45 protein-coding genes and 2 pseudogenes (1 of these 47 running past the window's edge) are annotated in these 57,671 nt (G+C 62.4%); 24 read left to right on the top strand and 23 right to left on the bottom strand.

Annotated features, from left to right (window positions below; genetic code table 11):
- The 4 genes in view from P2Q66_RS14550 to P2Q66_RS14535 are tightly spaced (at most 9 nt apart) and all read right to left on the bottom strand, a layout consistent with a single transcriptional unit that may run on beyond the window.
- A protein-coding gene (locus tag P2Q66_RS14550; RefSeq protein ID WP_275729226.1) for a DUF1998 domain-containing protein crosses the window boundary here: on the bottom strand, positions 1–1,444 show its 5' portion. Its footprint begins 647 nt before the window's first position; 1,444 of the gene's 2,091 nt are visible here — the first part of the coding sequence; it begins with the start codon at positions 1,442–1,444; its stop codon lies off the left edge, out of view.
- On the bottom strand, positions 1,437–4,649 hold the full coding sequence (locus P2Q66_RS14545) for a helicase-related protein (RefSeq protein WP_275729224.1): 3,213 nt from the start codon (positions 4,647–4,649) through the stop codon (positions 1,437–1,439). The genes P2Q66_RS14550 and P2Q66_RS14545 overlap by 8 nt, the downstream gene beginning before the upstream one ends.
- 9 nt (positions 4,650–4,658) lie before the next feature.
- A complete protein-coding gene (locus tag P2Q66_RS14540) occupies positions 4,659–6,464 on the bottom strand; it encodes a UvrD-helicase domain-containing protein (RefSeq protein WP_275729222.1) in 1,806 nt (601 codons plus the stop codon).
- Positions 6,454–11,091 carry a DEAD/DEAH box helicase gene (locus P2Q66_RS14535; protein ID WP_275729219.1) on the bottom strand — a complete coding sequence of 1,546 codons (4,638 nt, stop codon included), beginning with the start codon at positions 11,089–11,091 and terminating at the stop codon, positions 6,454–6,456. The genes P2Q66_RS14540 and P2Q66_RS14535 overlap by 11 nt, the downstream gene beginning before the upstream one ends.
- A 231-nt stretch (positions 11,092–11,322) precedes the next feature.
- Between P2Q66_RS14535 and P2Q66_RS14530 the strand changes: the two are divergent.
- A pseudogene (locus P2Q66_RS14530) lies at positions 11,323–12,220 on the top strand (IS5 family transposase).
- 122 nt (positions 12,221–12,342) lie between these two features.
- Here P2Q66_RS14530 and P2Q66_RS14525 read toward each other — a convergent pair.
- A complete protein-coding gene (locus P2Q66_RS14525) occupies positions 12,343–13,527 on the bottom strand; it encodes a DNA cytosine methyltransferase (protein WP_275729217.1) in 1,185 nt (394 codons plus the stop codon).
- On the opposite strand from P2Q66_RS14525, the gene P2Q66_RS14520 reads away from it, so the two are divergent.
- Positions 13,526–13,741, top strand: a complete 216-nt coding sequence (locus P2Q66_RS14520; protein ID WP_275729215.1) for a hypothetical protein — start codon at positions 13,526–13,528, stop codon at positions 13,739–13,741. The genes P2Q66_RS14525 and P2Q66_RS14520 overlap by 2 nt on opposite strands.
- A gap of 270 nt (positions 13,742–14,011) precedes the next feature.
- Here P2Q66_RS14520 and P2Q66_RS14515 read toward each other — a convergent pair whose 3' ends face one another.
- Both P2Q66_RS14515 and P2Q66_RS14510 read right to left on the bottom strand, forming a co-directional pair.
- On the bottom strand, positions 14,012–14,239 hold the full coding sequence (locus P2Q66_RS14515; RefSeq protein ID WP_237430034.1) for a hypothetical protein: 228 nt from the start codon (positions 14,237–14,239) through the stop codon (positions 14,012–14,014).
- Between the two features lie 45 nt (positions 14,240–14,284).
- A complete protein-coding gene (locus tag P2Q66_RS14510; RefSeq protein WP_275729211.1) occupies positions 14,285–15,622 on the bottom strand; it encodes a hypothetical protein in 1,338 nt (445 codons plus the stop codon).
- A gap of 248 nt (positions 15,623–15,870) precedes the next feature.
- On the opposite strand from P2Q66_RS14510, the gene P2Q66_RS14505 reads away from it, so the two are divergent.
- Positions 15,871–16,488: a DUF4230 domain-containing protein gene (locus tag P2Q66_RS14505; RefSeq protein ID WP_275729209.1), complete on the top strand. Its 618-nt coding sequence runs from the start codon at positions 15,871–15,873 to the stop codon at positions 16,486–16,488.
- Between the two features lie 943 nt (positions 16,489–17,431).
- Here P2Q66_RS14505 and P2Q66_RS14500 read toward each other — a convergent pair.
- Positions 17,432–21,730: a DEAD/DEAH box helicase gene (locus P2Q66_RS14500; RefSeq protein WP_275729207.1), complete on the bottom strand. Its 4,299-nt coding sequence runs from the start codon at positions 21,728–21,730 to the stop codon at positions 17,432–17,434.
- Positions 21,731–21,797: 67 nt separating this feature from the next.
- Here P2Q66_RS14500 and P2Q66_RS14495 point away from each other — a divergent pair, with 67 nt between their 5' ends.
- Entirely contained in the window at positions 21,798–25,262 is a 3,465-nt protein-coding gene (locus P2Q66_RS14495) for a helicase-related protein (protein WP_275729205.1), read from the top strand.
- Positions 25,263–25,399: 137 nt separating this feature from the next.
- Here P2Q66_RS14495 and P2Q66_RS14490 read toward each other — a convergent pair whose 3' ends face one another.
- From P2Q66_RS14490 to P2Q66_RS14480, 3 genes are all read right to left on the bottom strand, one after another.
- On the bottom strand, positions 25,400–25,966 hold the full coding sequence (locus P2Q66_RS14490; protein WP_275729204.1) for a hypothetical protein: 567 nt from the start codon (positions 25,964–25,966) through the stop codon (positions 25,400–25,402).
- Positions 25,927–26,133: a hypothetical protein gene (locus P2Q66_RS14485; protein ID WP_275729202.1), complete on the bottom strand. Its 207-nt coding sequence runs from the start codon at positions 26,131–26,133 to the stop codon at positions 25,927–25,929. Before P2Q66_RS14485 ends, P2Q66_RS14490 begins: the two co-directional genes overlap by 40 nt.
- Positions 26,134–26,237: 104 nt before the next feature.
- Positions 26,238–27,104 (bottom strand): PfkB family carbohydrate kinase, encoded by an 867-nt coding sequence (locus tag P2Q66_RS14480; protein ID WP_275729200.1) that lies wholly within the window; start codon positions 27,102–27,104, stop codon positions 26,238–26,240.
- Between the two features lie 142 nt (positions 27,105–27,246).
- Here P2Q66_RS14480 and P2Q66_RS14475 point away from each other — a divergent pair, with 142 nt between their 5' ends.
- The 4 genes from P2Q66_RS14475 to P2Q66_RS14460 all read left to right on the top strand — a co-directional run bounded on the left by P2Q66_RS14475 (position 27,247) and on the right by P2Q66_RS14460 (position 31,846).
- Entirely contained in the window at positions 27,247–28,686 is a 1,440-nt protein-coding gene (locus tag P2Q66_RS14475; protein WP_275729198.1) for an MFS transporter, read from the top strand.
- 26 nt (positions 28,687–28,712) lie between these two features.
- Positions 28,713–29,732 carry a nucleoside hydrolase gene (locus tag P2Q66_RS14470; protein ID WP_275729197.1) on the top strand — a complete coding sequence of 340 codons (1,020 nt, stop codon included), beginning with the start codon at positions 28,713–28,715 and terminating at the stop codon, positions 29,730–29,732.
- Between the two features lie 22 nt (positions 29,733–29,754).
- A complete protein-coding gene (locus P2Q66_RS14465; RefSeq protein WP_275729196.1) occupies positions 29,755–31,038 on the top strand; it encodes a S8 family serine peptidase in 1,284 nt (427 codons plus the stop codon).
- A 127-nt stretch (positions 31,039–31,165) separates the two neighbouring features.
- A complete protein-coding gene (locus tag P2Q66_RS14460) occupies positions 31,166–31,846 on the top strand; it encodes a class I SAM-dependent methyltransferase (protein ID WP_275729195.1) in 681 nt (226 codons plus the stop codon).
- Here P2Q66_RS14460 and P2Q66_RS14455 read toward each other — a convergent pair.
- Together P2Q66_RS14455 and P2Q66_RS14450 are read right to left on the bottom strand one after the other, a co-directional pair.
- Positions 31,836–32,693, bottom strand: a complete 858-nt coding sequence (locus P2Q66_RS14455) for an alpha/beta hydrolase (RefSeq protein WP_275729192.1) — start codon at positions 32,691–32,693, stop codon at positions 31,836–31,838. The genes P2Q66_RS14460 and P2Q66_RS14455 overlap by 11 nt on opposite strands.
- A 96-nt stretch (positions 32,694–32,789) precedes the next feature.
- The gene (locus P2Q66_RS14450; RefSeq protein WP_275729190.1) at positions 32,790–33,515 is read right to left on the bottom strand and encodes a hemerythrin domain-containing protein; all 726 of its coding nucleotides are present in this window, start codon (positions 33,513–33,515) and stop codon (positions 32,790–32,792) included.
- 168 nt (positions 33,516–33,683) lie between these two features.
- Here P2Q66_RS14450 and P2Q66_RS14445 point away from each other — a divergent pair, with 168 nt between their 5' ends.
- Both P2Q66_RS14445 and P2Q66_RS14440 read left to right on the top strand, forming a co-directional pair.
- Positions 33,684–34,967, top strand: coding sequence for a S8 family peptidase (locus tag P2Q66_RS14445; protein WP_275729189.1), 1,284 nt, complete (start codon positions 33,684–33,686; stop codon positions 34,965–34,967).
- 32 nt (positions 34,968–34,999) lie between these two features.
- Positions 35,000–35,881: an alpha/beta hydrolase gene (locus P2Q66_RS14440; RefSeq protein WP_275729188.1), complete on the top strand. Its 882-nt coding sequence runs from the start codon at positions 35,000–35,002 to the stop codon at positions 35,879–35,881.
- Between the two features lie 27 nt (positions 35,882–35,908).
- Here P2Q66_RS14440 and P2Q66_RS14435 read toward each other — a convergent pair whose 3' ends face one another.
- From P2Q66_RS14435 to P2Q66_RS14425, 3 genes are all read right to left on the bottom strand, one after another.
- Entirely contained in the window at positions 35,909–36,691 is a 783-nt protein-coding gene (locus P2Q66_RS14435; RefSeq protein ID WP_275729186.1) for a GntR family transcriptional regulator, read from the bottom strand.
- Between the two features lie 70 nt (positions 36,692–36,761).
- Positions 36,762–37,652, bottom strand: a complete 891-nt coding sequence (locus P2Q66_RS14430) for a HoxN/HupN/NixA family nickel/cobalt transporter (protein ID WP_275729184.1) — start codon at positions 37,650–37,652, stop codon at positions 36,762–36,764.
- A 186-nt stretch (positions 37,653–37,838) separates the two neighbouring features.
- Positions 37,839–38,348 (bottom strand): cupin domain-containing protein, encoded by a 510-nt coding sequence (locus tag P2Q66_RS14425; protein WP_275729182.1) that lies wholly within the window; start codon positions 38,346–38,348, stop codon positions 37,839–37,841.
- A 90-nt stretch (positions 38,349–38,438) separates the two neighbouring features.
- Between P2Q66_RS14425 and P2Q66_RS14420 the strand changes: the two genes are divergently transcribed.
- Both P2Q66_RS14420 and P2Q66_RS14415 read left to right on the top strand, forming a co-directional pair.
- Complete coding sequence (locus P2Q66_RS14420) at positions 38,439–39,047, top strand: TetR/AcrR family transcriptional regulator (protein ID WP_275729180.1); 609 nt, start codon at positions 38,439–38,441, stop codon at positions 39,045–39,047.
- 175 nt (positions 39,048–39,222) lie between these two features.
- A complete protein-coding gene (locus tag P2Q66_RS14415; protein ID WP_275729178.1) occupies positions 39,223–40,239 on the top strand; it encodes an antitoxin MazE-like protein in 1,017 nt (338 codons plus the stop codon).
- A gap of 77 nt (positions 40,240–40,316) precedes the next feature.
- On the opposite strand, the gene P2Q66_RS14410 is transcribed toward P2Q66_RS14415, so the two are convergent.
- A complete protein-coding gene (locus P2Q66_RS14410; RefSeq protein WP_275729176.1) occupies positions 40,317–41,000 on the bottom strand; it encodes an HNH endonuclease signature motif containing protein in 684 nt (227 codons plus the stop codon).
- Between the two features lie 114 nt (positions 41,001–41,114).
- On the opposite strand from P2Q66_RS14410, the gene P2Q66_RS14405 reads away from it, so the two are divergent.
- Positions 41,115–41,594, top strand: coding sequence for a nucleoside deaminase (locus P2Q66_RS14405; protein ID WP_275729175.1), 480 nt, complete (start codon positions 41,115–41,117; stop codon positions 41,592–41,594).
- A 36-nt stretch (positions 41,595–41,630) separates the two neighbouring features.
- Here the strand turns inward: P2Q66_RS14405 and P2Q66_RS14400 are convergent, their stop codons facing one another.
- Entirely contained in the window at positions 41,631–41,933 is a 303-nt protein-coding gene (locus P2Q66_RS14400; RefSeq protein ID WP_275729174.1) for a YciI-like protein, read from the bottom strand.
- Positions 41,934–42,268: 335 nt separating this feature from the next.
- Between P2Q66_RS14400 and P2Q66_RS14395 the strand changes: the two genes are divergently transcribed.
- The gene (locus P2Q66_RS14395; protein WP_275729173.1) at positions 42,269–43,693 is read left to right on the top strand and encodes an amidase; all 1,425 of its coding nucleotides are present in this window, start codon (positions 42,269–42,271) and stop codon (positions 43,691–43,693) included.
- 89 nt (positions 43,694–43,782) lie between these two features.
- Here the strand turns inward: P2Q66_RS14395 and P2Q66_RS14390 are convergent, their stop codons facing one another.
- Both P2Q66_RS14390 and pdxA read right to left on the bottom strand, forming a co-directional pair.
- Positions 43,783–44,556, bottom strand: a complete 774-nt coding sequence (locus P2Q66_RS14390) for a DeoR/GlpR family DNA-binding transcription regulator (RefSeq protein WP_275729172.1) — start codon at positions 44,554–44,556, stop codon at positions 43,783–43,785.
- 69 nt (positions 44,557–44,625) lie between these two features.
- Positions 44,626–47,007: a 4-hydroxythreonine-4-phosphate dehydrogenase PdxA gene (gene pdxA, locus P2Q66_RS14385; RefSeq protein ID WP_275729170.1), complete on the bottom strand. Its 2,382-nt coding sequence runs from the start codon at positions 47,005–47,007 to the stop codon at positions 44,626–44,628.
- A gap of 204 nt (positions 47,008–47,211) precedes the next feature.
- Between pdxA and P2Q66_RS14380 the strand changes: the two genes are divergently transcribed.
- The 9 genes from P2Q66_RS14380 to P2Q66_RS14340 are packed head-to-tail and all read left to right on the top strand — an operon-like array spanning position 47,212 to position 56,261.
- Entirely contained in the window at positions 47,212–48,786 is a 1,575-nt protein-coding gene (locus P2Q66_RS14380) for an ABC transporter substrate-binding protein (RefSeq protein ID WP_275729168.1), read from the top strand.
- A 3-nt stretch (positions 48,787–48,789) separates the two neighbouring features.
- Complete coding sequence (locus P2Q66_RS14375; protein ID WP_275729166.1) at positions 48,790–49,725, top strand: ABC transporter permease; 936 nt, start codon at positions 48,790–48,792, stop codon at positions 49,723–49,725.
- Positions 49,722–50,648: an ABC transporter permease gene (locus tag P2Q66_RS14370; protein ID WP_275729165.1), complete on the top strand. Its 927-nt coding sequence runs from the start codon at positions 49,722–49,724 to the stop codon at positions 50,646–50,648. Before P2Q66_RS14375 ends, P2Q66_RS14370 begins: the two co-directional genes overlap by 4 nt.
- A 1-nt stretch (position 50,649) precedes the next feature.
- A complete protein-coding gene (locus P2Q66_RS14365; RefSeq protein WP_275729164.1) occupies positions 50,650–51,570 on the top strand; it encodes an ABC transporter ATP-binding protein in 921 nt (306 codons plus the stop codon).
- Positions 51,567–52,400 carry an ATP-binding cassette domain-containing protein gene (locus P2Q66_RS14360; protein WP_275729162.1) on the top strand — a complete coding sequence of 278 codons (834 nt, stop codon included), beginning with the start codon at positions 51,567–51,569 and terminating at the stop codon, positions 52,398–52,400. The genes P2Q66_RS14365 and P2Q66_RS14360 overlap by 4 nt, the downstream gene beginning before the upstream one ends.
- Positions 52,401–52,455: 55 nt before the next feature.
- Complete coding sequence (locus P2Q66_RS14355; protein ID WP_275729160.1) at positions 52,456–53,445, top strand: aldo/keto reductase; 990 nt, start codon at positions 52,456–52,458, stop codon at positions 53,443–53,445.
- 59 nt (positions 53,446–53,504) lie between these two features.
- Positions 53,505–54,296 (top strand): aldolase/citrate lyase family protein, encoded by a 792-nt coding sequence (locus tag P2Q66_RS14350; RefSeq protein WP_275729159.1) that lies wholly within the window; start codon positions 53,505–53,507, stop codon positions 54,294–54,296.
- 5 nt (positions 54,297–54,301) lie between these two features.
- On the top strand, positions 54,302–55,561 hold the full coding sequence (locus P2Q66_RS14345) for an exo-alpha-sialidase (RefSeq protein WP_275729157.1): 1,260 nt from the start codon (positions 54,302–54,304) through the stop codon (positions 55,559–55,561).
- Positions 55,554–56,261, top strand: a complete 708-nt coding sequence (locus P2Q66_RS14340) for an SDR family oxidoreductase (protein WP_275729155.1) — start codon at positions 55,554–55,556, stop codon at positions 56,259–56,261. Before P2Q66_RS14345 ends, P2Q66_RS14340 begins: the two co-directional genes overlap by 8 nt.
- Positions 56,262–56,328: 67 nt before the next feature.
- Here P2Q66_RS14340 and P2Q66_RS14335 read toward each other — a convergent pair whose 3' ends face one another.
- Together P2Q66_RS14335 and P2Q66_RS14330 are read right to left on the bottom strand one after the other, a co-directional pair.
- Positions 56,329–56,862, bottom strand: coding sequence for a hypothetical protein (locus P2Q66_RS14335; protein ID WP_275729153.1), 534 nt, complete (start codon positions 56,860–56,862; stop codon positions 56,329–56,331).
- On the bottom strand, positions 56,859–57,128 hold the full coding sequence (locus P2Q66_RS14330; RefSeq protein ID WP_275729151.1) for a DUF1778 domain-containing protein: 270 nt from the start codon (positions 57,126–57,128) through the stop codon (positions 56,859–56,861). Before P2Q66_RS14330 ends, P2Q66_RS14335 begins: the two co-directional genes overlap by 4 nt.
- Before the next feature lie 101 nt (positions 57,129–57,229).
- Between P2Q66_RS14330 and P2Q66_RS14325 the strand changes: the two genes are divergently transcribed.
- The gene (locus tag P2Q66_RS14325) at positions 57,230–57,397 is read left to right on the top strand and encodes a hypothetical protein (protein WP_275729149.1); all 168 of its coding nucleotides are present in this window, start codon (positions 57,230–57,232) and stop codon (positions 57,395–57,397) included.
- A 60-nt stretch (positions 57,398–57,457) separates the two neighbouring features.
- On the opposite strand, the pseudogene P2Q66_RS14320 reads toward P2Q66_RS14325, so the two are convergent.
- A pseudogene (locus tag P2Q66_RS14320) lies at positions 57,458–57,671 on the bottom strand (sugar phosphate isomerase/epimerase); the annotation flags it as partial.

Genomic DNA, 57,671 nt, shown 5'->3' with positions numbered 1-57,671 from the left:
CCGATGAGGCCGTGTAAAGAAGCACTCCGACCTGATCCTGACCCACATAGAGACGTTCCCGGATTGAAGATGCCGGGTAGCCTGCGTCGAGAGAAAGCTGGTCGATGATGATGTGGGACAGCGTGTGGACCAGGGTCTCCACGATGCTCACAGGGGCGGGTTCCAATCCCCGCTGCTTCGCTGCACGCTTGGCGTTGATCCACAAAGTATTTTCCCGGCTTGCGGCGAAGTCAGTTTTTGCCCACGCTTCAACCTGTGACCTGTCCAGGGCTACGAAGAGTCCCTCGCCGAGCGTCTCGATTGCTGGCAGCCAGTTCTGCCGGTTGTCGTCAGGGGAGAGCGGTGACAGCTTTGCGTCGGGCTTGTCCTCGCCTCGCGGTTGGAGGCGGCTGAACCCGTAGAGTGCCCGTACCTCCCTTAGCCTGGTGATTTTTCGTGCGGCCTTGATCCAGTGCTGGTGGGCGGCCGGTACGGCTACTTTCTCAGCGACAAAGTCCGTGTCCGGGCTGTCCTTCCGGCCGTTCATCAGCGCAAGGAACTCTTGCTCACGAAGCTGGTCTTCCGAGAGCTCTGTCTCTTCACTGCCGTGGAACTGGCGTCTGATTTCCGCCCGCAGCTCGTCCACGGAGAAGCGCCCATCAAACTCCTGAACAACCCCTTCCAAAACCCACGCGGACGCTGGTTCAAGTGCCTGAGGCTGGCTGAGCTGAGAAGCCTTCGACGTCACGACCTTTGCAAGAAACTCCGAGTACGGCGGAATCGAGATTGCAGATCTGACTACTGGAAACCAGACGTTAGAAGCACCACGCTGCACGGTCTTTGGAGGCTTACCGCATTCACGCTCCCGGTATCCCCAGCCGAGCCACGGGCGGTTTCCCTGGCATTTCATCTCTTTCAAGGCGATGGAATTGAAGGCGTCGGCCATTGTCCGGGATTTTCCGCACGAGCACCGGACCACCATGTCTGCCAGGGAAGATGTCCGGCCTTCCGAGGCAAGCGAGAGCAAGTGGTTGGCATCCTCAGTCGGGGTGAAACCATGAACCCAATAGGAATAGGGAAAGTCATCGATATGCCCGTCCTCGCATGCGACGACGAATCGTGATGGAGTCAGTGGTGCCAGCGACTTACATAGGCCGCACTTGGGATCCTCGTAGGACGCCTGTAACTGCTGGACCCTCCCGATGCGGTTGCAATTCGGACAAACAAGCATCTGCGGGAAACGAACTACCGGGATCTTCCCGCGGGCTCCTGCAGGGGGCAGCAGGAGCTCTGACACCCTCAAGCTTCTGGCCAGACGTGGCTCACTGACTGGCTTCAGATGCTTCCGGTCCCACTGATCAATGCTGGTGATCATGAAGCTGTTGTTTTCGGCTGGGAACAGGCTTCCGACTCCGAAAGTGGAGATCAGCTGACTGCGCCGGGCGGCATAGGTCTTTTTAGCCAAGGGTGGCATCCTTCCTCATTGGGGCCGGCCGGAGTGCGGTTTCTGCGTCAACGTCGCGCATGCTGCGGGGCGTGGGCCAGGGAATGGTGCTTGTGCTGTATACGAAGTCGGGATCTTCAAGGGCTTTGCTGGAATCGATGAGCAGCGAACGCGGCGAATTCCGCTTGCCTTCGTAAGGCAAATCAGCGTCAGCGAGGGCTGCTTTCCGCCATATGTTGAGAAGTCGCTCCAACTCGTCGCGCGTGGCTGGCGCCTCATCTTGGTCCGAACACTTGTCGATTTCTGCGACTCGATTCCCAACGAGGGACAGGATTTGGTCAACTACCTGGGATTCGTTCCGTACATTTCCAGCGCTAGTCCGGAGGTCGGGCACAAGCATCCTCAATGCGGATACTAGGACTGCGTGGAGGCCGCGATCTCTGGATCTGGCTGCAAAAGGCGTCGCGCTGGTTGCTTCAACGGCCCGATACAGAGCTCCATGGAAGTCGTTGAAGGATTCGTAGTGTGAGCGGTCCCGTGTGCGCGCTGCGTTGAAGATGGTTACTACCAAGCCCGGGTGCTGTCTCCCGACGCGGCTCGTGGCCTGAATATACTCTGCGCTTGATTGGGGCTGTCCCATGACTGCCATGAGACCCAGACGGTCGACGTCCAGGCCAACTGAGATCATGTTCGTGGCTAATACGACATCTTCAGGTACCTGGCTACTCATCAAGCTCTTCTCCAAGGACTTGAGCGCCTCTGGAATTTTGTGGTTCTCAACGCGGCTTGTCAGCTCACTTAGTTGAATTCCACGCCCCTCCAGCCTGCCTTCGCGTTTCGCCAGTAGATTAAGGCGGGCCCGGACGTCGTCGTATACCTGAAGGTAAGCGGAGCCAAGAACCCGGAGACTGTTGAAGTACCCCATGAGCGTCCAGTAGGGGTCACGGTCTTCGGCTGTTGCCGCCTCAATTATGTTGGCCGAGTGCAACAACGAGGCGTAGGTGCGGACCATGAGCGTCGCGTGACTGGTGCCGGACGCGAGCACTCCAACGTATTGGCGTGTTCCGAATTGGTCGGAGGGGGCCTTCTGGGCAAAGAAGGAATCGTCAGGATCAAGTCCCGGGGGCGGGAACAGGCTGGATTGGCGGTTGAAGACGGACCGAATCTGGTCCTGAGCCCTTCGAATCGTAGCCGTGGAGGCAACGATCTTTGGCTTTCTGGCTTCTGAGCCCCCTTCACGCCCGACGCCACTGGCGGCCAAATCAACAGCAGTTTCAAATAACCCCACCGTGGAACCCAGGGGTCCGGAAATAAGGTGCAGCTCATCCTGGATTATCAGGTCCGGGCCCAGATCAGTGGGGGAGAGGCGTCCAAAAAGCGTTGCAATGTCGCCCCGCCAGGACATGCCGGCGAACTTGTCTACAGTGCCGATCACGAGCTCTGGGCGTTCCCTATAGACATCCGTGTCGACTATATGAACTGGAAGGCCGCCAGCGAAGTCGCATGAGGGATTGGAGCACGTCACAGTCATGCGATCTGTCGGTACTTTGATGATCCGGTAGTCGTCGACTGTGAGTCGGGTGCCACACCAAGGGCATGCCTCTATCTGTTTGGGGTTGCCCTCGATGACTTCCTGATTGTTCCTGAGCTTTCCGAGGTTCGTCCTCGCAGTCGCAATGTCGTTCGGGGTGGCGCCTCCGCCGACCCACAGGCCGATGCTGAATGGTGCGTCTCCAAGACGATTCTCGTTGCCTAGCCGCACGGATTCCAGGGAGCAGATGAGCATAGCGGCGCGCTCGAACTGTTGAATGGTCAGAAGTCGCAGCGTGTAGCGCATGATCACAGCAACGCCGCGAACGTTGTTGTCCCGAAGCCGTCGAAGAAGTAGGAGGTAGGCGATAAGCCCGAGATACGCTTCGGTTTTTCCACCACCGGTGGGAAACCAAAGGAGATCGGCTATGTCCCTTTCCTCGTGTTGGTCGTCCGTTAGCGACGGCAGATTGATGAGGATGAAAGCGATCTGGAACGGGCGCCAACCCTGCTCGCCAAGTCTGAAATCGCCCGTGGCTCCTTTTCGTACCCAGTCCTGCCGGGAACGCTGCATATGCATCGCTTTGTTCGCCAGCTGAAACGCCTCGAAGGCTTTTGTATCCTCAGCGAGCAATCGGATACCAGCCTTGATGCGACTGTGGGCGATCCCCGCCTGCTTCATGTGTTCGTCCGCGACCCCGCGCAGGTGGGGTGGCACGTACGCCGGTCCGTCCTGTGTTGCAGATGCAGTGGATACCGCGATCCAGGACGAGTAGTCCTGTGCGAGGCGGTTGAGTTCGGCAACGACTTCGTCGCGAGATGCTGATGCCATGAATGGCAGCGACAGATTGGCGGCACTGCCTCCAGCCATGGATCTGTGGACGTCTTGCCGGGGGACAAACGTTGACGAGACTCGTTGACAAAGCCGCCCGTCGACGTCGGCCTCTTGTACTTCGATTGCGCACCCGTGGCCTGCCCCGAAGACCATGTGATTGCGGTAGAGAAGCTCCGAGGACGCCAAGTCGGGGTCGGACGGGACGTTCGTGCGGAGCTTGGAACGGTCTACCAACGCCGGGACTGGCGTGTGGACTGATACGCCGGCCTGGAACCAGCACGCCACATCCTTGTCGGAGGTCGGGTCCGGCTTGGGTTGCGTGTTTCGAAGAACAACGGTGACAGTAACAACAGCATCTTCCGGGGCACGCACCAAGGCATACAGCTCCAGGGCGCCGCCCTCAAGCAGGTGACGCTGAGGTCCAGGTGCAGCAAGATCTACCTCGATCTCGGGCAAATCAGCGGCAGTTCGCTGCCAATCATAATTGTCACGCCGTTTGCTGCCACTCTCCCGGACAGTAGCTATTGGCGTATAGCGCGCAGCTGTTGGGGTGACAGTCAGGGACATGGAACGGTTTGTATCCACGGAGACGGTAAGGCCTACACTGCTGGGATACGTCAGGCGGGCGTTCGCGACGGAGCTGTCCACGGAAGCCTCGCCCGAAGCTGCAGCAACTGATTCCGGCTCATCGGGGGCTTCGACGTAGGTATCGTCAGCTGCCGGCCAAAGCACGCCGGTCACATAGCGCTCGAGCGGACGTTCGGTAATTAGCTCGTCCGGGGCCCCCGGTCCGAAAAGGTCGGTCTCGAGGCGGTCCACCATTTCACGACGGAAGGCGTATTTGGTATCCAATTTCGACACTTATTGCTCCTAGTTCTTTGTCCGCGTGATCAAACCGGTTAGCCGGGGGACCAACCACATGCCCGAGGAACCCAACCCCGTCAGCTTCGTTTCTTCCGGATGGCCGGTCGCGCATTCGATGGACGTGACGCGCGCGCCCGTGAACCCTGCGGGCCACTCGTCCCTGCGGTGAGTCTTGAATGCAAAGTTCTTTTTCAGCGCGTACGCGAAGGATGGGCTGGTTCGCCCGATAACCTTGCCTTCACTGGTCGTCAATACATAGCGGGGCACTTCGCCGGGCTCCGGCTCGGATTGCAGGGAGCCAGACACTACCTGGCCCAAGAGGTCCTCCAATACGAGGTTGTCCTGGATTGCCTGGGCATCGCCGTCTTCGGGGTAGTAAGGGGAGACATCATCGATGTCCGAGTTGAGGAACTCCATCCGGGCGTTGTACGCGCCGTACTTTCCGTAGGCCTTTTCCAACCAGCGTCCAGTTGATCCATCGGCGCGCTGAAGCAGCTTCTTCGGCAACTTCGTGGAAATGATCTCTTCCCGTGCGCGGGTCAGCGCAACGTATTTTTGCTTGAGCGTTGCCTCGTTCTGCTCAGCGGCCGGCGATCCAAACTCGGGCTGCAGATAGAGGACGTTGGTGAACTCAAGCCCCTTGGCGCGGTGAACGGTGGAGACTATAAGGCTGGCAGTATCTGCCACTGTCAGAGTTAAGGGGATTGAACGGCTGCGGAGTCGCTGACTCAGCTGGGGAACGTTCAAGGAATTGTAAGCCGTGAAATTCCCTTCAGCTGTCTTTAGCGCAAGCCATAGGTCAGCTGCTGAGTCGCCAAAGACAGCGGTAAGGCGTGACCTGATGTCGTCCGCGTCGTACGTTCGATCTTCGAGGTCTTTGAAGACCTGGTGCACCCAAGGCGCCACACTCATGTCCTGAGCTTTGCGGCGAATCAGATGCGGATAGCCGTTCTGCCACAGAAGTTCGCTCGCGATAAGCACCTCGTAGTTTGTCGAACAGAGGAGGGCAGTCGTCTCGCCGGCATTCGGGCTTAGCGCCCCGGACTCATTTAACACCGAGGTGCTGGACACTTCCCTTCGGAAGTCGTCGAGAAGGCCGTGTGCTCTCTCTGAACCTGAATCATCGAGCTCACCGAGGCTCCGTATTTCGTCACCGACAGAAATGAGCTCCCGGGTGCGGTCAGTGACCGCCCGATAATGTCTGGCAAGTTTCTGGTGTTCAGCACCAAAATCAGTTTTCAGCTTCTCGATGAGCTCGCCGGACGTCAGCTTTGAGTCTGACTCCTCCAGCTGGAAATCGTATATACCTTGCAACGGATCCCCGAGCACTGTGAAGCCTAGGTCCTCGCCTAATGCGGCGAACAAGGCCAAGACAAGCTCCGCCCGGTCTCCCACGAGGTCCTGGGCTTCATCTACCAGAATGTGCTTTAGGTGCAAGATTCGGTCGGGCGTTTCTTCGCCGGCAATGTATTGCGTCGCTTTCCTAATCCGCGCATCAAAGCTATCACCGAGACTATCTTCGTCCATGTCGATCAGTATTTGCGCGGCAAAGGAGTCGAACGTCCTGATCTGCAAGCCATCCAGGTCGTGCACCCGAGCACGTTTCCGTACTGCTTCGACGGCGGCTCGAGAGAAACTCAGTACAAGAATCTCGTCTGCCGGATTTAGACCGTCTTCTGCGAGTGTTTTCACTCGGGCCAGAAGCACCTCGGTCTTGCCTTGCCCCGCCGCGGCCGTGACAAAAAGCCTGTCCTCTGGTTCCGCTTCCGCTACCGCCCGCTGACTCTCGTCCAGCTCAATCTCAGCGAGCACTTATTGCCTCGTTCCTCCAAAGGTAGTCCAGCTGCGTGAAAGCGAGCTGGTGCCCATACTGATCCAAGTTGTCCTTCACATTCACAATCAAAACTTCTTCGCTGCCGCCGTTCAACGGACCACGAAGGCCCCGCCCAATCATCTGGATGTACTTATTGGGGGAGAACGTGGGACGGCAAACGTATACGGCATCCACCTTGGGTGCGTCGAAGCCCTGGGTGAGTACGTCGAAGTTAGCCAGAACGCGAATTCTTCCGTTTCGGAAGTCTTCAATGATGGAACGTCTGTGACCAAGATCGGTTTTACCCGATATTGCGGCTGCGGGAATGCCTTCCACCGTGAGGACGGCGGCGAGAGCTTCGGCGTGTTCCACGGAGGCCGCAAAGACAAGAGTTGGTCCTTTCGTGTCCGATGCCTTGATGTGGTCAAGAATGGCCTCATTGCGTTGCGTGTTGTCTGCTACGTGCTGGAGGTCGATGCGGGCCTCGAGCATTGCACTTTGTGAATCCTGGTCCCGGGCTGAGGGCATATCTTTGAGTTTGAGTTCGATGCCCTTCAGCTCCCGATGTTTCACCCGGGCCAAAACACCCATTTCCTGGAGATACTCGTGGGCGTTTTCCGCGCTGAACTCATCGGGCTCGATGAGATTGCGTCCAAATCGGGCCACGAGTCGCTCGGTCTCCTTTTCGTTGGTGCCCCGATAGGGTGTGGCCGAAAGGCCAAGCAGCGATCGTGACTTTTCCATGAATGAGCGGCCGAACCAGGAAAGGACGGGTGTGTAGGAAGTTGCCGTCGCCCCGTGGGCCTCATCGATGATCACGAGGTCTGGATCAGACATCCATTCATACATAGACCGACGTGTCTGTTGGATGCTGGCAAGTGTTTGGATTGTCGCAACGACCAGGTGGAGTTTGGTTTCCTCTCGAACGGCGCTGTTGCCGCCCCAGAGCCTACTAACTGCCATCCGTTCACCGGGAGCTCCTGCTGCTTGCCACACGTAGGTCCAGGTTTCGATGGCCTGCTCGCAGAGTTCCTCGGATTGAGCGATCCAGATGACTAAGCGATGTTCTTCCTTTGGCGCTTTTTTGATCTCACGGATCACGGATTCAACGGCTACACGGGTCTTGCCGGCTCCCGTGGGCAACTGAACCAGGCCACGGCTGTGCTTTGTGTCCCCCGCCAGGAGGTCGACGATTTTCTTGCTGGTTGTCTCCTGGTACGGGTGAAGTGGGTTCAAACCCACAGGTCCGACGAACTCCTCGCGCTCCGGTTTCTTCTTGATGGATTCACCGGCCATTGCGGGGGAGAACCCGAGCTCTTTGACGAACTCTTGGGCCGTTTTGCCGCCACGGAACTGATCCGGGGTCTCGATACCTGCCTCTGACAGTGCGGGCTTGAGTACCTTGAGGAGACTGCTCCCGTGCAAGTTGCTAACGATCTCGAACATGCGCTCGTCAGTCAGCTGCAGACCCCTGGCCTCCAGCATGTTTGTAACTGCGTCGGGAATAAGTCTCCGGAGGGTGTCGCGGCCGACGAGCTCAGCAATCTTCCCGGCATCTGTTTTTTGCTTGTTGACCCGTCCGATGCGAGCCTGGGCTTCGTCGTCTTTCTTAAGCTGTCGCATTGCCTGCATTACTTGCAAAGTGGATCGTTTGCTTCCAAAGGCTCCCAGGATTGTCGTCAGCAACGCCTGATCGCCCTGAGGTGCCCGGTAGTACAGCATCCCATCATGCAAGTATGAAGCTCTGGGAGTTGCCAGTGAGTGGGAGTCGTAGCTATTAGTCTGGACTTCGTTTACTGACATGCAGGGGACACACAGAGTCTGCACCGTGACTTCACTGGCCACCCGCTTGAGGTAGGGGAAAAGCGCCTTAATACTCTTCGGTTCTTCGCCTTCTACGGGTACGGCATCAGCCGACTTGAAAAATTCGATAGTTATCCGCTTAATTCCCCAGTTCTCTTCCAACGCCTCATCCAGTTCCGGATGACCTGTGTAGAGCGCTGGAGCGCTGGCGGTCTCTACTAAATGCTCCCGAGATGCGAGATTGGAAGCGAGGACCACGTCCTTGGTCAAGTATCGAGTGTTCCGCCCTCCGCTGAGAGGGGTGAGAAGTTCCTTTGGCGGACGTACTTCGAGGGCGGCCAGTGCGCCGTATAGTTCGTGCAGTTGTTGCATGGGCAACTGATGCTCAGCCAAGGAAAGGACGAGGGCCCATTTAATTCGGGCGGGATCGGATGGGAAACCTAGCGCTGCTGCTGCTTCTTCTCCGGGGAAGGGCAGATAGTCCGAGGGAATCCCTTCGACTTTTCCAACGCACTGCTGGGCATCCACTGTTCCAAGCGGCGTTTCGAAGGCGCCGTACTTCTTGACCCACCAGAGATCGGGCCCGTCTATCGTTTCTGCCGGTCGAAAACCGCTGCTGAATTCAACCTTCGAGGGATACTGTGGCCGCCCCAGAATCGTCCGTGTCACCTTGGCTCGAGTCGTGGCTGACGCATCGATGAGAAGGTGAAGGCCATCCGTCGTAAGGGCCTGGTTGAATCGTATCCCGGCCTCGGAAAGGGGTGCGGGTCCGTTACGAGATGCATCGGCAAGACGGCTTGCCTCAGCCTGCTTCCAGAGTTCGTAGGTTTCACCGGCACGCGTCATCTTGGCGTCTACGAGCAGAGTCCTCGCGCCGAGGTTCTTGAGGAGAGCGAGGTCGTTGGCGTGGAACTGGTCGTCCACTACAAGATGCTCATCGCCAACACTGTTTAGGGCGAATAGTCCGCCTGGGAGCCACACGTTGCCCAACTGGCGCCACTGATGATCGCGGCAGCGAACCAAAACTTTCGTAGGGTCCGTTCTCTCGTTGATAACGGCCAGACTCTCGGGGACTGCTAGCGATCGAGTAAGCCTCCACAAAGACTGCGCGAGCTCGATGTCTGTGTAGTCTTGACCGACTTTACTGGCGACTCGGCTGACGATGCCGCGGCCATCTTGTGCTTGGAGGTCAAGGGCACGAAGGTAGCTGTTCGCGTTGCCATGGTGCATCAAGTCGTATGAAACCACATTGGCGGACTCGTCGTCGGCACTCATGGGAAGAAACACTCTGGACGTAATGGGTGCCTCGACGCTGCCGTCCGACATGAGCACGATACGGCTTCGACGCATGGCTGGCCGATAATCCGCATAGGATTTGTCGATCATGGCGGCTAATTGGAGCGCATTCTCGTAATCCTGCAGCTCGCCGCCAACAACAACTTCTTGCAGCCACTCCTCAACCGAGGCACGCTTCGAATTTGCTTCCTGCAGGATGCGGGCCACTTGGGGCTCGCGCCCTCGCAGTGCAATAGAGTGCAACCACGGTCGGTCTGCCGGTACCCAGGAATCCCAGAGTGCCGTCAGTCGAGTTGCTTCTTCGAGAACAGGCTGGACCTTGATTTCCGTCGGTAGTCTCAAGGTTCCAGATCTGTCTGGCAGACACGGGGCAAAGGGAAGAATTGTGAAGATTGGTTTATTGATCGCAGCGTCAGTCCAGGAATAGGATTCTCGGGCACGTGACGGAAGAATATCGAGAAACAGCGCAGGATCCGTCGGGGTACTGAGGTCCTTGAGAGCTCCTGCGACCATCCGCGGAAGGGTGCGAGTAAGGATCTCTTTGTTATAAAGAGTTTCCAGGATGCTGTGCCGGTCCTCATTCATCTTGAATGCGGCGTTAACGATGCCTCGAAGCGAAGTCTCGTGCTGGGTAGGAAAGTAGTTCCAGAACCGGCCTAGCTTTTTACGCTGATTATCGGTCAACGGGACCGCCCAGGTGACGTCCACCTGCTTGCGCGCTACGATGCTCCCGGCCTCGACGGCTGCCTGGGTGCTGACGACATGTTTGTCCCGGAAGATGCGCCACTCGTTCGTGGCGGTCCCGTCATTGAGATTAACTCGGTTACCGTCTCTATCGGCAGACCAAGTAAGCGCGGATCCATCGATCCGATCATCGAACTCCAGAGATCCGATTTTTTCGGAGAAGAGAAGAAAGTCCCCGGGGAATTTCTTAATCTCATCGGACAGCCAGGAGACATTACCTGTCAGAGGCAGTTTCACAACGGTAGAGGCCCAGGGGAAGAGCTCGGCGAGAACACCGTCGTCGGCTGCTGCGATGTCCGGGTCTACGGTCGTGGCTAGTCGAAGAATTGGGTAGGTTTCGAGGTTCGGGTACAGGCCCTGGAGAAGCTCCCGGCTTCGGGTCTGGCTCCACGAGACGGAGCCGCTCCGGCTGTAGATCTTTGGATCAGAGGTTATTTGGATAACCGACTTGAACCCTAGCCCAAAACGACCAATCTCATCGTCACGCTTTTCAGATGAGTGGGAGAGCATTAGAGTCCGAAAGCCCGCCTCCGAAAAGGCCTGGCCCTCGTTGGCGCAGTAAAGCGCATCCTCCGTCAAGACCACTTTGATGCGACCCCCGGCATCCTTGATGGCGTCGGCCGCGTTCTGTATAAGTTCGTTTAGCTGCTTCCGGCCGTAGCCGCCTTGGGAAATAGCAGCTTCAATGTTGCTGTGTTCGCGGACAAGGTCAGGACGGGCCCTGTAAGCATTAAGTGCGCTCTGTGTTTCAGCCGCAACAAACTTGCTGAGCGGCGAAGTCACGCCGGCCCATGAATCCCGAACCGTCATCGGTTCTGTCCCCCATATCGAGATCACTGCTATCGGCCCACGCCGAAGTCTTCTCGACAATATTTACCACCAAGACGCCACTTTTTCCCGCAGCTCTTGATACAGCGAGGCTTCTCAGAGGTGCTATACGAGGCAACGGGCTATGGCACTACCTAGGGCGTGTTGCTAAACCCCTTTGAGGGCTTGTTGGCGTTGGCTGGTGTGATGAGCGATCGCTTTCTGCTGTCTGACGAGGTGTGGTCCGTGATCGGACCCCTGTTTCCAGCCTGGAAGGGCAACGGGCGCCCAGTCGCGAACCGCCGCCTGATCGTGGAGGGGACTGCATGGAAGTTCCGAACCGGGGCGCCATGACGGGACCTACCCGAGCACTTCGGGAACTGGAACACCGTGTTCAAGAACTTCGACCGCTGGGCCAAAGATGGCACGTGGACGGAAGTTCTCGAACACGTCCAGACCCGAGCGGAGGCCTTGGGCGATCTTGACTGGGTCGCCTCGATCGATTCCACGATCGTGCGCGTCTACCAGCACGGAGCGACCCTTCCACGCCTCACAGGGGGTCCCCTCGAATTACATGAAACTCGGCATCGAACCGCCTGACCACGCGATCGGGCGTTCCCGCGGTGGGCTGACGTCCAAGCTGCACATGGCCACCGACGGCAAAGGGCGAATGCTCTCAGCCGTCCTTACCGCCGGCAACATCAATGACACGACCATGATGGCCGCCACCCTCGAGGAGATCCGGGTCCCACGGCATGGAAGGGGAAGGCCCCGGACCCGCCCGGACCGCGTCTTGGCTGATAAGGGGTACACGTCCAAGGCCAACCGCAGCTGGCTGGCCGACCGCGGCATTAAGGCCACTATCCCTGAAAAGTCTGACCAGGCAGCGAACCGGAAGAGAAAGGGCTCCGCTGGCGGGCGCCCGCCGGCGTTCGACGGTGAAGCCTACAAGGGGCGCAACGTCGTCGAACGGGGATTCAACCGACTCAAGAACTGGCGGGGCCTCGCCATGAGATCGGACAAAACTGCACGCAACTACCTCGCCGCCGTACAACTCGCTGCATCGCTCGTCTGGCTAAAAGCCAGCTTTAGCAACACTCCCTAGGGCTGTGGGGACCGCGGCGTTGGGTTTGGTTCATGAGTGACCGTCATCAGTCCCAATGATTCACGATGCGAGGTATGACAAACGAACACATTTGGGAAGAGAAATTCTGGAGTGACGGTCACTCAGATTTGCGACGATACGAGGCTGGGGGCCTGCCGGGTACGTCCGCCGATTGGTCGTGCCGGCACCGGTCCAGTCCTCGGCACAGGATAGTCGTGGGCACCCTCGTTGTTTTGTGGTGCAGTTTCGCGAGCCGTGTCGGTCCACGGTTTTCTTATCATCGTGTCGAAAAAATTTGCGTCAAGATCTCGACCGAGAGCTGCTGCCAGGACGTGGGCAGCAAGTCGCGGTGGAATGGCGTTACCAATCTGTTGCGAGACGTCCTTGCCCGACCACGGGTAATCGGCGGGGAACGTCTGGAGCTGGCCAGCCTCCGCAAGTGTGAGGCGGTCGAGTTCGTTCCCGTTGAAGAACAACCGGTTCCGGGAAACCTTTCCGGTGACCGTGAAAGCCGGTTCCTTCGAAGTGCGCTGACCTCGGGCCTTTGGGTCCCCGCCGGTTCCATAATTGGAGATCATCACGAAGGGCTCCACCCGGCCTAACGTTTCGCCGATGCTCAGGCAGGGCAGCAACGAAGGCCGGCTCGTAAAGGCTTTCGCCTCTTTTCTCCTGAATCGGTGATGCGTGGGTGCGGGAAGTACGGGGGTGCGGTGACGGCTCGCGATCAGGATCGCGCGACGGCGCGTCTGCGGCACCCCGTACTCATCTGCGTGGAGTACGCCAGTCACCGTCCCATAACCCAGTGGTTCCAATACCTTTGCCATGGCCTCCCACACGGGCAGAACCGCAGGCACCTGCTCCAACACAATAACCTCGTAGGCGTTCCCCGCCTTATGGGCCTCCAATGCCCATCGCAGCGGCTGCAGCACTAGCCCGGTCCGCTCATCATCCAACCTGGCTAGCTCAGTTGTGACGTCGTCCTCGTCGGCCATGCGCGTAATGAAGGACAGGACCCGGTCCAATGCCTTACGACCAGCACCTGCCCCGGCAACGGTGTACGTCTGACACGGCGGCCCCCCGGCGAGAATCGTCGCATGGGGAAACTCGGCGGGACCATGATCCCGTACGTCACCTTGCACGGTTCCAAGCCCGGCAGCCCGCCTGGTTGCGCAAGCATTTTCGTCCCACTCAATGCCGGCCACAGACAATCCCAGCCAGCGTGCAGCGACATCCAGTCCACCAGGACCGGCGAAGAGATCCACCATTTCAGCGTCGGAAAGAGGTGGGTCCGATTGCAGAAAGGTCATGGGACACAATCTTATCGGGCAACGGATCACCGATGGGCCAGCATCCTTCCTGTCGACCGCCTTCGAACTCAACAAGGTGAACGGGCAGCGGGCAAGCTTCGTGCTCGGCGTCCTTGATAGCTCTGCCCACTCCCGCGACGCGGACGGCTTCAGCTGGGATGTCTCGGTCGACAGGAAAGGTGGGATCAATTCCGGCCGAATGGAGCTGATGTGACCAGGAAGCCTGAACACATCAGCGTGGTCGAGCTTCGGAACGCCATGGTTGAGGTTGTCCGCACGACAGGCGGCATCACCGTGGACGAGCTGCACCGGGAAACCATCCGGACGTTCGGCGCGGAGCGCCTGACTGCAGGAGTAGCCACCCGCCTAAATCAAGGCTTGCAATACGGTAGACACTGGGCGGCTGGAACTGCGCGGCGAGTTTGTGCAACTGGCCAGTTAGCGGGAACGCACCCCAAATGGAGGCAGCAGAAGGCCGCCCTGGCTATTTCTTCCGCAGTTTATTAATAACTTCGGCTGCTTGCCGGTAGGCCTCTTTTGCCTCGGGGCTTATTGCTGCCCGATACAACTTCTTGCCGTCCTCGAAAAGCTCACCGGCCTTCGCCTGCACTTCGGGGTCCCTCGCGAGCGCGTAGGCCTTGGCGGCGGTAGCCTTCACTTTCTGCCCGCCGATCTTAAGAGCGGCAGCGGCTTTGTCTGTTCTTCCGGCCATTATTTGCTCCGTATCGTTGGGTTGTGCTGCTTCCGTAGTCGGCAATTACGCAGCGATCGCAGGGAAGACGACGAGTGATCCGTCGCTGTTTCGCTCCATCTCGATGGCGACATCGCCTTGGTGACTATCGGTGTGAAGACCGTCTCCCAGTGCACGAAGGCGATAGGCGGCTTGAAGTAGTTGGTCTACCTCGCCCGGTGTAAAGGCTGGAAGCCGGAATCCGCCGTCGCGCTTCAACTCAAGATTGGCCAGTCGGTGCAAAACCTCGGTGATGCCGGACTCCAATTCGTCGGTGCTGCGCCCGTCGTCGCGCAGTGTTCCGATGAAGCTCGTAAATGGGTTGCTAGTATCCTGCTGGGCGTGATCGACCGCCTGAAGCACGAGCACCCGCCGTTTGAGAGCGATGGCAAGCCTCGCGATTTCCAAGTGAGCTCGAAACGTGCCGCCTTCCTCGGTGACGCCGGGGAACGACTTCTTCAGTGCGCTCACTTCGACTGCCCCGTCAGGCAAGGCATCTAATGCAGCTTCCCACTTCTTCAGCCGCCTACGGGTGGCAGCGATGGCAGTGTTGATCCCGTGCACAGAGGAATCCAAGCCAAGGGAGAAGCCTATTTTTCCCTTGTCAAGGAGAATGGAAGTGGCCTTATCGATCGCTTCGCGGGAACCGTCGAGTTCGTTACGCTCCTTATCGAGGGAGTCCTCGTGCAACTGCTCCAAGAGGTCAGTGATGCGCTCGATGGCTTCCTGACGTTGTTGTTCGGCGTGCGCGCTGACGCCGACGGCCACTGCCATCAGCACGAGCGGCGCCGCTACAGTCAAAGCGCCGGCGCTAGCTACCGCTACACCAGCTGTCGCGGCCGAACCAGTTGCCGCCCCGGCCGCACCTGCCGCACCGGCACCCACAGCTGAGGCTTTACTACAAGCCACAGGGACAAAAGTAGCGTTGGCTACGATACCGTGCGAGTCGCGCAGCGCGCTATGGACGCCTCCTGCAACTGTCTTGGACACCATCGGAGTGACGAGACCGCTGCCCACCTGGGACGCAACTTTCGCCGGTACCACCATTGTATAAAGCACTTCGCCTGTCTCGGCGAGATTCAGCTTCTGCGGAGCCGATTTAGCGGTTTGCGATACAAGTTGTGCCAGCTGCGTAGCGAGCGGGCTTGCAGCATCAAGCGGGATCCCACCCTTCCGATTGCGTGCTGGAGGCATCGGATGCATCTCAAGCGTGGCGATGGGGGAATCTGCCAGTGCTGCCAACACCGTCCTTAGCTCAGAAAGGCGAGCAGGCGTGAGGCCTTCGCTGCCGAGCACGTCAGTCACGCTAACTTCGGTTGTCGCAAGTGTCCATACCGGCACGAGCTCGTTGTTCTTGTTTGTCATGTGATGTCCCCTCGCAGGCCGAAATTCCGCCTAGGCGGGTGACCCGGCCGCCAGCAGGATTTTGAAGCCCCCGCGTTTCGCTACCGTTCGATCGATATCGTCCCACACAGGGATCCGCAATCACGAAAGTGTCACGCCCGTGTCTGTCTGCCTCTCTCGTTACACTGAAGTTACATCCAGCACTCCAGCCCAGCTGGGGGCTAACTAGCAGGAACGGAACCTATGCCGTTCAAGGCAGATGGGGTCCGATGTCCAGAGTTAGATCGTTCAAGTCCTTCGCGGTGGTGGCGTCGCTGACGGCCGCAGTTCTGGCCGCACTTCTCGTGGCAACGATGCTTGGAGTTGGCCCGATCGCAAACGCAAGTCAAACCGTTCTGCTGAAGTCCGTGAGGGACGTAAGTCAGCTCCATACGGCCATTGGCACCTTCGAACTGGTCATAGAGGACGAGGAAAATATCGGTGGTCTGCCCGATTTTATCGAGGGCCGAAAAACTTTGTTTGTTGCTGTTGGAACCGTGAACGCACTCGTTGATTTAGAGAACCTAGCTGAAGAAGACCTTGCGGTATCCGCTGACGGAAAGTCGGTGACGGTGCGGCTGCCCGAGCCCCAGCTCGACAAGCCCAACATTGACCATGAGCGGACGCGCGTGTACAGCCAAAAGCGTGGGGTCGCGGACCAGATTGTCGACGCATTCGAGGCGCCGCAGCAAGCCAAGTTCTACAGCCTCGCCGAAAGCCGGATAGCTGCTGCCGCGGAGGAATCAGATCTGCAGCAACGGGCCGCTGATAACGCTAAGAGTGTGCTTACCAACTTATTTGCTTCGCTCGGCTACGAGGTCACCTTCAAGGACGGCGCATCTAGTTAGAGACGGGCTTTGCCAAAGCGCTTGGTTTATGGGTACCCGCGCGAGGAATCAGGCCGTAATAACCTCATCAGCGGTACACCTTGATCCCCACTACGGCCGCGCTCACCACGACTGCACGCTTAAACTGCGCATTCAGCCGCTAAGCTCCGAGTGTTCACCGGACATAATATTGATGGACGGAAAGCCGAATAACTGATAACGACGAGCAGTATGAGTTTAAAAAAGTGCGCGCGATACGCGCCACAAGCGCCAGCACGATAGAAGAAAGTGGCAGGACTCCGGCCGGGCGCCCATGTCACGCCGCAGCGCGCTCTATTGGCAGGGATGGGCCCCGCGGCGGTGGCCAGGCATCTCCGGAGTTTTGGCCCGTTTATTGAGTTCTGTGCCGCCCGTGGAGTGCGGACCGAAAAACCAAGGGGATGGTTTGTCGGAAAAGCCGCAGTCACGCCGCCAGCCAGAAACATCGCTTGCGCCGCGATTTTCGGAATGGACGGCGCAGCGGCACCCGGACTTGAATGGCGAGTTGACACCCCACGACGTAAGCCCCGATCTCAATCAACGAGTGTGGTGACTGTGCCCCAACGGGCATTCTACTCACGACACGCTGAACGCCCGGTCGCGGGGAAGGGTTTGCCAGGAGTGCTTAGGTCCCGGCCTCGCAGATCAGCCGGCGTCCGCAGAGGAAGTAGCGTCCTGCCGTGGTTCGTCGCCGTACACATTTGTAGACGACTCCCGCAGCGGCCAAGTCACAGCCTGCGCGCCAGCGTCAGAGGGCCACCACCACAAGTTTTGTACACACGTTTCGATTATTTGCGTTTGGTGACCGTGGGCCGGATGTGGGCCAGGAACCGCGAGACAGCTTTTTATGGTGGGAGAGAGTTCACGAACGCTTCCGAAACCGAACGTTCAGCGGCTCAGGGTCGGGGCAGCAGTCATCGACATGTCACCCTGCCACAATAGATAGTCTTTCGCGCTCCGCTGCCACCACACGTCGTGCAAGCTCGACCTCAGATACGTCAACCGCATCGGGAGCTTGCTTTGCGATAACACTGTCCCGCGCGAACTCGTCAAAGAGCTGCCTCTTGTCTTTTAGAATGTCGCGGATGCGCTCGTCAACGCTGTCTTCCGTAAGCAGACGGTGCACCTGGACAGTGTCGGTCTGACCCATGCGGTGAGCTCTCGCGATCGCCTGTGACTCCATCGTGGGTTTGATCTGCGGCTCACAGATCACAACGACCGACGCCGACTGGATGTTCAAACCGACACCGCCCGCGGTTATTTGTGCAACCAGGACGGCGCCGTGCCCGGCCTGTGAGAAGCGGTCAACGAGCTTCTGTCGGTCCGCCGCAGCGATGGACCCTGTGAGGGGGCCGAAGACCTGACCGGGTAGTAGGCGAGCGACCTGGTTCAGGACTTCTCGGAAGTATGAAAAGACGATGACCCGTCGGCCATTAGCTTCGGCTTCTCCTGCAATTTCTAGCAGTCGGCTGACCTTTATGGATTGTTCCGACATCATGGCGGCGCGTCGCATTAACATGAACTGGCCTTCCCTTACCGCTCGGCCGTATACCAGCTCATCAGAGTGCGACATCCCCATCCACTCGTCTATCTCGACCACTTCGGGAAGCTCTGTGAGCACATCCTCCTGGTTGCGGCGTAGGTAGGCTGGCGCGACATGCTTGCGAAAAGCCTTGGCGAGAAATTCAGGCGCTTCCTCCGCGAGGTCGGGGCGGATATAGCTGATCAGATTGCGGAACTCAGCGACACTGTTCTCCAACGGCGTGCCAGTCATCAAGATTGCATACTTCGTGGAATTGATGATCTCCGCCGCCGCGAGCGAGCGCTTAGCCCTGGGATTCTTGATGTAGTGCGCCTCATCGAGAATGACGCACCCCAGATCGACTCCGCTCAAGTGCTCCTCTATCCACGGCAGGAGATCATAAGTGGTGACGGCGACGCCGCCGTTCTTGACCCACGCCTTTGCCGCGTGGTTTCGCTCCCATAATGCGCCGTGGAGGCGTAAGGCCCTTAACTTGGTGTGCTTTACTGTCTCGCGAGTCCAGTTACTAACGACCGCGGCCGGACAGACGACGAGGAAATGCGACTGACCGCGCGCACGGAGATGGGCGAGAACGGCAAGGGCTTCAACTGTCTTACCCAGCCCCATTTCGTCTCCGATGATCACCTTTTCTTGCACGAGGGCGAATCGCGCACCGAAGCTCTGATAAGCACGAAGCGAGGCGGTTAGATAATCACGCTTCAGTTCCTTGGCGCGCACTGCCCCAACGATCTCTTCCGGGAGATCGCCATGCATGCTCTTCTCATCCTCGGTCATGAATCCAAGTTCAGTAAGCATGCCGAAATAGTCAGCCGGTCGGGAGAGGAAATCGGTCCAAATGCTCGCAGTACCGAGAGGAGGAACGACGCGATTCAACGCGTCATTCAACACTGCTGAAACGGCGGTGGGGCTTTTGGGAAGCTTTCCTTTTACGATCGCCAGAACCCCGAGGGGCGTAGAGCTACCCTTCTTCTTGACGAGTCGAGATAGACCGCTTGCCAGCGCCACTTCGTCCTCAGTCGGGCTGAACTTCCGTGCGTTGTCCCAGCGCGCGAGCGACTCCAGTAGCGCGGTAGTAGCCTTTCCCTTCCGCTTTACGTCGATACGGACGGGGGTTTCCTCTCGCACAGCCTCGAAAAGGCGCAGCGACGCCTGGGCGATAGGCCACGCGGAGGCTTCGCCGAGACCGGGCAGGGATTTCAGTGAATATTCGTCTTGGAAGCGCAGAACGTCCCAAACGTTGTTCAGCTCGTAGTCCTGCAACGGAGCTGTCCGAAGCTGCCGCTGTGGAGCTGCTTTGCGTAAGACTTCGAGATCCATCGCCTTTAGCGCATCGGAAACGTCTCCGGCTCGGACTTTGTCGGCCGCTGCACGTGCCTCAATCGCTGCCTCTTCCGCGGCCTTCTCTGCGTTAGTGATGAGCGGGAGCTTGCCCCACGCGCCCCTCAGTAAGTTGAAAGGGAGAGCCTCGGCGATCGTGTAATTCGCGGGCAGATAGGCTTCCAGCCCAAGGGAGGGATCGAGTAACTGTTTGGAGTCAGTCGGCGTGTTCTGGAGGTTTACAGACAGTCGGGCCAGCTGCGCTTTGACGAAGTCGGCGGCCTCAAAGGCTTCCAGGACAACTTGGTGAGCAGAGTCACATTGTCCTCCAGCCTCGCATTCCCACTCGGGGTTGAAGCCGTCACCAACCATTCCGGCGACCCGGCCAGCCAGCGCTGCGGTTCCAGTCAGAAACTCGTTGTCTCTTTGAGTGAGCGCGGCGTCCCGAAGGACAGAGAGGCTGGCAACCAAGACTTCACTGCTCTCCCGCAGCGGGAGCAACCTCATGGCTGTGCGGCTGATCTTAATTGAGGCCGAGTCGTCAATCAGTTGCTGGACGATGGCTTTTGCGTTGGCCAATGCATCCTTGCGAGTGGCGTGAATTTGTTGCACTAATTCCGGCCAACCTAGGACATCCTGGTAGAGAACTGCGACCTTCAGTCGCTCGTCCTTAAGCAGATTCCCTACCCGATCACAGGCCGCTACGACTGCTTGCCCCTCGTCCGATGCCAACAGATCCGCATGACCCTGACCTAGCAGATACGCAGATTCATGGGCACTATGGCAGCCGTCCCCATCGCATGAGCTCGGGTCGAGGAGGCGCCGGGCTTCCGGGCTATGCGCCTCGTTGAGGTTTTGGACCCTCGCGGCAGCAGTGCGCTCGAATTCTGAGAGAGCGCCGGTCCGTGTCAGAGGCAGATGTTCGGCCTCGATCAACGCGAGTGACGCGGCCATCCCCCACTCTTCAAGGTCATCTAAAGCGGTGCGCAGTCGCGCCCGCTCATCCTCCATCTGTTCCTGTATGCAGGCGCTGGCCGCCACAACTGCTTGCCCGCCGCCCGATGTGAGCAAATCCACATACGCCTCATTCAAGAGCGCACCGGCTCGGTGAAGGCCACCACAATGCCCAGATTCACACGAGGCGGGGTCAAGGAGCTGACGTACCTCAACACTGTGTTCAGCTAACACTTCTCGAATGGTGACCGCCGCCGTTCGCTCTCTTTTGGTAAGAGCGTATGTCCTCGTTAGGGGCAGATGTGCGGAGCGGCTCAAGACGAGTGAGGCTGACCTATCCCAGTCCTCGAGGTCATCCAACGCCGCGCGAAGTCGCTCCCACTCATCCGATCGCGCTGCCTGGAGCCGTTCGGCCACGCTAAGTATGGGGTGATTCGTTCCGTGCGCGGTGATTGAGGCGTGCAAAGCTGCCAGTCGTGCTGTTGTTTCGTGAGTCTGCGAGCACGACTTGCTGCTACAACTCATCTCCGCTGCAACAACGTTAGCTATACCAGCATCTGTATCGTAGGTTTGGATGAGAGTCTGAATGGCATTCGATTCAGACTCCGACAGCACCCCTGCAGGATTGATTGGCATGTGCTCCGCGGCGAACTCGGCCTGCTGCGCGGCCGCTCGCCAGGTCGCCAAATCTTTAAAGATCTGAGGCAGTCGGGATCGCTCAAGCGAAAGTTGAGCTGACACGCGGGTCGCAGCAGCACTTATCCGCTCTGCAGTCCCGCCCTTGCGTCCGAGGATCCACGCTTCGTGCAGAATGCGGGTGGATGCGTGGGCCTTAGCGCAGGCGCCTGCCGCGCACCAGGACGGATCGAGAAGCTTCATCGACTCATCGTGGTGCTCATTAAGAAGGTCGATGAGTGCTAGGCCAGCACTACGTTCGTCATCTCGGAGGGACCGGTCTCGGGTGATTGGCAGATGAGAGGCCTCATCGAGCATCTGTGACGCCTTGCTTCCCGTTTCGGTTAGGGAGCTCAGAATGTCGGCGAGGGCGTCGCGTTCAGCGACTCCACGTGCTGTCAGTTCATTCTGGAGTTGCTCGAGACGTTGTGGGGCGCCGATCGAACAGTACCAATCCCGGAAGTGAGCAAGTCGGGCAGCGGCGTCATGCGCGGGTCGGAGTCTCTTGCCACTCGTGAGCCAGGTTGTCTGTGTCAGACGGTCGGCTTCGTGAGGGTCGCCAGACGCAGCTGCTTCCTCAACCCTGACCAGGAGATTCCGGTCATCGTCCGCTAAGTTAGCTGGGCCTGAAAGCGGCAAGTGCGCAGCGAGTTGCCGGACTTCTTCGACTGTCTGGATCCAACCCCGCACTTGTTCGATAAGCACGCTTAATTGTTGGCGCTCGGCGCGCTTCATCGAGCCCCCTTGGCAGTATTCTTCAAGATGGTTGAAGGTCCGACGCGAAGTGGGCCGGCTGGATAGAATGGTACGCGAAACTGGAGAAAATCAATTGAAGTTAGAGGACTTGGCGCCGGGCCTGCAGATTACTGGCGTCGTGCCTCATGAGGTAGTGCAGGTGATTTTCGGTCAGCCTCATGGCCGGGACGCAGTTGAGCTGACGTACAAGACATCGTCGGGTGGCTTGGGACAGCGCGTGATGTTCCGGCGTGACGAGGATTCGCTTGCGGTCTCAACTTCGGGAAGCCGACCATTCGATGCTTCTTCCATCGACTTTAAGACCGTCGCTGAGGCGCAGAGAATTAAGCTCGCAGGTCTGTATGATCCGATGCTCGCCGTCGCGACGAGTAACGTTCAGCCGCTTCCTCACCAGATCCGTGCCGTATACGGCGAGTTGTTGCCGCGCACCCCCTTGCGATTCCTGTTGGCGGATGACCCGGGGGCAGGCAAAACGATTATGGCGGGGCTTTACATCAAGGAGCTGATCCTTCGTGAAGACGTGCAACGGTGTCTCATAGTCGCGCCAGGTGGTCTAGTTGAACAGTGGCAGGACGAGTTGTTCTTCAAGTTCGGTCTGTCATTCGACATCCTCACAACGTCCATGATTGATACAAGTCTGGGCAACGACGTCTTTGAGAATAACCATCTGCTTATTGCGCGCATGGACCAGCTGGCGCGCAACGAGGACCTCCAGCACCGGCTACGAAATAGCCACTGGGACTTAGCGATCGTAGACGAGGCGCATCGAATGGGCGCACACTACTTCGGTAACAAGTTGGAAAAAACCAAACGGTTCCAACTCGGAGAGCTGATCAGCGAGGTGTCTCGGCACTTCCTCCTCATGACCGCGACGCCACACTCCGGTAAAGAGGAGGATTTTCAACTCTTTCTTAGTTTGCTCGATAAGGACCGATTCGCCGGTAAGAACGGCGTCTCCGTCGACACCAGTGACGTCATGCGCCGAATGGTTAAGGAAGACCTTTTAACGTTTGAGGGTCGCAAACTCTTTCCGGAAAGGATTGCCGAGTCTATCCCGTATGAGCTCACCGAGCTGGAGAATGACCTCTACCAGCAGGTGACCGACTACGTTCGTAACGGCATGAATCGAGCCGCCAAGCTTGATGGCAAACGTCGTAACACCGTCGGTTTTGCGTTGACTGTTTTGCAACGGAGGCTTGCGTCCAGTCCAGAGGCTATTCACCGTAGCCTGGTTCGTCGCGCGCAGCGACTGGACTTCACTAAGCGTGGCATTGAGAACGGCACGTATCGTGAGGATCGAGATGTCCTCAGACCTGAGCGCTACAAGTACATCACTTCGGACATCGATATCGTCGAGGTATCCGCCGAAGATCTCGAGGAGTTCGAAGAGAACGTAGTCGACGCTGCGACGGCCGCAGAAACGATCGCGGAGCTTGAAGCAGAGATCCAAGAGCTTACGTCACTAGCCGAGGTCGCGGGGGAAGTACGCGACCGCGGGGAGGACAAAAAGTGGTCCGAGCTTCGATTGATCCTTGAAGACAACGTCATACCGCTGGATTCCTATGGGAAGCCACGCAAGCTCATTATCTTCACGGAGCACCGAGACACCCTGAACTACCTCATGGAGCGCATCACACACCTGATAGGCCGCCCAAAGGCTGTCGTCGCGATCCACGGTGGCATTCGCAGACACGATCGCCGTGCCATAACCGAGGAATTCACTAAGAACCCGGACTGCCAGATAATGTTGGCAACGGACGCAGCGGGCGAGGGTTTGAATCTCCAAGCCGCACATCTGATGGTCAATTACGACTTGCCTTGGAATCCAAATCGCATCGAGCAACGCTTCGGGCGTATTCATCGCATCGGGCAGACGGAGGTTTGCCGGCTATGGAACCTCGTCGCCGCTAATACGCGGGAGGGCGAAGTCTTCACAGCGCTGCTTAATAAGATTGAGGAGCAGCGCAAAGCCTACGGTGGCAATGTTTTCGATGTCCTAGGTTCGGCTTTTGCAGATACGCCCCTCCGGGAACTGCTGATTGAGGCGATTCGCTATGGTGAACTACCTGAAACCAAGGCACGTATGCACCAGGTTATCGACCGAAGCGTGTCCGAGGGGTTGGAAGAACTGCTCAACGAACGCGCCCTAGCCAGCGAGCACCTGTCCGATGCCGATCTTGCCAGCCTCCGAGCTTCGATGGATGAAGCTCGTGCTCGTCGTCTTCAGCCCCATTACATTGAGTTGGCTTTTAAGGAGGCCTTCACACGGTTCGGCGGCAAAATAGTAAGGCGAGAGAAGGGCCGCTACGAGATTGGTCATGTGCCGTCCACGCTTCGCAACGGCAAGTACGGTCCCGTCGCCACAAGATATGAACGCGTGACTTTCGATCTCAGCCTCGTACACGATGAAGGGGGAACCAGCGCGGACTTGCTGGCACCAGGTCATCCTCTCCATGATTCGGTGATGGACCATGCAGTTACCACTCTGGCCGGAGTCCTCAACCGGGGCACCGTGCTTGTCTCCGCGAGAATCGAGTCGCCCTGCCTACTGGTAGGGGTAGTCGAAGAAATCGTTGACTCGTTGGGCGCTTCGGTCGCGCGCAGATTCGGTTACGCCTATGTGAGCGAGGACGGCGCAGTGACCGACGCCGGTCCGGCTCCCTACCTTGACTGCACGTCGGCGCCTGACGTTGCCTCCGTTCGACAGGCGAAGGCACTTCCCTGGTTGCACAGTGCAGAATCAAATGCGGTGAGCTGGATTATCGAGAACGAATTGCCCAGCTACCTCACTTCTATCCAGCCTCGCCGGTCGGCCGAACTCGACAAACAACGCGGGTTAGTCGAGGCACGTCTCAAATATGAAATTGAACGACTTCTCTCGGAGGCGGTGGCCGCAGCCGAGCGGGAGAACCTTGGGGAGAAGCTCAAGGAATCCTCGGAGAGTTTGAGCCGAAGGGCGACGGACCTTCATATGCGACTCGACCGTCGGCTCGAACTTATCGACCAACAGGGCAAGATGTCCACGAAATCGCCGCTAATCGTCACAGCGGCGCTTGTTCTTCCTGCTGTGATGCTTGATTCCGATGTTCCTATCGATAGCAGGCCGATGAACGGGGTACCCTCGATGTCCGTTCAGCGTCGCAGCATTGAGCTTGTGCTCGCACAGGAGCGCGCAATTGGCCGGATCCCAGAACTGCAAGTGGGCAACACTCATGGCTACGACATCCTGTCGACCGACCCTGTGTCCGGTCAGACCTACCGCATCAAGGTCGTCGCACATGTTGCTGAAATGGCCGACTTCTGGGTCACACACAATGAGGTTGTTACGGGGAAGAATGCTAAACCCTACTATCGCCTTGCTCTCGTTCGGCTTGATTCAGGCCACTTCAGGGGCGGTGACGTCCGCTACCTTGACAACCCCTTCGCAAACGTTGAAATAACCGATTTTCAGGCCACAGGGCATGCGGGGAACTGGAACCATAGTTGGACGCGCGGGAAGGCGCCTTTCTGACACCTGAATATAGCAACTGCAACGGCCGCCCTGCTTGGCGGTCGGCAAGGTTGATCGCCCCGCAGCTGTGCCGCTCTCCTTCGATCGGAGGTTTCTGCAGCCTTGCCGCCGCCTGGATGAGTTCTGCGGTGAACTTACTAATGCTGTATTGGGCCTGCACTTGCGATCAGCGCGCGTTGTGCGCAGAACCTAACTAGATCAACGTCGTGGCTCAACTCTTTTACCTCAGGAGAATAGGGCATAAGCAGCTTCGAATCGTGGCCACCCCCATCCTTTGCATGAACCACCCGGCACCGAATTTCATAGATGCGATAAGCTACCTGATCGATGAGGTCAACCCCTCGATTTTCGACATTAATGATTGATACGTCAACAATCTTTTTCTTGTTCTTGAGATGCGCGGCGCGTTCGGGGTGGTGCAATACAAAGGTGTCGATCTCATCTACTTCCAGGCAGGATCGAAGCGTTGCCTTCAATTGGTCTCGTTCCGATCTGCCTTTGGCGCCGCCGCCCAGCATTAAAAGGCGCCCCAATTGCCCATCGTCCTCGATATTGAACAGAGGGTTTCTTAAGTTTGTTCGAGCTTTCCGGATTGCTTCCAACTCGGAGTATCGAGCAAAGAAGAATTCCAGCACCTGATAGTAAGCCAGGAACGCCAAGAGATTCATGCCGGTCGCCGAGGTGGCGTAGCGGGACAGCGACAATGCTTCTGTTGAGCACGCCGGAACTCCAGCTCCCCGTCGGTGGCGATCTCGCTGTACGGCTGGCCGGCGAACGTCAGCGTGACCGCCGCGACCACATTTTCGGCGGCCTCCGCCACCCACACCTGTGCATGCTCGGCGCGATGTTCCACATCCTCAAGCACGCTCATGTACGGATGGTCCGCAGGGAAATGCCCGGCACGTAGGTACGCCTCGCGGGTGATGCGTCGGACCTCCGGAAAGTCGACCGGTACCGCCCGCCTGAACGAGACACTCACAGCACGCCCTCGGATACAGCGATCCGCGCAACGTAGTGACCCAGCCGTGCCACATCCGGCTGCGAAGACGGATCACCCACGGCGTCAGCACCCACCGCATTCGCCACGGCCAGAGCATGCGCATAGTCCAGCCCCTGCCGTAGCGCCAGAACCAGTGCGGCGCAGAACGCGTCGCCCGCGCCAACGGTGTTCGCTACCGTCACAGCAACCGACGGAGCCTCGGCCACCTTCCGGCCGCGCTCGAACATCGCCGAGCCGTCCCCGCCGTACGTGACCGCCACCAGCTTCGCCTGCGTCAGGGCGGGGATCAAGGCGTACTCGCTCTCGTTCACGATCACCAGGTCGCAGCGCTCCAGCAACTCCGCCGGCAGGTCCATGGCCGGCGCCGCGTTCAGCACGAAGTAGCCGGCATGCCGCCGGGCTGCCTCCAGCACCACGGGCAGGCCCACCTCCAGCTGGCACAGCACCGTCTCCTCTGGGCGAAACTCCACCCCGTCCAGCGACAGGCTCGAGTTGGCGCCCGGGCACACCACGATCTGGTTCTCGCCGTCGCGGTCCACCACGATCAGCGCCGTCCCTGTTGGCCCCGGCAGGACGTCCACGTCAGCGGTGTCCACCCCAGCGCCAGACAGCGCGTCCAGCATCCGCCGCCCGTTCACGTCATTGCCCACGGCGCCGACCATCCGGGCGCTGCCGCCCAGCCGTGCAGCTGCCGCGGCCTGGTTGGCGCCCTTGCCGCCGGCCTGCTCGGACAGGAAAGCGCCGCCGATGGTTTCACCAGCAGTGGGCAGCCGCTCAGCGGCGGCGATCAGGTCCAGGTTGATGCTGCCGACGACAGTGACGGCAGGAAGTCGAGTGCTCATGGGAAGTCCTAACGGGGGAGGGGCCGGAAGCGGCCGGATTGAGAAATAGTGTAGACCATAGTTGTACTTGTCCGTCATACATGGTTGTATAACAACTCACATCCCAAGCGCAGGACCCGCCTGCAGAACAAAGGAGTTTGATGTGAACACCCCAACCCCGGCGGCCGCCGCGCCCTCCGCGGAAGCCGCCTCCGCCGTCGTCCTTCCCGACGAAGCGAGATTCGCCGGCCGCCGCGCCGCCCTGCTGATCTCCACCCTGCTGCTGGGCGTGCTGTCCTTCCAGCTCAACGCCAGCATGGTCACCCCTGCACTGCCGCAGATCGCCGGCGAGTTCGGCCAAGGTGCCGACAGCGCCGCCCCCGTCCAGTCCATGTTCTTCCTGGCCGGCGCCATCGCCGGGCCCGTAATTGGCCGGTGGAGCGACTTCATCGGCCGCCGCGCCGCGCTGCTGCTGGTCCTCGCGATCATGGGCGCCGGCACCATCCTCTGCATCAGCGCCCCCACCCTGCCGCTGCTGGTCACCGGCCGGTTCCTGCAGGGCGTCTCCAGCGCCGTCTTCGCCCTGGCCTACATCGTGCTCAGCGAAAACCTGCACGCCAAGGTCTTCGGCACCTCCGTGGGCATCATCGCCGCCATCAACGGGGGAGTGGGCGGCGTGGACGGCTACGTGGGCGGGCTCATGGCCGAGACCCTCGGCTTCCGGTCCATCTTCGTGGTGGTCCTGGTCCTCACCGCCATCGCCGCGGCCTGCATCATCAAAATCGTCCCGGCCGGACGGCCGCAGGGCGTGCGCGGCGCCATGGACTGGTGGGGCGCCGGATCCCTCTCGCTGTTCCTGGTGTTCACCACCTACTTCGTCTCCGGCGGCTCGGCCGCAGGCTGGACCGCGCCCGGCACCTTCGCGCTGCTGGCCGGGACCGTCGCGTCCTTCGCCGCCTTCTGGATGATCGAGAAACGCCGCAGCCACCCGCTGATCGCCGTCCACCACCTGCGCTCCCGCCAGGTGTGGCCGGTCATCGCCACCACCGTCCTCACCCTGGCCGGCATCTTCGCCATCATCAACTTCACCGTGGTGCTGCTCAGCCAGGATCCCGACGGCGGCTTCGGGCTCACCGCCTCCATCTCGGCTCTGCTGTTCCTCACCCCCGCCGCCCTGATTGGCGTCTTCGCCGCACCTTTGGCCGGCTGGCTGGCCGACCGCCGCGGCTGGATCAAGACCCTCCGGTTCGGCACGGGGCTCAGCCTGGCCTGCGCCATCGCCGCCGCCACCTTTTCGGATAACCAGGCGGCGGTGCTGATCGCCGTCGCGGCCCTGGGCATCTTCTACAACGGCTTCTTCCTCACCGCCATCAACGGGCTCTCGGTGCTCCTCTCACCCAAGGAAGCACCGGCCGCGCTGCCCGGCATCAACGGTGCCTCCTTCGGCATCGGGGCGAGCCTCGGCGTCGTCCTCGTGGCGCCGTTCGCCGCCCAGGCCACCGCCGCCGGGTACGCAACCGCCCTCTGGATCTCGGTGGCCATCACGGCCGCCGCGTTTATCGTCAGCCTCTTCGTCGCCGCCCCCAAGGGCGAGACCGTCTAACCCCTTATCACTTTAGGAGAACCACCATGACCACGCCCTCCCCGTTCTACCTGGACTGCGACACCGGCATCGACGACGCCCTCGCCCTGGCCTACCTGCTTGCCTCCCCTTTTGCTGATGTGGTCGGGATCGGGACCGTCAGCGGCAACGTGAGCGCCGCCGCCGGGGCCCGCAACACCCTGGACCTGCTGGCGCTTGCCGGCTCCGGTGATGTGCCGGTGGCGCTTGGCGCGCACGACCCCCTTGCCGGTTCCTTCGGCGGCGGGGCGCCGTGGGTGCACGGGGAGAACGGAATCGGCGGGGTAACGCTTCCGACGGCGGCTGCTTCCGTTGTGTCCGAGAGCGCGGCTGAGATGCTGGTGCGGTTGGCCCGTACGTACCCGGGCACGTTGAAGGTGCTGGCGATCGGTCCGCTGACCAACATCGCCGAGGCGCTGCGGCTGGAACCTGCCTTGCCGTCTTTGGTGGAGTCCGTGACGGTGATGGGCGGGGCGGCCCTGGCTCCCGGGAACATCACCCCCGTGGCGGAGGCCAACATCTTCAACGACCCCGAGGCCGCCGACCTGGTGCTGGCCGCCGACTGGGACGTGACCCTGGTGCCGCTGGACGTGACCATGAACTCGGTCCTGGAGGAGCCGCACCGGCAGGCGCTGCTGGCGTCTTCTTCGCCGGTGGCCCAGGCGCTGGGGGAGATGCTGGGCTACTACTTCCGGTTTTACGAGGACATCTACGGCCGGCCCTGCTCCGCCATGCACGATCCGCTGGCGGCGGCGCTCGCTGTTGGCGCTGTTAGGGCTGCTGTTGCGCCCGTGGTGCGTGCCGCCGTCGACACTTCTAACGGGCCGGGCCGCGGGCAGACCATCTGCGACCTTCGGGGGCTGTATGCCGGCTACCCTCCGGTGACGGGCGCACGGTGCCGCGTGGTGCTGTCGCTGGAGGAGGACTTCGCCCCGCACCTGGTGGAGACGCTGCTCGAATGCTTTGAAGGCACCACTGCGGCTGCCGGGCTCGCCGTAACACTTTCGGGAGGAGTATCCAGCCGGTGACTGTTGCCGCAAGATAAGCGCTATGAAAAAACGAATTGTGGCCAGTAGTTTCGCAGCGGCGATGATGGCGCTTGGCGGAATCACCCTGGCGGCTCCGAGCAACGCAGCTTCCGAATCATCGCACATTGCTGGACAGATCATGGTCAAGTTCCGTGACAACGGCGCCGCGCCTGACGTTTTGCGCCAGCATGGACTGAGCGACGGCGGCAGCATCGGCAGTACGGGCGCCCGCCTCATCAAGGTCCCTGCGGGCAAGGAACTGCAGCTCGTCACCGCATTGAGCCGTAACCCGGCGGTGGAGTACGCCGAGCCGGACCAATTGGTCACAGCCGCGACAGACGATCCTTTTTTTGGCCGTCAGTACGCCCTGCAGAACGACGGCCAGTCATTCTTCAACAACTACCCGGAGTACCCGGTGTTTGTGGACAAGGGCACGCAGGACGCTGACGTGGACGCCGTGGAAGCCTGGACCCGCACCGAGGGGAACGGCGTCAGGGTGGCCATCATCGACTCAGGAGTGGCAGTGGACCACGCGGACATCTCAGGCAAGGTGGTTGCGCGGACCAACCTCAGCGACAAGCAGATCCAAGTCGCCGAGGACTACGACAAATACGGCCACGGCACCCACGTCGCCGGTATCGTGGCCGCCTATCACAACAACGACGGTGTGGCAGGGGTGTGCCCGGGGTGCGACATCCTGGACGCGAAGGTACTTAACGATGCCGGGACCGGCTCCAGCTCGGCCATCGCACGGGGCATTGACTGGGCGGTGGCCAATGGCGCCAAGGTGATCAACATGAGCCTGGGACAACGTGTGTCTTCTCGCACCCTGGAAGCTGCGGTCAACAACGCGTGGAACAAGGGCGTTGTGCTCGTGGCCTCTGCCGGGAATGGGGGTACGCAGGCCAAGATCTACCCGGGCGCCTATCCGAACGTGATCGCCGTCGCGGCAACCGACAACAGGGACGCCAAGGCCTCGTTCTCAACGTTCGGGAAGTGGGTGGATGTCGCGGCTCCCGGTGTCAGCGTGTTTTCGACCTTCCCGAACCACGAGTTCACCCTTGGGATCCAGAACAACCGCGCAAGGGGTTACGACATTGCCAGTGGCACCTCGATGGCTTCGCCTGTTGTCGCAGCAGTTGCCGCGTTGGTGTGGACCACCATGCCTGCGGAGGCTTCAAACTCGTTAGTTCGGACACAGGTGGAATCAACTGCTGACCGTATTGATGGCACGGGCGCCTATTGGAGCCGCGGCCGGGTGAACGCCTGCGAAGCAGTCAGAGCCGAAGGCTGCCAACAGCCCTAGCTTATTTCGAGGGGCCCAGCAGCTTCGCCCGGCTGGGCCCCACTAGGCTGAGGCTGATCTTGAGCTTCGCCGAGGCGTGCAGCAGGAACAGTGCACGGCGGCGGTTCGATTGCGAGGGAGGAAGCGGATGGACCAGGCGTTCCCCAGCCCAGGACGCGGACATGAGCTGGACGGCGGTCAGCACCCACGGTTTGCCCGCGCCTACGCGCGGTCCGTTGACGGCATGAACCGCCGTGGAGCCACTGAGCACCGCCGCCGCATTCTCGAAGGCCTGCACGGATCGGTCATAGAGCTCGGGGCCGGGGCCGGCTCGTCTTTTCCGCTCTATCCGCAGACGGTCACCCATGTCCTGGCCCTTGAACCCGATGACTACTTCAGAAACCGTGCGCAGCAGGAAGTCCGGGTTGCGGCGGTCCCGGCCACCGTCGTTCCCGGAGTGGCCGAGCACATCCCGGCCGAAACTGGGAGCGTGGACGCCGTTGTGGTCAGCCTCGTTCTGTGCAGCGTCACCGACCAGGCCACCGTCCTCGCGGAAGTCCGCCGCGTCCTCAAACCGGGCGGGACGTTGGCCTACTACGAACACGTGCGTTCGGATTGGCCTCTCCTGGCCGCTGTTGAAGACCTGCTCACGCCCGTGTGGCAGCGTGCCGCCGGAGGATGCCACCCCAACCGGGACACGCTCAGCGCCATCAGGGCAGCAGGGTTCGCCATTCAGGATAATGAACGCTTCGGCTTCGCGCCGTCTGCCCTGACCCCTCCCGTTGCGCACATCATGGGCAGGGCCACGATCCAGGTTGTCAGGGGATAAGCCCATCCTGGATCGCGCTACTTGTGCCATAGCGGGCGGTGGATGTTTCGTCGTCCGGTTGCTTGCCGGCGGCGCGGCTGGAAGGCGCCTCTGCCGCTGCGGCCCAATGCCGTCGGAGCCCCTCGGCCAGCCGATCAGGTTCAATCCGATGGGGCGGGTCGAAGTGATGGCGATGAGGAAAGACCTCGAGATGGAAGTCCGGGAAGAAGACCCTGGACAGCCGTGCTGCTATGTCCCCGTAGTCATCCGGATGGCTCAGGCCGCCCAGGGCGAAGAACACCGGATGGCTGAAGGCGGCCAGGCGGGACCTGCCCAAGTCGTAGTCCCTGAAGCTTCGCAGGAACGCCCGGATACCCGCCGGCCGTTTCGCCATCCACGGCGGCGGGGGACCCGGCTCCTGTGGCGCAAGGACGACGCCGGGCCTGACTCCCAGCCTCATGAAAGCGGGCATGAACTGCTCCGGAGGGAGCGCCTCCAGCAACTGGTACCTTTCCCAGTGTTCGGCATAGGCGGTGCTCCAGTCCCAGTTTCCCGCCCAGGCCGGCTCCAGCAGGGCCAGGCTCTGCAGCCGCTCCGGAGATTTGGCCGTGAACGCGAGTGCAGCGGCGCCGCCACCGGAATAGCCAACCAGGTGGAACGTGTCCCAGCGGCGGGCGTCGGCCTCGCGCAGGACACCGTCCACTTCGGTGTCCAGGTTCCAGCCCGGAGGCGGATTGTCCTCGGCGTACAACTCCAGGTCCTTGGCGACGGCGTCCACGCCGGACCCAAGAACCTCCAGCAGCCGGCCGTATGCGTCGTCAGCAGGCAGGACAGCACCCGGCAGCAGGATGACTCGAAATGGCGCCATAGAAGATACGTTTCCTTGTTGTAGCCCAGCGCGCAGTGAGTGAATACTAGCGATCGCGTATGGCTCGGGTCTACCAGTTATGCCTTGCGGTGCGAATTACAGAGTCTCGGGAATCGGGCGTCCCGGGAAGAGCGTCGCGTACTGTTTCCGGTACATCCTCCGCCCGATGAGACGGTAGGCAATCCGGACCGGCGCGGGGATCTCCTTGAACAGTTCTTTCCGGTCCGCCGGCGGGTTCGTGGCCAGCACCATTCCCAGGTACCCCACCAAGAATTTGTTGCTGACCTGGCTGCTCCCGTGTTCCGCGGCTGCCTTCAGTTCCTCCTGGGTCATCACCCGGTCGACGGCGGGCATCACCTCGGTGACCTCACGCCGCAGATGTTCGTTGAGGATGGAGGACAGCTCCTCGTAGCGCTCGGCAAGTTCATTGCCGGTTTCCGCGTCCGCCGTTTCCATCCACCGCAGGCGGATGGGCCCGATGTCCTCCAGCCGCTGGGTGACCTGGCGGTGCTGCTCAAGCATCTGCCCCACATGCAAGGCGCAGGCTGGTGCCCTTTCCTTCAGCTGCGGGTACATGAGCTCGTCCTCGCCCTCATGATGAATGTGGAGCAGTTTGTCGAAGTTCCCCAGCACTTCGCCCACGTAAGACGCGCGGGCAGTATCGCCGGCAGCGGCGGAACGCACCAGGCCGGGCGCCTCGCTGTATGCCCACAGGAAGACGCGGTGGATACGCCTCATGGACGCCGACCCTGTGCACAGGACCGGACCCGGTGGCACGGGGGCGGCGGCCTCGCCGGGCTGCATGGTGAAGAAGTCGGTCATGGGTAGCCCCTTACGGTAGTCATCCGAGACCGGGACCTCTCCCCGCCAGCATCGTAACGACTGCCCGTATGCCGCACAATGCAATGCCCTCCCTCCGGTGGGATTAGGTAGGGGAGTTTGCCGGTTTCCCCTACCCAGCCGGGTGCCGGTTGGAGCAATATGACCCTCATGAAAAAGATCGTTCTGGCTGGCTTCGCAGCGGCAATGTTGGTATTCGGGGCAATCAACTCGGCAGTTGCGGGGCACGCGGCACCGGATCCATCTCATGTGGCGGGACAAATCATGGTCAAGTTCCGGGACCAGGGTGCGGCCGCCGGGGTGCTGCGCCAGCACGGCCTCGGTGAGGGGCCTGCTATCGGGGACACCGGCGCTCACGTCATCAAGGTTCCGGCTGGGAAGGAGCTTCAGCTCATCGATGCTTTGAGCCGCAACCCGGTAGTGGAGTACGCCGAACCCGATCAGGTGGCCAACGCCGCAACAGCTGACACCTTCTTCGACCGCCAGTACGCGCTGCAAAACACGGGCCAGCCCTATACCAACAACTTCAGCCAGCCCGGCGTAGAGCCCAAGGTTGCACGAATCGACATCGCCGCGGGCACGTTGGACGCCGATATTGACGCCGTCGAAGCGTGGAAGATCACTCCCGGCACCGACATCAAAGTAGCTGTGCTCGATTCAGGTGTTGATCTTGACCATCCCGACATCAACCCCAAGGTGGTTGCGCGCGCCAACTTCAGTGGTGCGGCCACGAATGAAGACAAGTACGGCCACGGTACCCATGTGGCCGGCATCGTCGCCGCCTCTCACAACACCGCGGGCGTGGCCGGTGTGTGCCCGGGCTGCCTGATCCTGGCAGGCAAAGTGCTGGACGACAGGGGGATTGGCTCTACGTCGGGCGTCGCCAGCGGGATTGACTGGGCAGTCAGCAACGGAGCCAAGGTGATCAACATGAGCATCGGGGTGCGGGCATCACGCACACTTGAGACTGCCGTCAACAACGCATGGAACAAGGGCGCGGTGCTGGTTGCTGCAGCAGGCAACGGCGGTAACCAGACCAAGATTTACCCCGGCGCATACCCGAACGTCATCGCAGTCGGCGCTACCGACAACAACGACGCCAAAGCGGCCTTCTCCACGTACGGATCCAGTTGGGTGGACATTGCAGCACCCGGAGCCGCCGTCTTCTCAACATTCCCCAACCACCCGTTTGTTCTGGAGGGGCAGTTCAATCGATCCAAGAACTACGACATCGGCAACGGCACGTCGATGTCCTCAGCAATCGTTGCCGCCACTGCCGCGCTTGTCTGGAGTACAGATCTCACTGCCCTACCTAAAACAGTCCGTGGAAAAGTTGAATCGACCGCCGAGGTGAAGCCCGGACAGGAGACCTACTGGTTGAATGGCTGCGTGAACGCCTGCAAGGCTCTCGGGGGCTGCCCGGAGCCCTCCTGACACGCCTACTACTTAAGTAGTAAATTGGGTTCATGCACGGCACAAGCCCCGCCCTGCCGCACCTCGACCACGTAACCCATCGGTGGGTCGACGTGAAGGGCTTGCACATGCATATCGCGGAGGCCGGAAGCGGGGACCCGCTTCTCCTGCTTCACGGCTTCCCGCAGCACTGGTGGCAGTGGCGCGGCGTCATTCCCCGCCTGGCCGAGCACTACCGGGTCATTGCCGTGGACCAGCGCGGATTCGGCTGGACCGACGCTCCCGCACATGGCTACACCGCCAGCAAGCTCGTAGAGGATGTCGTCCAGCTCATGGGTGCCTTGGGCATCCAGCGGGCGCGGTTCCTCACGCATGACTGGGGCGCCATCATCGGCCAGCTCATTGCCATGGAACGGCCGGACCTGGTGGAAGCACTTGTTGTCACTGGTGCCCCCGACGTGCACATCAGGCCAAACGCACGGCTTGTGGGGCTCATTCCAAAGCTCTGGCACGCGTTCGTGTTGGCGCTTCCCATCATCGGTCGGCGCCTGCAGGGGAACAAGAAGTTCATGCGTCATCTCTTCACGATGTTCGAGCCCGAAGGTGGAGTATCTGAGGAGGACATCGGGCTCTACCAGGCCCGGACCGTGCAGCCCGAGCGGACAAAAGCAGGATCGGCCCTTTACCGCGGCACCATCCTGCCGGCGTTCATTGCCATCATGTCCGGGGCGTACGCCAAGCGAAGCTTCACAGTACCCACGCTGGTTCTCATCGGCGCCATGGAGCCGTCCCGGGACTTGCAGGAGATGGGACACAGGCCGGGACTCGAGGGCAACGTCACCACCGAAATCATCCCCGGGGAGGGCCACTTCCTCATCGATCACCAGCCGGATCTGATTGCCGAGAGAGCTCTCAGGTTCTTTGCGCAGAACTGAACTGCACGGACGAAGTTTTCTGCGGCCTCAGGACTGGAGCGACTGCATCACCGAGAGGTGCCCGGCCCTGGCGGCGATGAGGCACTTGGCCAGATAGAAGGGCTGGTTGCCGTACCGGACGTACTGGGTGAGGACCAGCACGGGGTCGGACGGGCGCAGGTCCAGCAGCTTCGCACGGCTGGGGCCCACCTGGCTGAGGCTGATCTGGCACTCGCCCGGCCCCGGCAGCCGGCCCAGCTGGTTGTTGAGCGCGGCAAGCAAGGTGGCGCCGCCGTCGTCCTTTATGTCCAGGGGCGCGCCAGCGTTCTTGCCGAGGCTGACGGGCTGCGCGGAGATGTTTTCCTGCAGGTGGGCGATGGCCTCGCCGTCGCGGATCAGGACGGATTCCCAGAGCCAGCAGTCGGTGCCCGGCTCGACGCCGACGCCGGGGGCGGCGAACTCGGACGCGGGCTGGCGCACCACCTGGATGCGCTTGACCTCGAGCTGCTGGCCGGGGCTGCCGAGGACTTCCTCGAAGGGGCGGATGCGTTCGATGCCGATGCGGGGGAGCGTGTCCGAGACGAAACGTCCGACGCCGCGCCTCGCCCTGATGAGGCCGTCCTCCTCGAGCAGCATGAGGGCTTCGCGGACCACGGTGCGGCTGACTTTCATGTCGGTGCCGAGTTCGGTTTCGGTGGGGATCATGGAGCCGGGCGTGAGGAGGCCGTTGCGGATGGCTTCGGCGATCCGGGAGTACACCGCGACGCGGAGGGGTGAGCCGGGCTGGGCGGCCACCGGCTGGGACAGGAACCGGGCGGCGTCCTGGTGCACGTTATGCCTCGCTACGTAATGGGTCTGGGGATTTCCAGCCTACCGGTGTGACGGGTTTGTTGGACAACATTCAGGCGGCTGCCTCCGGGCTACGCCTATGCCTGACGTACCAGAGGATCCAGATGACGAGGAAGGCGATAACCAGAGCGTAGCCGCCGCCTTCTGTGATGATCCCCGTGCCTGCCTCAAGGACGTCTGCCCACCCTGAAGCGCCAGCAATGACAGACGTCAGCTGAAAGGATCCGACGGCGAAGGCGGCACCCACCGCGATTGCCGTTACCACCGTGTTGTAGCGGTTCCTTCCGGCCGGCCGCCACGATGCCGAACTGTAGGCGGCGCTCATGAAGCAGCCGTTGAGGGAGTCGAGCAGGACCATGCCGGCAGCGAAAAGAACCGGCAGCAGCACGGCGGCGTAGGGGTTCGCCATCAGCAGGCCTCCCGCCGCAATCAGCAGGAAGGCGACCTCAAGGGTGGTGTCCAGGCCCAAGCCAAAGAGCGTGCCCACAACAAACATTCCGCGGGGCCTCTCCACAAGCCGCGATGTTCTCGCCAGCACGAGGCTAATGGGTGTTCTGATTGCTGGTGCTGCTGCTTCGTCCTGGCCAGCACCGCCCTGCGTCAGGCCGCGCTTCCTGAAGGCAGCAATCAGCACATTGAGGTTGGCGAAGCCGATGGCGTAGAGGAAAAGCCCTGCCACAAGGGCGCCGGTCGGCCCAAACACCTGAAGGGCCGCCGATTCCCCGCCTGGTGCCGCGACGAAGCTGTGTAATCCCAGCATCATCAGCGCGGACAACACAAAAACCAATGAGCAGTGGCCGAGCGAGAACCAGAAACCGACGGATGCCGAGGGGCGGCCCTGTGCAGCGAGTTTTCGCGTCACCCCGTCGATCGCCGCGATGTGGTCCACATCGAAGGCGTGGCGCAGTCCGAGCAGGTAGGCCGTGAGTCCGAGCCCTGCCAAGGTAAGTCCTTCACCTGGCACACTGGGCAGTGGGGAGGGAGCGAACAGGATGATGCCGCCCCATCCAACCACGTGCAGGAAGACAATGAAGGCCGCTTTTCCGGACTGGCAGCGCGGCACATGTAGCTGTTGAGACAGCCCAAGCCGATGACTCAGCGCCGCCTGCACCAGCATCGCCCGGCTCCTCTACCGGGGCGGGGTGAGGTTGTAGCGGGAAATGATGTCGGGTAGCCAGGGGGCCTCGGCGAATTGGAGGCCGAAGTCGGCGGCCAGCTTTTCGATGAGTTCGGCATCTGGGGGACCGGCTTCGAGGTGGTCGGCGAGGCCCCAGAAAAAGTGTTCAAAACCGGCGGGGCTGATGATTTCGATCATGCGGGCCGGTACTTTGCCGGCATTCCACATGGTGTGCAGCTCATTACGGGGTTTGGTGATGTAGCCGCCTGCGCCCAAAACGGCCTGCCGCTCACCGGACCGGAATCCAATTTCGCCTTCGAGGACTATGGAGTACTCATCCTCGCGTGTGTGGATGTGGGGAGGCACCAAAGCCCCCACGGGGAAGGGGTGCTCCACAATGGAAAGCTGTTCGTGCGTGTCTGCACCGAAGAGTTTAAATACAACGCCGATGGTTCCCAGCGGTGCTTCGCGTCCCTGCCCGGGCTCCACGACAGTCAGCCGTGGAGCCTCATCTTGTTCCATGACCGTTTCCTTCCATAGTTGACAGGTCCAGTTTCGATATACACTGGTGTATATCGAATTATCCGCAGGGCAAAGGACAGAGTCAATACTTTGAGTGAACACGAGCGTTCAGCCAAAGGTCGGCAGTATCAGATGCGGAAGCGCGCGGACCAGATGGACGGCACGCGCCAGCGCATTGTCGAGGCGACCTCCCGCCTCCATGCCACCGTCGGCCCCGCACGAACCACCATTGCCGGCATCGCCGAGAAGGCGGGAGTGACCCGGCTGACCGTTTACAAGCACTTCCCGGACGAGGTTGACCTCTACAACGCCTGCTCGGCCCATTGGCGGTCCAACCAACAGCTTCCGGACCCGGCGGCATGGTCGAAGGTCAGCGATCCTTACGAACGCCTACGCCTCGGCCTGTCGGATACCTATCGTTTCTATCGGGACGGCGCAGACATGCTCGAGCGGCTCTACCGGGACAAGGACGTCCTGCCGGAAGGCCTGCAGCAGAGTCTCCAGGAACGCGACGGCTACTTCAGGGGCGTGCTTCTAGAGCCGTTTTCCGACCGCCGGGACTACCAGACCCTGCGGGCCCTTATCGGCCACGCTGTCTCTTTCTGGACCTGGCACTCTCTATGCAGCCAAAACGGCCTTGCGGAGGATGCGGCCGTGGAAGCGATGGTAGCGCTCGCAGCGGCGGCTCCCGTGGGATAGCGGCAACCGATGTTGTACGCGGCAAGGTGGCGCCGCCGTCGTACGGATCTTAGGTACCCCCAATATCTGCGCAGGGTGTAGACCGCTGCCCGGCCGTGGCGTACGTTACCGACATCCCCGCGGCCAGGTGGGTCCGAGGGACAGATGGACTGTTCACGCTCGAGGAGTGCCCGGAATGATCACTTTTGATGGTTCCATCTACATTCATAGGCCGGTGCGCACCGTTTTCGATGTGGTGGGCACGCGCCTTTTTGAGACGCAGCCCATTTGGGAAGACGGCATTGTGGCCATCCATCCGCTGACGGAAGGTCCAATCCGAGTGGGCACCAAGGCTGTGATGGAACGGCTGGACTTGGGCGTGTGGCGACGCAGGACAAACTATCAGTGCGTCGCATTCGAACAAGACCGGCTCCTCGTCTTTTATAACGACAGTCCCGGCATCCATGTCGAGTTCCGGCTGTCCGTGGCACCTGCCGGGGAGCAGGGCACGCTGCTTCGGTTCGTGGTGCTGGCCACGTTCTCGGGTGCCATGAGGCTCCTTGAGCCCCTGGCCGCAGTGATGCTCGGACCGGAGCGCCGGAAGACCTTGCGGGATATCAAGGCCTATGTGGAGTCAAACCCAACAGCGGACACGAGGTCCCGGCCCGGCGTAGGCAGTCAGAAGGTCCTTCACCTGGACCCGGAAAGGGCAAGGATGAAGGTTTTGGCTTCAGTCTCGCTGGTACAGCTGATTGTTCAGCTACTGGCGGCTCGCAAGGCTATCCGGGACCGGATCCCTTATGACATTCCTTTTGCCCACGGAGAGCCCCAGAATGTCGAACGCGATATGTGGACCAAAGGCAGCGGGCTGGCAGCTCCCTGGCCTATGTTGGCCGCACATGCGGCGGTGACCACCCTGCTCTTTGCAAGGCCGCGGCCGTGGCTGCGGCGAACGGCCGGAGTCGTGGGCGCCGCTTACATCCTTGGCATTCTGTGGGAGCGCGTCGGCCGGGAGTCGTTGCGTCACCCGGATACCGAGACTACGCCGCTGGTGGCCGCTGGCCTTGCCTTGTCTGTAGCGATGGCCCGGCTCGGTCTGGTGCCGGATGCTCGTACCGCGGAGTTCAAGCATCAGGCTCAACGTCAGGATCGTGCAGTGGCCGCGTCTGACCGTGCAACAGATGACCAGGATTTTGTCGAACAGATTTCATAGGACTGGCCGGAGTGAACCGCCACGCCCCGCGCTCATCATTCAGGACGATCTCTTTGGGGAGTCGGAGTCTGTTCCTTCTACCTCTGCGCAGACGCGTCGGCAGAGAACCTACCTAGGGGGAGCGACTGCCGCTCACCGGCACTGACCGAGGACGACGGCGGAACGTAGTCCCGCCGTCGTCGTTCCAAGCGTTGCTGCTGGCCCGGCGACGGGATCCTGGCACGCTTCGCGCGGTTGCACTTTGCGCAGGCTGCGACGAAGTTCTGCAGGCTGGTGGAGCCGCCCTTGGACCAGGGATAGAAGTGGTCGCCGTGCTCGGCGGGTCGGCTGCAGCGGCGACCCAATCTCCTTTCCATCTCGCACTGGCCTCCGGCCCGCGCCATCCCCTCGCGGCGCTGCTGGCGAGTGAAGCGGCGTACCGGGTCCCGGCGTCGTACGTCCCGGCGGTTTAGGACAGCACCCACAATGCCCAGCACGACCATGGCACCGCCCGGAAGAGCAACCGCCATGACGGCGCCGTCCACCATGCCGCGCAGAACCTCCGCGGCAGAGGACGGTGCCGTTCCGGTGACAGATGTTCCTTTCGGCATCAACGCCGTCATCACGGAGACGGCGAGCCACACCATCAACGCCGAGTGCGCCAGGCGAAGGCCCTGTCGTGTCCAGTAGATGCGGCCCAGTTCCTGCATCGATTCCCCCAGTTTCAGTTTCGCCGGAGGCCCCCTGTCCCGGATGTCCAGGAAATCGTATAGGCCGAGCACAGGCCGGTGTCCCAGGATTAGCTCAGTTTTTGCCGAGTTTCCCTGCCCCAGTGGTGGCCGGGTCAGCGCTGTGGTGGCCCAGGGTAGTGGGAACAGCTGTGCAACAATGGCGCCATGACCCACGAGCAGCCTCAGTCCGCCGAGCTGGAACTGGACAGCACCGACCTCTCCGCATTCGAAGCCGCCTATCAGGCCGCCCAGAAGAGCCTGGCCGAGGGCGGCATCCCCATCGGGGCTGCGCTCGCACGGGATGGCGTGGTGATCGCGGGCGGGCACAACGAACGCGTCCAAAACGCCGATCCGATCGCGCACGGGGAGATGTCCGCGCTCCGGGCAGCCGGCCGGCAGAAGAGCTACCGCGACGCCACGCTGTACACCACCCTCGCCCCGTGCGCCATGTGCGCCGGAACCATCATCCAGTTCAAAATCCCACGCGTGGTGGTGGGGGAAGCGCGAACGTTCGACGGCGAGCTAGAGCTTCTGCGGTCACGAGGCGTTGACGTGGTGATCCTGGATGACCCGCGTTGCGTGGACATGATGGGCAGGTTTCAGGACGCCCACCCGGAGCTGTGGGCGGAGGACATCGCCGAGTAGCCTCGGTCCTGCTGCGACTCGGTGGGTTAATGGGACTCAGGAGCGAACGGGTGCGGCCGCTTCTTTTCCTACCACCGTTGTCCAGGGGCGGGCGGTCCACGAAGTCACGACGCCGCCGGTGACGTAGGGGTCGGCAGCTGCGAAAGCTCGTGCGGCCTCGAGTGCGTTCTCGCCGGTGAAGATCAGCAGGCCACTGAAGGGTCCGTCACCCGCGGCTCCACCCAACAGAAGCTCGCCCCGTTCGACTGCTTCCCAGGCCGCCTTGAGGTGTTCTGCGCGGTACTTATCGCGAATTTCAAGGTACTTGTCCCCGTAAGAGTATTCGAGCACGGCGTGCATGTGTATCCGTCCATTTCGTTGAGGTTCTCGCTCGTTGAAGACAAGCGTACCCACGGGACTCAGGCCGCTACCCCAGCCACCTCAACCCTTGCCCCCGCATCCCGGAACTTTGCACTCGGGCGGGCCCCCGTCGTTCGCCACCAAAGTCCACGACAGCACCAGCCGCGCGCAGCGGGGAGTGTCTTCCAGCGGACACCGTCCTGATACATTCGGTTCAACCACCCGCACATGCCCCTGTGAGGCAATGAATGCGGGACCACCTACGACACCAATGGGAGCTCTGCACGTGGCAATAGCGCTGACGCTTGCCGGCTTGAAACGAGCCAGGTGCAGGCGTGCCGGACGATAGCCTGCCGGGTACTGGCCCGCTGGAGACTGCCCTCCCCAACGCCACCGCGCTCGCCTCCGCGGTGCGCACGGGTGAAGCCTCCGCCGAGAGTGTCCTGGCGGAGGCGCGGTCGCGGGCCGATGCAGCACCCGCTCTTTGTGCCTTCATCCAGGAAGACTGGGACGGGGCTGCCCTTGCGGCGAGAGAGGTGGACCGGCGCCGGGACCGCGGGGAGGATCCTGGGCCGCTGGCCGGTGTTCCACTCAGCGTCAAGGATGTCATCGCCGTGGCAGGTTTGCAGCTGACCGGCGGCAGTGCCGCATTCGCCGGAAACATCGCCTCAATTACTGCCACTGCTGTCCGGCGCCTGCAGGACGCCGGGGCCGTGGTGATTGGGAAAACCAACTGCCCCGAGTTTGCATTCGGTGCCATCACCGAGAGCGCCGTCGGTGGCCGGACGCTCAACCCCCGGTTTCCCGGTGCAACGGCGGGTGGCTCGAGCGGGGGAGAGGCTGCCGCCGTCGCTGCCGGCATTTCAGCGCTCGGCTTGGGCACGGACTACGGCGGATCACTGCGGTGGCCGGCGCAATGCGTGGGCATCACCGCCCTGCGGCCCACCCCGCGTATAGTTCCTGACCTGGGAATCGTTCCGGGAGCGGGCGGCTGGTACGGGGGCCGCAACCCCTCCCCGCCCGGCGCCCGCCTTCAGGCCGCCACTCAGGTCATGGGGCCGCTCGCACGATCAGTGCGGGACCTGCGGACGGCGCTCGCAGTGCTTACGGATCGACGCCCCGGGGTTCGGACTTCACCCGCCGGGGCCGTCCCCGGCAACGTTGCGGTGGCGTGGAGTGATGGTTCCGCATTGGGGCCGGTACGCCGTGAAGTGTCGGAGAAGATCGCCTTATTGGCGGATCAGATCGCGCCGGAGGTCCGGACACTCACGCACGTACCGGATCTGTTTGCGGGATCGCTGGCAGCCTATAACCGGCTCCGCCCTGTTGATCCGATGATTGACCATGCCGCGGCTGTCGCCGGCCGGGAGCACCTGATTCTCCCTGCGAACCTCGACGTCATCCAGCGCTCCCTGCAAACAGACGCGGGGGAACTCGAAGCGGCTGTTGCCGAATCCGAACATGCAAGAAGTCGGGATCTGGCGGTCTTCGATACCGCCGACATCGTCCTCCTGCCGGTGGCCGGCGGTCCTGCCTGCGACGTGTCCGGAAAGCTCGACATTGACGGGCAGTCCATCTTTGGCTGGGACATCATGGGCCAATGCAGGGCTGTAACCATGGTTGGCGCACCTGTCGTTTCGCTGCCCGTCGCGTTATCATCCGAGGGCCTGCCACTGTCTGTCCAGGTTGTTGCACGGCCGGGGGCAGATGCGATGGCGTTGGACTTTGCCGAATGGCTGGAGGGCTTCACACGGTTTTGATCTGTCGGTTTCACGATAAAGCTGGCCGTAACAGCCCTTGGTGCTTCAGGTACAGGGGGTCTCCCGTCACCTGCCCAGCCGGGTGGTACTTATCCCTTAACTACAGCCACCTCAACCTGTACCCCCACGTCCCGAAACTTCTGCACCTGCCCGGGGTCGGCGCCGTCGTCCGTTACCAGGATCCAGGGCAGCGCAAGCCGCGCCCACGCGTGGAAGGGCCGCAGGCCCAGCTTGGACGAGTCCGCCAAGACGTAGACCTCCCGGCCGCGGCGGGCCATGAGTTCTTTGAGCCGGGTCTGGGCGTGGTCTGCCTCGCAGATGCCGTCCTCGGCGGTGACGGCGTCTGCGCCGAGGAACACGCGGTCAAAGCTCATCCGCTCGAGAGCCGCCTCGGCAAGCGGTCCCACAAAGCTTTGCGAAAGGCTGCGCAGCCGGCCACCCAGGCAGTCCACCTTGATGCCTTCGGAGTCAGCCAGTTCCTGCATCGTGTTGATGCCAGGCGTCGTCACTGACAGCTTTTCGAACCCGCGCAGTTCGTGGGCCAGGGCACCTACGGTGGAGCCGGCGTCGAGCAGGATGTTTTCCCCGGGCCGGATCACGGACGCTGCCCAGCGGGCGATGGCGTGCTTCTGCTCGAATGCCTCCCCGGTGCGCTGCCGCAGCGACGCTTCCGGGTGCGCTCCCAGCGCCATGGCCCCGCCGTAGGTGCGAGCCAGCCGGCCCTGCCCGTTCAGCAGCGCCAGGTCGCGGCGGATGGTGGACGCGGTCACCTCGAACCGGGCGGACAGTTCCTCCACGGATGCCAGGCCGGTGGTCACGGCAAGGTGGTAGATCTCCTCGCGCCGCGCGTTTGCGCTGAGCATTCCCGGTCTCCTTCCCGTGGCAGTGTAACCATGCTAGTTCCGGCCCCCGGCGAGTCCCCGCAGCAACGCCTACACGGCGACGGACGGCCGGGTGGCCATCTCCGCCGCCTGATGTAGTGCCTCCACCATGGACCGGGAATCGGCGATGGCTTTGCCGGCGATGTCGAAGGCTGTGCCGTGGTCCACGGATGTGCGGATCACCGGCAGGCCCACCGTGATGTTCACGCCGGCCTCGATGCCCAGCACCTTCACCGGCCCGTGGCCCTGGTCGTGGTACATGGCCACCACCAGGTCGTAATCGCCCCGGCCGGCCAGGAAGAACAGCGTGTCCGCGGGCAGCGGGCCCACGGCGTTGATGCCGTCAGCCTGCGCGGCCTTCACGCCGGGTTCGATCTTTTCCGCTTCCTCGCCCTGGCCGAACAGGCCGTTCTCGCCGGCGTGCGGGTTGATGGCGCAGACGCCGATCTTCGGGTTCGGGATGCCCGCCCGGACCAGCGCCTCGTGGCCGCGGCGGATGGTGCGCTCCACCAGGTCCGGGTTGATCTTCCGGATGGCGTCCATCAGCCCGATGTGTGTGGTCACGTGGATCACCCGGATCTTGGGGGTGGAGAGCATCATGGACACTTCCTCCGTGCCCGTCAGGTGCGCCAGCAGCTCGGTGTGTCCGGGGTAGATGTGCCCGGCGGAGTGCAGCGCCTCCTTGTTCAGCGGGGCGGTGCAGATGGCCTGCACCTTCCCGGCCATGGCCAGCTCGCTGGCCACCCGGATGTATTCGTAGGCGGCGTGCCCGGCCACGGGGGAGAGCTGGCCCCAGGCCAGGTCCTCCGGCAGCAGCGCCAGGTCGATGACGTTGACCCGGCCCGGCGTGAACACGGCGTCCTCAACGTTCTCAATGCTTTGGATGTCCGCCTTGATGCCGAGCACGTCCGCGGCCTGGCGCAGTCGCAGTGCGTCACCGATCACCACGGGCCGGCACTCGGCGTTGCTCTGCGGATCGAGCACGGCGGCCACCACCACCTCCGGCCCCACCCCTGCGCCGTCGCCCATGGTTACGGCCACGTAGGGGAGGGCGGTCTGCTCGGTCTTGGTCACTGCGTCGGTTGTCATGTCTGCTCCAGATGGTTGGTCTAGCGGGGGGAGGATTGTGGTGGGAGGCTGCGCGGACTGGCCGCGGCGCTCCCGGATTTCGTCGTAAAGCTGTAGAAGGGCGAGGTCGTCGCCGAAGCTGCCGGGCTTGGTGCCCACCAGCGTCCCGTTATCGGCACGGCTGAGCACCGCCCCGTGCTGCACGGCCGAAAGCGGCACCAGAGTCCGCAGGCCGACGGCGTCCAGGACTTCGCGGGCAGTCTCACCGCCGGTGAGGATCAGGTCAGCATCTGTTCCCGTGGCTGCCTCGGCCGCGAACTTCGACAAGGCCTGCACAATCCGTGCTGACCCGGACGGGTCCACTTTTGCGGCGGCAAGTGTGATGGCTACGCTGTTGCCCGCCCGCAGATTCTGCGAAACCTGGGCCAGTTGGGAAGCGTAGGCATCCTTGGCGCCGGCGTACTGCGGGTGCAGCCGGACAACCGTGAAGCCCTGTGCCTCCAGCTGGGCCAGTTGTGCCTGCGCGGTTCCGGATGCGGAGCCGACGACGGCGAGCACCGGCCGGGCTGTTCCCTGCAGTTCCGTGGTGGTTGTGTTCGTCTGTGTCACAACTTGCGCATTTCGCGCAAGTTGTGCAGCCAGACGCTGCGCGAGGACATCCGCCGTTCCGCCCGTGCCCACCAGCACGACGCGGCGGCTGCCGGCACGGAAGTCCAGCTTCAGCAGGGCATCCACCACGTGCTCCAGGTCCTGGACGGTTTCGCCGTCAGTAACCACCAGTGCGGGCTGGTCGGATTCAAGGAGCCCGGACAGCTTCGCGGCAAGGGAGCCGGACCGGACCTCAGCCAGGTTCAGCGACTGTACCGAGGCGGGGTCCTCCGGGCGAAGCAGCGACGGAATGTCAGTCGGCGGGGCTTGCACTTCTGCCTGCCACAGCTCCGTCTCCGCCAGTGAAGTCCCGGCAATCAGCGGCTTCCCGTCCTGCACGGAACGCTGAAGTTGGGGCAGTGCACCCGCAACAACGGCATGGAAACCCAGGCTTGTCAGCGCGCAAACTTCGGCGCGCACGTTCCCCCGCCACAGCGAGTCGATCTTCTTGAAGGCCACCCGCGCACCCGCAGCCACAGCACAGGAGAAAGCCTCCTTGACCAGTGCCTCGGCATCGGACTCGGGAAGGCCCCGCGAATGAGTATCGGCGACAACAACGTCGGTGGCGTGCCCCGCGAAGGAGGAGCCGTCGTCGTGCTTTCCCGAAAGAACATCCGTTCCCAGCAGGACCTGCGCGGACAGCCCATGCTGGACAAAGCAGTAGCCAACCTCGGCGGCGCCGGAGAAATCGTCGGCCTGCACATATACGGAAGCCACGTTGCTCCTCTCGTCGGTAGTCGGCTGGAGTCCATATGGGTTCTTGTGCTCCATATGGGATGGGATTGCATTCATCATGACACGGTTGCGCGAACCGCGCTAGAGGGGTTGCGCAATTTGCGCAGGAGTGGCAAAGTGATGGACACAACATTCGGCGCAGCCAATCCGGCCGGCAGCCGTCCCCGATCTACCGAGAGGTCAACGATGACCGTTCTTCCTCAAGGAAGTGAGATTTCCCGCCGCCGCCTGCTGCAGTTCGGCGCCGCGGCCGGGTTTCTGCTGGGCACCGGCGGCCTCGCCGGATGCGCCGGTCCCACCGGACTGCCGGGACCCAGCACCCTGACCCTGGCCCTCAACCGGTCACTGGTCAGCCTGGACAACAAGCTCAACCAGTTCGACGCCGCCGTCACCGTGCAGCGTTCGGTCCGCCAGGGACTCACCGCCATCGGCCCCGAAACCAAGCCCATCCTGGTCCTGGCCGAACGCTTCGAAATGACCGGCCCTACCGAATGGACCGTTACTCTCCGCGAAGGCATCCGCTACTCGGACGGCAGCCCCGTCAAGATCGAGGACGTGGCTACCGCCCTGCAGATGTACAAACAGGTGCAGGGCTCCTTTGTGGCCGGCTTCTTCCCCGAATTCCCAGAGGTGGTGCCGGTGGATGACCGCACCTTCAAGATGGTGTCCAAGAACCCCGTTCCCATCCTGGACTCGCTCATGAGCATGATCCTGATTACCCCGGCCGGTCAGAACAAGCCGGAGGAACTGCAGGAAGGCGTGGGCACCGGCCCGTACGTGGTCACCAAGTTCAACCGCGGCGCCGGCACCTACAGCCTGGCCCGCAACGAAAACTACTGGGGCCCCAAGCCCGAGGTGGAGAACGTGGAAGTCCGGTTCCTCCCCGAGGAATCCAGCCGCGTCATCGCGCTGCGCAGCGGCGAGGTGGACATCATCGACTCCATTACCCCGGACTCCCGTGAACAGCTCGCCGGACTTCCCGGCGTCCAGCTCAAGGAAGCATCCAGCCTCCGCCTGAACCAGATCTTCTACAACTTCCGCAAGCCCGCCGGCCACCCGCTGGCCGACGTCCGCGTCCGCGAGGCCCTCAGCTGGGCCATCGACGGCGAGGCGCTGGTGAAGGACGTGCTGGTGGACTCCGTCAGCGCGGCCGAAGGCGTCACGCCCGGGAGCCTCACCGGCTACCACAAGACCGGCACTTACACCTTCGATCCGGAGAAGGCCAAGGCCCGGCTCGCCGAGCTCGGCGTCAAGGACCTTACCCTGAAAATCATCTGGGAAACCGGCGAGTTCGCCTCCGACACCTCCGTGATGGAGGCCCTGGTGGAGATGTTCGGCAATATCGGAGTGAAGACCGAGCTGCAGCAGTTCGAACCCGGCGGCAACATCCTGGCCTGGCGCCAGGGCAAGCAGGGCGACTGGGACCTGTTGGGGAACGGCTTCAGCAGCCCCACCGGCCTGGCCATCACCATGATGCAGGGCATGTACGCAGGCACCCCCGAAAAGGAAGCCACCCGCGACACCTACCAGGGCTACGTCTTCCCCGAGGTGCAGGCCAAGATCCAGGCCGCCTCCTCCGAAGTGGATCCCACCAAGCGGCAGGAACTGCTGGCCGTTGCACAACAGGCGATCTGGGACACCTGGCCCTGCGCCTGGGCATTCGTCCCCAAGTCCGTGCTCGCCCAGCGCGACCGGGTATCGGGCATCAACCTGGCACCCACCAACTCCTACCCGCTCGTTGATGCACGGCTGGAGGCCTAAGCCATGACGAACTACATCCTGAAGCGCCTGGGACAGGGCCTGCTGACCGTGTTCCTCACGGTGTCCACCGTGTTCATCCTGATCCGCATGGCCCCCGGCGATCCCGCCGTCTCCTACGCCGGCCCGCTGGCCACCACCGAACAGCTCGACGCCGTCCGGGAACAGTTCGGCCTTAACAAGCCCGTGTTGGAGCAGTACTGGATCTTCCTGCAGCAGCTGTTCACCGGCAACCTGGGCCAGTCCTACTCCTTCCAGGCCCCCGCCATGCAGGTGGTGGCCGAGCGGATGCCGTACACGCTGACCCTTGCGACGGCGTCCATCCTCCTGACCGCCGTGGTCGCCATCCCGCTGGGCGTGTGGATGTCCCGCCGCCCGGACACCGGCAAGGAATTCGGCGTCAACGTGCTGACCATCGCCGGGCAGTCCATGCCCGACTTTTGGACCGGCATCATGCTCCTCACCGGCTTCGCCGTCCTGATTCCGATCTTCCCGGCCTCCGGCTTCGCCACCTGGGGCGGGCTGGTCCTGCCCACCATCACCATCGCCATCCTGCAGATCGCCCTGATCTCCCGCATGGTCCGGCGGGAAATGACCAACAACCTCGCAGCCCCGTTCCTCACGGTTGCCCGTTCCCGCGGCGTCCGCAGTTCCGCCCTCACCTGGCGCTACGCCATGGGCAATTCGGCCATCCCCGTCTTCACCGCCCTCGGCACCCGGTTCGCCGCCATGCTCAACGGCGTGGTCGTCGTCGAGGTGGTGTTCGCCTGGCCGGGCGTCGGCTCCCTCATCGTCCGGGCACTCGAAACCCGCGACTACCCCCTCATCCAGGCCACGGTCCTCCTCACCGCACTTCTGGCGGTGGCCGTCCAGCTGCTCATCGACCTCGCCTATCCGCTTCTTGATCCCCGTGTTCGTCTTGGAAAGGCGGCAACAGCATGAGCCTCGACACCGCAACCCCCACCGCGGCCGGGCAACCGGCCCGGCAGCCCAGTCCCAGCGCCGTCACCAAGGCGGACATCGCCAAGGCAGGCGCCACCCGCCGTCGTAATGCCGCCAAGTGGAAGCTCATCGTCGGCACCGTCTGCACCCTCCTGGTGACCATCCCGATCATCCTGGCCCAGGTGCTGCCGCTGCCGGATGCCAACTTCCAGGACCTCGGCGCCCGGCGCCTGCCGCCGCTCACCGACGGGCACCTGTTCGGCACCGACCAGCTTGGCCGCGACCTCCTGTCCCGTGTACTGCACGGCGGCCAGGTCTCGCTGACCATCGGCCTGCTGGCCGTGCTGGTCTCCGGCGCCATCGGCATCATCCTGGGCGCGGCCGCCGGCTACTTCGGCGGCTGGGTGGACACCATCGTCTCCCGCCTCCTCGAAGCCCAGATGTCCCTGCCGCTGCTCATGATGCTGCTGCTGGTGGTGGCCCTCTTCGGCCCCTCCATCCCCGTGATCACGTTTGTGATCGCCATCGCCCAATGGCCCGAAGTGGCCCGCCTCACCCGCTCCATGGTGCTGGTGGAACGCGAAAAGCCCTACGTCTCCGCCGCCAGGATCCTGGGCCTGCACAAGATCCAGATCCTGATCCAGCACATCATCCCCAACGTCATCAAGCAGGCAACCCTGGTGGTCCTGCTCCTGCTGGCCCAGGCCGTGCTCCTCGAATCCGCACTGTCCTTCCTGGGCGCCGGCCCGCAGCGGCCCTTCGCCACCTGGGGCCGCATCATCTCCGACGGCCAGGACTACATCACCACCTCCTGGTGGATGGTCACCCTGCCCGGCCTGGTGATCGTGCTCATGGTGGTGGGCGTCAACCTGCTGGGCGACGGCCTCCGCGACCGTCCCCGCCGCAAGAAGAAGGGTGCCTGACATGAACGCCTCTTTCAAGGAACAGCCGCTGCTGGAGGTTCGCGACTTCCAGGTGGAACTGATCACCGACGCCGGCATCATCCGGGCCGTTGACTCCGTCAGCTTCAGCATCCACCGCGGCGAGACGGTCACCATCATCGGCGAGTCCGGCTCCGGAAAATCGACGACGGCGATGGGCATCCTCCGCCTGCTGCCCGAGGACCTGGCGGTACTGTCCGGCACCGTGCTGATTGACGGCGTCGACATCACCGCCGATCCCAAGGCCATCGACAAGGTGCGCGGCAAGACCCTCGCCCTGATCCCGCAGGATCCCATGACGGCGCTCAGCCCGGTCCACTCGATCGGCAGCCAGCTCTTCGAGGCCATCCGGATCGCCGGCGCCGCCTCGGCCAAGGACAAGGGCGCGCTGCAGGCCCGGGCCATCCGGCTGCTGGAACAGGTGCACATCCCCACTCCGGAGAAGCAGCTCAAGAAGTACCCGCACCAGCTCTCCGGCGGCATGCTGCAGCGCGTCCTGATCGCCATCGCCCTGGCCAGCGAGCCGCAGCTGCTGGTGGCGGACGAGCCGACGTCGGCCCTGGACGTCACCGTGCAGGGCGGCATCCTGGACCTGCTGCTGGAACTGCAGGAACAGCGCGGCATCGGCATCCTGATGATCACCCACGACCTTGGCGTGGCCCGGCTCATCTCGGACCGCATCCACGTGATGAAGGACGGCTCGTTCGTGGAGTCCGGCGAGGTCCAGCAGATCGTTGACCACCCCGCCACCAAATACACCCGCACCCTGCTGGCCGCCGTGCCCGTCCTGGGCCCGTGGGACGAAACCCCTGCCGCCTCCGCTTCCCGCGGTGCGCACGCCGCTTCGGGCGGCTCGTCCGCCACCACTGACCCAGCCCTCACTCAGACCGGAGCCACGCCATGACCAAGCCGTTCCTCGCCGTCGAAAACCTGGTGGTGGACTATCACGTGCCCGGCGGGACCTTCCGCGCCGTCGATGATGTGTCCTTTTCCGTGGACAAAGGCAAGACCATCGCCGTCGTGGGTGAATCCGGCTGCGGCAAGTCCACGGTGGCCAAGGCGCTGATGCGGCTGGTGACTCCGGCCAGCGGACGGATCGAACTGGACGGCACGGACATCGCCGGCATGAGCGAGGCCAAGCTGCGGCCGCTGCGCTCCAAGTTCCAGATGGTGTTCCAGGACCCGTACGGCTCGCTGGACCCGCACATGACCGCCCAGGAGATCGTGGCCGAGCCGCTGAAGCTGCAGGGCGTCCGGTCCAAGGCGGAACGGCACAAGGCGGCCGCCACGCTGATCGACCAGGTGGGCCTGCCCGTGAAGTCCCTGGACAAGCACCCATCCGAGTTCTCCGGCGGCCAGCGCCAGCGCATCGGCATCGCCCGGGCGCTGGCCTCCAAGCCCGAACTGCTGGTCTGCGACGAGGCCACCAGTGCCCTGGACGTCTCCGTGCAGGCGCAGGTGCTGCGGCTGCTGAAGTCCATCCAGGACGAAACCGGCATCACCTACGTGTTCATCTCGCACAACCTTGGCGTGGTGCAGGAGATCAGCGATAGCGTCATGGTGATGCAGCGCGGCAAGCTGGTGGAACACGGCTCCACCGCGTCCGTCCTGACCGCCCCGAAGGAGGACTACACCCGCAAACTCCGCCGCGCGGCGCTGGACCCCTCCACCATGACGGGCCTCAAGCCCCGCCACCTGGTCCGCTCCCTGGCGCTGGCAAATCAAGCAAACTAGCCCAACCAGGCCTGACCTTTACTCCTAACAGAACGCAACCATGAGGAATCAACGCATGAGCACGCAGCCCGAAGGCGCCCAGGTGGACGGCCTGAAACTTCCCATCTCCCGGCTGGTCCTGGGGACCATGACGTTCGGCGACACCGCCGACGAGGCCACCGCGGGGCGGATGGTGGAGGAGGCGCTCGACGCCGGCATCACCACCATCGACACCGCCAACGCCTACGTGGGCGGCACCACCGAGGAGATGCTTGCGCGTCTCCTGAAGGGAAGGCGCGACGGCGTCATCCTGGCGTCCAAGGCCGGCATGCCCCACGCGGACCACGGCTCCAATTCGCCGCTTTCCGCGGCCGGCCTGCGGGCCAGCGTGGAGGGGAGCCTGCGCCGGCTTGGGGTGGACAGCATCGACCTGTTCTACCTGCACCAGCCGGACCGGGCCACGCCGCTGGCCGAGACGTTGTCCACGGTTGCTTCCTTGGTTTCGGAAGGAAAGATCGGCGCCCTGGGCGTGTCCAACTTCGCCGCCTGGCAGATCGCCGACGTGATCCACACGGCGCGTGAAGTGGGGGCGCCGCAGCCCGTCGTCGCCCAGCAGCTGTACAACCTGGTGGCGCGCCGGCTGGAAGAGGAATACCTCGAATTCGCCGCCACCCACAACGTCCACACCATGGTCTACAACCCGCTCGGCGGCGGGCTGCTCACCGGCAAGCACAGCTTCGACGCCAAACCCACCGAGGGCCGCTACGGCGATTCCAAACTCGCGGCCATGTACACGCAGCGGTACTGGGACAAGCAGCTGTTCGACGCGATCGGGGAGCTCTCCCGGATCGCTTCGGACTCCGGGGTTTCCCTGGCCGAGTTGTCGCTCCGCTGGCTCGCCTACCGGAAAGGCGTGGGCTCCATGCTGCTGGGCGGGTCCAAGGTGGAACAGCTGCGCGCCAACATCGCCGCTGTTGCCAACGGTCCGCTGCCGGCCGACGTCGTGGAAGCCTGCGACGCCGTCGGCACCTCACTGCGCGGACCGATGCCCGCCTACAACCGCTGACTTTCTCCCTACCGACTGAACCGACTTCTTTCCTGACCGACACTGACTGAAGGACTCTGATGACCTCCGAACTGGCCCTCGAATTCGCCCGCAAGATCCGCGCCCGTGAGCAGGCGGTGGGCTACTGGGCGGTGCTGGACGCACCCGTGGCCACCGAACGCATCGGCCGGCTCGGCTACGACTACGTTGCCCTTGACGCACAGCACGGCCTGCTCGGCTACTCGGGTGTCCTGAACGGGCTGATGGCCATCGACGCCGGGCACACCGCCGTCGGCATGGTCCGGGTGGAGGCCAACGACTTCACCGCGATCGGCAAGGCACTGGACGCCGGCGCTGTGGGCGTCATTGTCCCGCTCATCAACAACGCCGCCGATGCCGCCGCGGCCGTGGCCGCCGCCAAGTACCCGCCGCTGGGCGGCCGCTCCTACGGTCCCATGCGTTCGGCCCTCCGGATCGGGCCCAAGCCCGCCGACGCCAACGCAACCACCCTGGTGTTCGCGATGATTGAGACGCCGGAAGGGCTGGCCAACGTCAAGGAAATCTGCGCCACCCCGGGCCTGGACGGCATCTACGTGGGCCCGTCGGACCTGGCCATCGCCGTGGGCGGGGCGTTCCCCGGGGACCCCGCCGTCGAATCGGAATTCAACGCCGCACTGGAAACCATCGCCGAGGCTGCCGCCTCGGCCGGGATCGCCGCCGGCATCCACACCCCCGCCGGGACCGTTGCCAACCAACGCCTGACCCAGGGCTACACGTTCACCACCATCGCCTCGGACCTGACGCACCTGGAACAGATCGCGAAATCCCACCTCGACGCCGCGCGCTCCGACGCCGCCACCACAAAGGACTAGTTCCCATGCAGAACACCACCACCGACGCCTACAGCACCATCGCCCCGGACGGGGCCGTGAAGAGGGCCGACGGCGCCGACTTCGCCTACCTCCCGGCGCCCACCGTGCAGAGCCACGCCGCCAACCTCCTCACGCTGCCGGACGGCCGGCTGGGCTGCGTCTGGTTCGGCGGCACCCAGGAAGGCGTGCCGGACATCTCCACCTGGTTCTCCGCGCTGGAGCCCGGCAGCAGCCAGTGGTCCGAACCGGAGCAGCTCTCCGACGACTCCACCCGGTCCGAGCAAAACCCCATCCTGTTCACCAACACCGATGGCGCACTGTGGCTGCTGTACACCGCGCAGAAGGCGGGCAACCAGGACACCGCCGAGGTCCGCCGTCGTATTTCCATGGACAGCGGCCGCACCTGGGGCGGGGTGGAGACGCTGTTCCCCGCTAACGAAACGGGGGGCGTGTTTGTCCGCCAGCTGCCCGTGGTGCTGCCGTCCGGCCGGCTGATCGTGCCGATCTTCCGCTGCATCACCACGCCGGGGGAGAAGTGGGTGGGCAACAGCGACGACAGCGCGGTGATGATCTCCGACGACGCCGGCGCCACCTGGACCGAGCACGTGCTGCCGGGCAGCCTGGGCTGCGTCCACATGAACATCCAGCCCGTGGCCGACGGCTCACTGCTGGCCCTGTTCCGCAGCCGCTGGGCGGACTCGATCTACGAATCCCGCTCCACCGACGCCGGCACCACCTGGAGCGAGCCCGTCCCCACCGAGCTGCCCAACAACAACTCCTCCATCCAGTTCACCGCGCTCGCCGACGGCCGCCTGGCGCTGGTCTACAACCACAGCCGGGCGGGGGAGAACACGGAACGGCGCCTCTCCCTCTATGACGAGATCGACGACGACGGCCTGGCCGAGGAACAGGGCCAGCTCGCTGAGCCGGATGTTGCCGCCGCTTTTGACGACGGTTCACGCAAGGCGTTCTGGGGGACCCCGCGCTCGCCGATGACCCTGGCCATCTCCGAGGACTCCGGCCGTTCCTGGCCCATCCGCCGGAACCTGGACGTCGGGGACGGGTACTGCCTGTCCAACAACTCCCGCGACGGACTCAACCGCGAGTACTCCTACCCGTCCATCCACCAGGGCCCGGACGGTGCGCTGAACATCGCGTACACGTACTTCCGGCAGGCCATCAAGTTCGTCCGGGTGGACCCGCAGTGGGCGTACGACGGCACCCAGACGCCGGGCGGCCTGGAGGACGGTTCGATCAATGCCTGAATCACTGCCGGCTGAATCATTGCAGGCTGAGCAGCATGCGGTGGTCACGGGGTGCAGTTCGGGAATTGGCCTGGCCATCACCCGCCGTCTGCTGGCCGACGGCTGGGCCGTAACCGGGCTGAGCCGGACCCCGACGTCGCTGGACGGGAAGTTCGAGTGGCTGCGGGCTGATCTGTCCGAGCCAGAGTCCCTCGCTGAATCCGTGGCCGGGCTGCGGCCTGTTGATGCCCTGGTCCACGCCGCCGGGTTCCAGCGGACCGCGCACCTGGGAGATCTGGATCCGTCCGCCCTTGCGGGGATGTTCACCGTCCACGTGGCGGCGGCTTCCGTCCTGGCGAACGCCTTGGTGCCGACGATGCCCGACGGCGGCAGGATCGTCCTGCTGGGCAGCCGCACCTCCACAGGGATGCCTGGGAAGAGCCATTACGCCGCCACGAAGGCGGCGCTCATGGGGCTCGGCCGGACGTGGGCGCAGGAGCTCGCGCCGCGGGGGATCACCGTCAACGTGCTGTCCCCTGGCCCGACCGACACCCCCATGCTGAACGATCCCGGCCGGGCGGCGACCCCGGTTCGGATGCCGGCGCTAGGTGCATTGGTAGACCCCGAGGATGTGGCCGCCCTGGCCGCATTCCTCCTTGGACCGCACGGCAAGTCGATCACCGGCCAGAACTACGTCATCTGCGGCGGCGCCTCCCTCTAGCCCAACGCCCCATCACCTCCTGCGGGATTTCCCGGGACGCCCCATCACCTCCCGGCCCCTTTCCAAACTACTCGGCTGGGCCGAGGTACTTCCTGGCCGTTGCCACCTTCATGTACAGCCTTAAACTGTCGCCTCCCGTCCTGGCAAATCCGTGACGTTCGTACCACCCAACCAAACCTGCGTTGTCCGCGTCGACGACGATGATCTGGCCGCCGCCCACTTCCGAGGCGCCGATGATTGTCTCGAGAGCCGCCCGCAGAAGTTGCGATCCCCACTGATGGGCTTTGTCGCCACGCCGGGTGTTGTCGAGTGCCAGCTTGGCCAGGAGCCAGCCCGGTGCGCTGCGGAGCACTTTCCGCTGGAGTGGCTTTGGCATGTCATTGCGGACCACGAGAGTTGGGCAAATCGCAAAGTATCCAACAACGCGCTCAGGAGCCTTTGGCCCAGTCTCCAGAAGGAGGTAGACCACGCTGGCTCCGGCAGTGACCGCCTGCATGGCGTGGTCTGTCAGCCATTGATTGTATGAGGGCTCACCGCAGTCAAAAGCCCCCAGGTCGTACCCGGGGGCCAGCTTCTCGACATGGAAAGCCAGTTCGCTCATCGTCCGATAAGCCGAGGAAGCCTGGCAAGAGCGGCCAGTTCCGCGGACTCATCGGGGGTGTCGAGGGAGGCCATCATTAGGTCAAACACCTCGGGTGCCATCAGGGTCATGTCCGCCCGGGAAACGACTTTTTGGGCGGCCTGACGTGCGGCGTCGGCCACGAACGCCGACTTGGTCACGTGGAGTAACTCGGCGGCTTCCGTGATTAGCGCGTCAGTACTCTCGTCCGTGCGCAACTCAAGCCGGCGTGATTTTGTATTAGGCATTCGAACCTCCAGCAACAACTGTACGGCACTTGTACGGTCACTGACAGGGGTGGCCCCTAACTGCCGGAGTTCAGGGAGTTGATTGGATCGGGATCGGGCTGGTGCGCTGGGCTACCCCCGGAACCTTCCGAATCATCGTCGTGGGTCTGGGGTTCCCCACCCAGCGGATCGGGCCCGCCGATGTTAAGCGGCTGGGCCCGGTGGTGGCGCGTGCGGGGCTGGAAGCCAGCCGCGCACTGGGCTATGACACCAGCCAAGCCATAGGGTGAACGCCCCCGGAGTAGGCCCGGTTGCAGGCGGCCGGCTCAACAGCCGGCTACCCGCCGTCGTTAAGACCGCCAGTAGGTGCGCCCGGCGGAAACGCCGCGCAGGAATGCCAGGCCGCTGGCAGCCAGCTCATCCTGGCTGGGGGCCAGCGGCCGCCAGATGGACGCCGCGACGGCAATCGCCGCATTGTCCACGGTGAAACTTTCAATGTTCAGCGGTCCGCTGTAGCCAACCTCGTCCAGGGCCTGGAGGAAGCCTTCCCAGTCGGTCTGGTCC

The organism is Arthrobacter sp. Cr_A7 (assembly GCF_029222765.1).
In the GTDB taxonomy this organism is placed as follows: domain Bacteria; phylum Actinomycetota; class Actinomycetes; order Actinomycetales; family Micrococcaceae; genus Arthrobacter.
Note: the sequence above shows the minus strand (reverse complement) of the source record. Positions and strands in the feature narration are given on the sequence as shown.

What these genes read in the sequence shown, in the direction of transcription:
- P2Q66_RS14520 (WP_275729215.1), top strand. Translation starts at nt 13,526, where the DNA reads ATGGGACACAATCTTATCGGGCAACGGATCACCGATGGGCCAGCATCC.
- P2Q66_RS14525 (WP_275729217.1), bottom strand. Translation starts at nt 13,527, where the DNA reads ATGACCTTTCTGCAATCGGACCCACCTCTTTCCGACGCTGAAATGGTG.
- P2Q66_RS14515 (WP_237430034.1), bottom strand. Translation starts at nt 14,239, where the DNA reads ATGGCCGGAAGAACAGACAAAGCCGCTGCCGCTCTTAAGATCGGCGGG.
- P2Q66_RS14510 (WP_275729211.1), bottom strand. Translation starts at nt 15,622, where the DNA reads ATGACAAACAAGAACAACGAGCTCGTGCCGGTATGGACACTTGCGACA.
- P2Q66_RS14505 (WP_275729209.1), top strand. Translation starts at nt 15,871, where the DNA reads ATGTCCAGAGTTAGATCGTTCAAGTCCTTCGCGGTGGTGGCGTCGCTG.
- P2Q66_RS14500 (WP_275729207.1), bottom strand. Translation starts at nt 21,730, where the DNA reads ATGAAGCGCGCCGAGCGCCAACAATTAAGCGTGCTTATCGAACAAGTG.
- P2Q66_RS14495 (WP_275729205.1), top strand. Translation starts at nt 21,798, where the DNA reads ATGGTACGCGAAACTGGAGAAAATCAATTGAAGTTAGAGGACTTGGCG.
- P2Q66_RS14485 (WP_275729202.1), bottom strand. Translation starts at nt 26,133, where the DNA reads ATGAGCGTGCTTGAGGATGTGGAACATCGCGCCGAGCATGCACAGGTG.
- P2Q66_RS14480 (WP_275729200.1), bottom strand. Translation starts at nt 27,104, where the DNA reads ATGAGCACTCGACTTCCTGCCGTCACTGTCGTCGGCAGCATCAACCTG.
- P2Q66_RS14470 (WP_275729197.1), top strand. Translation starts at nt 28,713, where the DNA reads ATGACCACGCCCTCCCCGTTCTACCTGGACTGCGACACCGGCATCGAC.
- P2Q66_RS14465 (WP_275729196.1), top strand. Translation starts at nt 29,755, where the DNA reads ATGAAAAAACGAATTGTGGCCAGTAGTTTCGCAGCGGCGATGATGGCG.
- P2Q66_RS14460 (WP_275729195.1), top strand. Translation starts at nt 31,166, where the DNA reads ATGGACCAGGCGTTCCCCAGCCCAGGACGCGGACATGAGCTGGACGGC.
- P2Q66_RS14455 (WP_275729192.1), bottom strand. Translation starts at nt 32,693, where the DNA reads ATGGCGCCATTTCGAGTCATCCTGCTGCCGGGTGCTGTCCTGCCTGCT.
- P2Q66_RS14450 (WP_275729190.1), bottom strand. Translation starts at nt 33,515, where the DNA reads ATGACCGACTTCTTCACCATGCAGCCCGGCGAGGCCGCCGCCCCCGTG.
- P2Q66_RS14445 (WP_275729189.1), top strand. Translation starts at nt 33,684, where the DNA reads ATGAAAAAGATCGTTCTGGCTGGCTTCGCAGCGGCAATGTTGGTATTC.
- P2Q66_RS14440 (WP_275729188.1), top strand. Translation starts at nt 35,000, where the DNA reads ATGCACGGCACAAGCCCCGCCCTGCCGCACCTCGACCACGTAACCCAT.
- P2Q66_RS14425 (WP_275729182.1), bottom strand. Translation starts at nt 38,348, where the DNA reads ATGGAACAAGATGAGGCTCCACGGCTGACTGTCGTGGAGCCCGGGCAG.
- P2Q66_RS14415 (WP_275729178.1), top strand. Translation starts at nt 39,223, where the DNA reads ATGATCACTTTTGATGGTTCCATCTACATTCATAGGCCGGTGCGCACC.
- P2Q66_RS14405 (WP_275729175.1), top strand. Translation starts at nt 41,115, where the DNA reads ATGACCCACGAGCAGCCTCAGTCCGCCGAGCTGGAACTGGACAGCACC.
- P2Q66_RS14400 (WP_275729174.1), bottom strand. Translation starts at nt 41,933, where the DNA reads ATGCACGCCGTGCTCGAATACTCTTACGGGGACAAGTACCTTGAAATT.
- P2Q66_RS14390 (WP_275729172.1), bottom strand. Translation starts at nt 44,556, where the DNA reads ATGCTCAGCGCAAACGCGCGGCGCGAGGAGATCTACCACCTTGCCGTG.
- P2Q66_RS14380 (WP_275729168.1), top strand. Translation starts at nt 47,212, where the DNA reads ATGACCGTTCTTCCTCAAGGAAGTGAGATTTCCCGCCGCCGCCTGCTG.
- P2Q66_RS14375 (WP_275729166.1), top strand. Translation starts at nt 48,790, where the DNA reads ATGACGAACTACATCCTGAAGCGCCTGGGACAGGGCCTGCTGACCGTG.
- P2Q66_RS14370 (WP_275729165.1), top strand. Translation starts at nt 49,722, where the DNA reads ATGAGCCTCGACACCGCAACCCCCACCGCGGCCGGGCAACCGGCCCGG.
- P2Q66_RS14365 (WP_275729164.1), top strand. Translation starts at nt 50,650, where the DNA reads ATGAACGCCTCTTTCAAGGAACAGCCGCTGCTGGAGGTTCGCGACTTC.
- P2Q66_RS14360 (WP_275729162.1), top strand. Translation starts at nt 51,567, where the DNA reads ATGACCAAGCCGTTCCTCGCCGTCGAAAACCTGGTGGTGGACTATCAC.
- P2Q66_RS14355 (WP_275729160.1), top strand. Translation starts at nt 52,456, where the DNA reads ATGAGCACGCAGCCCGAAGGCGCCCAGGTGGACGGCCTGAAACTTCCC.
- P2Q66_RS14350 (WP_275729159.1), top strand. Translation starts at nt 53,505, where the DNA reads ATGACCTCCGAACTGGCCCTCGAATTCGCCCGCAAGATCCGCGCCCGT.
- P2Q66_RS14345 (WP_275729157.1), top strand. Translation starts at nt 54,302, where the DNA reads ATGCAGAACACCACCACCGACGCCTACAGCACCATCGCCCCGGACGGG.
- P2Q66_RS14340 (WP_275729155.1), top strand. Translation starts at nt 55,554, where the DNA reads ATGCCTGAATCACTGCCGGCTGAATCATTGCAGGCTGAGCAGCATGCG.
- P2Q66_RS14335 (WP_275729153.1), bottom strand. Translation starts at nt 56,862, where the DNA reads ATGAGCGAACTGGCTTTCCATGTCGAGAAGCTGGCCCCCGGGTACGAC.
- P2Q66_RS14330 (WP_275729151.1), bottom strand. Translation starts at nt 57,128, where the DNA reads ATGCCTAATACAAAATCACGCCGGCTTGAGTTGCGCACGGACGAGAGT.